At 51.9% G+C, this 56,783-nt stretch carries 52 protein-coding genes, 2 tRNA genes and 1 riboswitch; of the genes, 27 read left to right on the top strand and 27 right to left on the bottom strand.

From position 1 onward, the window contains the following. Nucleotides 1-28: 28 nt before the first annotated feature. On the bottom strand, nt 29-1,123 hold the full coding sequence (locus tag ACMHXI_RS13975) for an ISAs1 family transposase (RefSeq protein WP_109248997.1): 1,095 nt from the start codon (nt 1,121-1,123) through the stop codon (nt 29-31). A gap of 654 nt (nt 1,124-1,777) precedes the next feature. Between ACMHXI_RS13975 and ACMHXI_RS13980 the strand changes: the two genes are divergently transcribed. Then, nucleotides 1,778-2,668 (top strand): DUF4365 domain-containing protein, encoded by an 891-nt coding sequence (locus tag ACMHXI_RS13980; protein ID WP_413735243.1) that lies wholly within the window; start codon nt 1,778-1,780, stop codon nt 2,666-2,668. Further along, nucleotides 2,665-3,315 carry a hypothetical protein gene (locus tag ACMHXI_RS13985; RefSeq protein ID WP_413735245.1) on the top strand — a complete coding sequence of 217 codons (651 nt, stop codon included), beginning with the start codon at nt 2,665-2,667 and terminating at the stop codon, nt 3,313-3,315. Before ACMHXI_RS13980 ends, ACMHXI_RS13985 begins: the two co-directional genes overlap by 4 nt. 618 nt (nt 3,316-3,933) lie before the next feature. Here the strand turns inward: ACMHXI_RS13985 and ACMHXI_RS13990 are convergent. Next, nucleotides 3,934-4,542: an imm11 family protein gene (locus ACMHXI_RS13990; protein WP_071237633.1), complete on the bottom strand. Its 609-nt coding sequence runs from the start codon at nt 4,540-4,542 to the stop codon at nt 3,934-3,936. A gap of 75 nt (nt 4,543-4,617) precedes the next feature. Beyond that, complete coding sequence (locus tag ACMHXI_RS13995) at nt 4,618-5,223, bottom strand: imm11 family protein (protein WP_071237632.1); 606 nt, start codon at nt 5,221-5,223, stop codon at nt 4,618-4,620. 755 nt (nt 5,224-5,978) lie between these two features. Here ACMHXI_RS13995 and ACMHXI_RS14000 point away from each other — a divergent pair. Beyond that, nucleotides 5,979-7,670 (top strand): hypothetical protein, encoded by a 1,692-nt coding sequence (locus ACMHXI_RS14000; RefSeq protein ID WP_208170030.1) that lies wholly within the window; start codon nt 5,979-5,981, stop codon nt 7,668-7,670. 472 nt (nt 7,671-8,142) lie between these two features. Here the strand turns inward: ACMHXI_RS14000 and rtcR are convergent, their stop codons facing one another. Continuing rightward, a complete protein-coding gene (rtcR, locus tag ACMHXI_RS14005) occupies nt 8,143-9,756 on the bottom strand; it encodes an RNA repair transcriptional activator RtcR (RefSeq protein ID WP_208185029.1) in 1,614 nt (537 codons plus the stop codon). Nucleotides 9,757-10,016: 260 nt separating this feature from the next. On the opposite strand from rtcR, the gene ACMHXI_RS14010 reads away from it, so the two are divergent. From ACMHXI_RS14010 to ACMHXI_RS14045, 8 genes are all read left to right on the top strand, one after another. Beyond that, nucleotides 10,017-10,087, top strand: a tRNA-Pro gene (locus ACMHXI_RS14010). 1 nt (nt 10,088) lies between these two features. Further along, nucleotides 10,089-10,158: transfer RNA gene (locus ACMHXI_RS14015), tRNA-Leu, on the top strand. A gap of 258 nt (nt 10,159-10,416) precedes the next feature. After that, nucleotides 10,417-11,586, top strand: a complete 1,170-nt coding sequence (locus ACMHXI_RS14020; RefSeq protein WP_025009018.1) for a slipin family protein — start codon at nt 10,417-10,419, stop codon at nt 11,584-11,586. A 69-nt stretch (nt 11,587-11,655) separates the two neighbouring features. Continuing rightward, nucleotides 11,656-12,882 carry an RtcB family protein gene (locus ACMHXI_RS14025; RefSeq protein WP_096140935.1) on the top strand — a complete coding sequence of 409 codons (1,227 nt, stop codon included), beginning with the start codon at nt 11,656-11,658 and terminating at the stop codon, nt 12,880-12,882. A gap of 3 nt (nt 12,883-12,885) precedes the next feature. Further along, nucleotides 12,886-13,923, top strand: coding sequence for an RNA 3'-terminal phosphate cyclase (gene rtcA / locus ACMHXI_RS14030; RefSeq protein WP_101059381.1), 1,038 nt, complete (start codon nt 12,886-12,888; stop codon nt 13,921-13,923). A 54-nt stretch (nt 13,924-13,977) separates the two neighbouring features. Further along, on the top strand, nt 13,978-14,190 hold the full coding sequence (locus tag ACMHXI_RS14035; RefSeq protein ID WP_101059382.1) for a hypothetical protein: 213 nt from the start codon (nt 13,978-13,980) through the stop codon (nt 14,188-14,190). A gap of 182 nt (nt 14,191-14,372) precedes the next feature. Next, complete coding sequence (locus ACMHXI_RS14040) at nt 14,373-15,647, top strand: serine hydrolase domain-containing protein (protein ID WP_101059383.1); 1,275 nt, start codon at nt 14,373-14,375, stop codon at nt 15,645-15,647. A gap of 225 nt (nt 15,648-15,872) precedes the next feature. Further along, nucleotides 15,873-16,328, top strand: a complete 456-nt coding sequence (locus ACMHXI_RS14045) for a hypothetical protein (RefSeq protein WP_044735081.1) — start codon at nt 15,873-15,875, stop codon at nt 16,326-16,328. Between the two features lie 129 nt (nt 16,329-16,457). Here the strand turns inward: ACMHXI_RS14045 and ACMHXI_RS14050 are convergent, their stop codons facing one another. Continuing rightward, nucleotides 16,458-16,856, bottom strand: a complete 399-nt coding sequence (locus tag ACMHXI_RS14050) for a cupin domain-containing protein (protein ID WP_317059345.1) — start codon at nt 16,854-16,856, stop codon at nt 16,458-16,460. Nucleotides 16,857-16,958: 102 nt separating this feature from the next. Here ACMHXI_RS14050 and ACMHXI_RS14055 point away from each other — a divergent pair, with 102 nt between their 5' ends. Continuing rightward, entirely contained in the window at nt 16,959-17,855 is an 897-nt protein-coding gene (locus ACMHXI_RS14055; protein WP_071237073.1) for a LysR family transcriptional regulator, read from the top strand. 66 nt (nt 17,856-17,921) lie between these two features. On the opposite strand, the gene ACMHXI_RS14060 is transcribed toward ACMHXI_RS14055, so the two are convergent. Continuing rightward, the gene (locus ACMHXI_RS14060) at nt 17,922-18,857 is read right to left on the bottom strand and encodes a LysR family transcriptional regulator (RefSeq protein ID WP_167717125.1); all 936 of its coding nucleotides are present in this window, start codon (nt 18,855-18,857) and stop codon (nt 17,922-17,924) included. 172 nt (nt 18,858-19,029) lie between these two features. Here ACMHXI_RS14060 and ACMHXI_RS14065 point away from each other — a divergent pair, with 172 nt between their 5' ends. After that, on the top strand, nt 19,030-20,319 hold the full coding sequence (locus ACMHXI_RS14065) for a DUF2254 domain-containing protein (RefSeq protein WP_208164182.1): 1,290 nt from the start codon (nt 19,030-19,032) through the stop codon (nt 20,317-20,319). 60 nt (nt 20,320-20,379) lie between these two features. Then, a complete protein-coding gene (locus tag ACMHXI_RS14070; RefSeq protein WP_045282972.1) occupies nt 20,380-20,955 on the top strand; it encodes a hypothetical protein in 576 nt (191 codons plus the stop codon). Nucleotides 20,956-21,038: 83 nt separating this feature from the next. On the opposite strand, the gene ACMHXI_RS14075 is transcribed toward ACMHXI_RS14070, so the two are convergent. Both ACMHXI_RS14075 and azu read right to left on the bottom strand, forming a co-directional pair. Further along, nucleotides 21,039-21,275, bottom strand: a complete 237-nt coding sequence (locus tag ACMHXI_RS14075) for a YdcH family protein (protein ID WP_025009029.1) — start codon at nt 21,273-21,275, stop codon at nt 21,039-21,041. Nucleotides 21,276-21,687: 412 nt separating this feature from the next. Continuing rightward, a complete protein-coding gene (gene azu, locus ACMHXI_RS14080; RefSeq protein WP_101059385.1) occupies nt 21,688-22,155 on the bottom strand; it encodes an azurin in 468 nt (155 codons plus the stop codon). Nucleotides 22,156-22,363: 208 nt separating this feature from the next. On the opposite strand from azu, the gene ACMHXI_RS14085 reads away from it, so the two are divergent. Next, on the top strand, nt 22,364-22,885 hold the full coding sequence (locus ACMHXI_RS14085; RefSeq protein WP_101059386.1) for a DUF2059 domain-containing protein: 522 nt from the start codon (nt 22,364-22,366) through the stop codon (nt 22,883-22,885). 67 nt (nt 22,886-22,952) lie between these two features. Here ACMHXI_RS14085 and rbsK read toward each other — a convergent pair whose 3' ends face one another. Both rbsK and rihA read right to left on the bottom strand, forming a co-directional pair. Next, the gene (gene rbsK, locus ACMHXI_RS14090; RefSeq protein WP_044735077.1) at nt 22,953-23,858 is read right to left on the bottom strand and encodes a ribokinase; all 906 of its coding nucleotides are present in this window, start codon (nt 23,856-23,858) and stop codon (nt 22,953-22,955) included. A 3-nt stretch (nt 23,859-23,861) separates the two neighbouring features. After that, nucleotides 23,862-24,800 carry a pyrimidine-specific ribonucleoside hydrolase RihA gene (gene rihA / locus ACMHXI_RS14095; RefSeq protein WP_101059387.1) on the bottom strand — a complete coding sequence of 313 codons (939 nt, stop codon included), beginning with the start codon at nt 24,798-24,800 and terminating at the stop codon, nt 23,862-23,864. Nucleotides 24,801-24,947: 147 nt separating this feature from the next. Between rihA and ACMHXI_RS14100 the strand changes: the two genes are divergently transcribed. From ACMHXI_RS14100 to ACMHXI_RS14120, 5 genes are all read left to right on the top strand, one after another. Next, the gene (locus ACMHXI_RS14100) at nt 24,948-26,204 is read left to right on the top strand and encodes a hypothetical protein (RefSeq protein ID WP_101059388.1); all 1,257 of its coding nucleotides are present in this window, start codon (nt 24,948-24,950) and stop codon (nt 26,202-26,204) included. Nucleotides 26,205-26,461: 257 nt separating this feature from the next. After that, on the top strand, nt 26,462-26,809 hold the full coding sequence (locus ACMHXI_RS14105) for a DUF805 domain-containing protein (RefSeq protein ID WP_025009034.1): 348 nt from the start codon (nt 26,462-26,464) through the stop codon (nt 26,807-26,809). A 140-nt stretch (nt 26,810-26,949) separates the two neighbouring features. Beyond that, nucleotides 26,950-27,143: riboswitch (cobalamin riboswitch) on the top strand. A 91-nt stretch (nt 27,144-27,234) separates the two neighbouring features. Continuing rightward, nucleotides 27,235-29,184: a TonB-dependent receptor gene (locus ACMHXI_RS14110; protein ID WP_025888825.1), complete on the top strand. Its 1,950-nt coding sequence runs from the start codon at nt 27,235-27,237 to the stop codon at nt 29,182-29,184. 97 nt (nt 29,185-29,281) lie between these two features. Continuing rightward, entirely contained in the window at nt 29,282-29,902 is a 621-nt protein-coding gene (locus ACMHXI_RS14115) for a GDSL-type esterase/lipase family protein (protein WP_037475231.1), read from the top strand. A 144-nt stretch (nt 29,903-30,046) separates the two neighbouring features. Beyond that, a complete protein-coding gene (locus ACMHXI_RS14120; RefSeq protein ID WP_025009036.1) occupies nt 30,047-30,769 on the top strand; it encodes an HDOD domain-containing protein in 723 nt (240 codons plus the stop codon). 48 nt (nt 30,770-30,817) lie between these two features. Here the strand turns inward: ACMHXI_RS14120 and ACMHXI_RS14125 are convergent, their stop codons facing one another. Beyond that, complete coding sequence (locus ACMHXI_RS14125) at nt 30,818-31,720, bottom strand: LysR family transcriptional regulator (protein WP_025009037.1); 903 nt, start codon at nt 31,718-31,720, stop codon at nt 30,818-30,820. Nucleotides 31,721-31,885: 165 nt separating this feature from the next. Between ACMHXI_RS14125 and metE the strand changes: the two genes are divergently transcribed. Next, complete coding sequence (gene metE / locus ACMHXI_RS14130) at nt 31,886-34,156, top strand: 5-methyltetrahydropteroyltriglutamate--homocysteine S-methyltransferase (protein WP_101059389.1); 2,271 nt, start codon at nt 31,886-31,888, stop codon at nt 34,154-34,156. Between the two features lie 74 nt (nt 34,157-34,230). On the opposite strand, the gene ACMHXI_RS14135 is transcribed toward metE, so the two are convergent. Beyond that, entirely contained in the window at nt 34,231-34,557 is a 327-nt protein-coding gene (locus ACMHXI_RS14135) for a hypothetical protein (RefSeq protein ID WP_025009039.1), read from the bottom strand. 138 nt (nt 34,558-34,695) lie between these two features. Between ACMHXI_RS14135 and ACMHXI_RS14140 the strand changes: the two genes are divergently transcribed. After that, nucleotides 34,696-34,899 carry a dodecin gene (locus ACMHXI_RS14140; protein WP_025009040.1) on the top strand — a complete coding sequence of 68 codons (204 nt, stop codon included), beginning with the start codon at nt 34,696-34,698 and terminating at the stop codon, nt 34,897-34,899. Nucleotides 34,900-34,907: 8 nt separating this feature from the next. Here ACMHXI_RS14140 and queG read toward each other — a convergent pair whose 3' ends face one another. After that, nucleotides 34,908-36,089, bottom strand: a complete 1,182-nt coding sequence (gene queG / locus ACMHXI_RS14145; RefSeq protein ID WP_413735256.1) for a tRNA epoxyqueuosine(34) reductase QueG — start codon at nt 36,087-36,089, stop codon at nt 34,908-34,910. Nucleotides 36,090-36,213: 124 nt separating this feature from the next. Between queG and ACMHXI_RS14150 the strand changes: the two genes are divergently transcribed. Next, a complete protein-coding gene (locus tag ACMHXI_RS14150; protein WP_101059391.1) occupies nt 36,214-37,035 on the top strand; it encodes a substrate-binding periplasmic protein in 822 nt (273 codons plus the stop codon). A 23-nt stretch (nt 37,036-37,058) separates the two neighbouring features. Here ACMHXI_RS14150 and ACMHXI_RS14155 read toward each other — a convergent pair whose 3' ends face one another. Next, on the bottom strand, nt 37,059-38,930 hold the full coding sequence (locus ACMHXI_RS14155) for a tetratricopeptide repeat-containing diguanylate cyclase (protein ID WP_157824655.1): 1,872 nt from the start codon (nt 38,928-38,930) through the stop codon (nt 37,059-37,061). A gap of 250 nt (nt 38,931-39,180) precedes the next feature. Between ACMHXI_RS14155 and ACMHXI_RS14160 the strand changes: the two genes are divergently transcribed. Beyond that, nucleotides 39,181-39,618 (top strand): DUF3069 domain-containing protein, encoded by a 438-nt coding sequence (locus ACMHXI_RS14160; RefSeq protein WP_025009044.1) that lies wholly within the window; start codon nt 39,181-39,183, stop codon nt 39,616-39,618. 45 nt (nt 39,619-39,663) lie between these two features. Here the strand turns inward: ACMHXI_RS14160 and ACMHXI_RS14165 are convergent, their stop codons facing one another. From ACMHXI_RS14165 to ACMHXI_RS14185, 5 genes are all read right to left on the bottom strand, one after another. Next, entirely contained in the window at nt 39,664-41,352 is a 1,689-nt protein-coding gene (locus ACMHXI_RS14165) for an NAD-dependent malic enzyme (protein WP_044735067.1), read from the bottom strand. Nucleotides 41,353-41,577: 225 nt separating this feature from the next. Continuing rightward, nucleotides 41,578-42,042, bottom strand: a complete 465-nt coding sequence (locus ACMHXI_RS14170; protein WP_025009045.1) for a DUF1456 family protein — start codon at nt 42,040-42,042, stop codon at nt 41,578-41,580. A gap of 104 nt (nt 42,043-42,146) precedes the next feature. Continuing rightward, a complete protein-coding gene (locus tag ACMHXI_RS14175) occupies nt 42,147-43,310 on the bottom strand; it encodes a serine hydrolase domain-containing protein (protein WP_101059393.1) in 1,164 nt (387 codons plus the stop codon). A gap of 9 nt (nt 43,311-43,319) precedes the next feature. After that, on the bottom strand, nt 43,320-44,588 hold the full coding sequence (locus ACMHXI_RS14180; RefSeq protein ID WP_101059437.1) for an Nramp family divalent metal transporter: 1,269 nt from the start codon (nt 44,586-44,588) through the stop codon (nt 43,320-43,322). Nucleotides 44,589-44,596: 8 nt separating this feature from the next. Beyond that, complete coding sequence (locus tag ACMHXI_RS14185; RefSeq protein ID WP_101059394.1) at nt 44,597-45,142, bottom strand: PH domain-containing protein; 546 nt, start codon at nt 45,140-45,142, stop codon at nt 44,597-44,599. A gap of 166 nt (nt 45,143-45,308) precedes the next feature. On the opposite strand from ACMHXI_RS14185, the gene ACMHXI_RS14190 reads away from it, so the two are divergent. Together ACMHXI_RS14190 and ACMHXI_RS14195 are read left to right on the top strand one after the other, a co-directional pair. Further along, nucleotides 45,309-47,891 carry a TonB-dependent receptor gene (locus ACMHXI_RS14190; protein ID WP_101059438.1) on the top strand — a complete coding sequence of 861 codons (2,583 nt, stop codon included), beginning with the start codon at nt 45,309-45,311 and terminating at the stop codon, nt 47,889-47,891. 229 nt (nt 47,892-48,120) lie between these two features. Next, complete coding sequence (locus tag ACMHXI_RS14195) at nt 48,121-48,747, top strand: glutathione S-transferase family protein (RefSeq protein ID WP_101056883.1); 627 nt, start codon at nt 48,121-48,123, stop codon at nt 48,745-48,747. Nucleotides 48,748-48,793: 46 nt separating this feature from the next. On the opposite strand, the gene ACMHXI_RS14200 is transcribed toward ACMHXI_RS14195, so the two are convergent. From ACMHXI_RS14200 to ACMHXI_RS14220, 5 genes are all read right to left on the bottom strand, one after another. Beyond that, on the bottom strand, nt 48,794-49,297 hold the full coding sequence (locus ACMHXI_RS14200) for a DUF4447 family protein (protein WP_101059395.1): 504 nt from the start codon (nt 49,295-49,297) through the stop codon (nt 48,794-48,796). 60 nt (nt 49,298-49,357) lie between these two features. After that, entirely contained in the window at nt 49,358-49,762 is a 405-nt protein-coding gene (locus ACMHXI_RS14205; protein WP_025888807.1) for an SMI1/KNR4 family protein, read from the bottom strand. A gap of 68 nt (nt 49,763-49,830) precedes the next feature. Further along, nucleotides 49,831-50,613 carry a RelA/SpoT domain-containing protein gene (locus ACMHXI_RS14210; protein WP_101059396.1) on the bottom strand — a complete coding sequence of 261 codons (783 nt, stop codon included), beginning with the start codon at nt 50,611-50,613 and terminating at the stop codon, nt 49,831-49,833. A 142-nt stretch (nt 50,614-50,755) separates the two neighbouring features. Further along, nucleotides 50,756-52,855, bottom strand: a complete 2,100-nt coding sequence (locus tag ACMHXI_RS14215) for a M13 family metallopeptidase (protein ID WP_208170016.1) — start codon at nt 52,853-52,855, stop codon at nt 50,756-50,758. 190 nt (nt 52,856-53,045) lie between these two features. Beyond that, on the bottom strand, nt 53,046-53,564 hold the full coding sequence (locus ACMHXI_RS14220) for a sugar O-acetyltransferase (protein WP_232786044.1): 519 nt from the start codon (nt 53,562-53,564) through the stop codon (nt 53,046-53,048). A gap of 236 nt (nt 53,565-53,800) precedes the next feature. Here ACMHXI_RS14220 and rsuA point away from each other — a divergent pair, with 236 nt between their 5' ends. After that, nucleotides 53,801-54,493 (top strand): 16S rRNA pseudouridine(516) synthase RsuA, encoded by a 693-nt coding sequence (rsuA, locus tag ACMHXI_RS14225; protein WP_219158951.1) that lies wholly within the window; start codon nt 53,801-53,803, stop codon nt 54,491-54,493. A 46-nt stretch (nt 54,494-54,539) separates the two neighbouring features. On the opposite strand, the gene ACMHXI_RS14230 is transcribed toward rsuA, so the two are convergent. The 3 genes from ACMHXI_RS14230 to ACMHXI_RS14240 are packed head-to-tail and all read right to left on the bottom strand — an operon-like array spanning nt 54,540 to nt 56,550. Continuing rightward, entirely contained in the window at nt 54,540-55,478 is a 939-nt protein-coding gene (locus tag ACMHXI_RS14230; RefSeq protein ID WP_413735262.1) for a DUF4097 family beta strand repeat-containing protein, read from the bottom strand. Next, nucleotides 55,475-55,996 (bottom strand): hypothetical protein, encoded by a 522-nt coding sequence (locus tag ACMHXI_RS14235; RefSeq protein WP_413735264.1) that lies wholly within the window; start codon nt 55,994-55,996, stop codon nt 55,475-55,477. Before ACMHXI_RS14235 ends, ACMHXI_RS14230 begins: the two co-directional genes overlap by 4 nt. Continuing rightward, entirely contained in the window at nt 55,993-56,550 is a 558-nt protein-coding gene (locus tag ACMHXI_RS14240) for an RNA polymerase sigma factor (RefSeq protein WP_413735266.1), read from the bottom strand. Before ACMHXI_RS14240 ends, ACMHXI_RS14235 begins: the two co-directional genes overlap by 4 nt. Nucleotides 56,551-56,783 lie beyond the last annotated feature (233 nt).

A 56,783-nucleotide genomic window follows, 5' to 3' on the forward strand; every position in this document is an offset into this window, starting at 1 on the left:
CAGGGCGGGATTCCACTTTGCTTATATCTTAACCAAATAACAACTCTGAGCGAAATGTAGGACTCCAACCAGCACGGCGGCGCTTACCTGCCAGACTGTCTTTTTTGCCTTGGTGCTGCCTTATCGCACTCAGAGCCGCTCGGTTAAATAGGGCGAGATGCTTTGCGCCATCAGGATCCGTTACCTTCAGCGCATCTTCGCGGAAGACCACATCCAGCACCCAATGGAGCTGATTTTCTACCCCCCAATGCTCTCGAATAGTCCTCGCGGCCTCTTCGGCATTGAGCGGTAAGGAACTGACATACCAGCGTGAAGAACATGATGTTATTCCATCGACTGTCCGTTCACTGGCAACTTCGATAAATGAGGTGATGTGCGGCCACTTTTTCTTAAGTTCCGCTGATAATTCTGCTTCTATCTGCATGACTGTTCGGCGCTCCCTGCGGCCATGACCCATGTTGAACTGCTCAAATATAGCCAGTTCTGGCTGCTCATACGCTTTACTGAAGCTGGTTTTGACTGCTTCAAATAATCCCGGCTGGTTCGACTTGAGCTGAATAATGAAATCACCGTTCCCCTGTTTAATTTTGTTCATGGTAGACACCTGACAATGCAGTGCATCCAGCGTCAGAACGGCATTATCCAGTGCCATAGCATCAATCATGTTGCGGGCGACTTCAGCTTCTTTCCCTTTAGAATGTGAACTGTCTTGGTAAAGTGTAATGCCGTTGCCGACATCAAATGCGCTGACAACATGGAGTGCATTCTTAGCATCCTCACTCCACGCCCCGCGCAGGGTTTTTCCATCCAGCGCGATAACGGTTTTCCCTTCCGTTTGCCGTTGCTCATTGATCCAGCCAAATATGGCTTGAAGGAGCAGTTCGCTGTCCAATGCTTTGATTATATTACTGATACAATGCCTTTTAGGGATGCCATTTTCAAATTTTCGGTACAGACGGAGCCAATCTAGCTGTTCTTCTCCGAATTCCTGAATGGACTTCCACCCAGTCGCACCGCTGAGGATAGCACTGAGTGTCAGGAACACCACATCCACTAAATTATGCTTTAGATTGATGTCCTTACGGGGATCGGTAATCTGTTCTAGTTGTTTCAAAAGGGTCATGGTCATCTGTGGATTAAGGGCAAGGCAGATCAGATCATGACCAACCGTAAAAGTTCAATTTAAAGTGGGATCCCGCCCTGATGGTTACTACTTGAGGCTGAGATAATCGATAATAAGCGAATCTCAGGGTTCACTTTTCTATTTTCAGTCCTAAACCACCTTCTTCAGAAGGTGAATTATTTACTACTTGGATTTACTCCATTTTAAGTTGGTAATGCGATTCAACTCTAGTATCTATGACCTTTTCCCCGATATTAGTATCAGAGAACTTCGGGGATTCAGCTAAACAACTGCTGGCAATTAGCAACCTTTGCTTTCGTTGTCGTTGTAGATGGTCATAACTCTGGTTTTACAAAGCGCTGTAAGTGCCTCAAGTGTAACATCCAGCCCTTTGAACAAACGGCTAAAGTCGGTCGTCAGCTTGAGCCAGTTGTCGATAAGGGATCAAGGCTTACTTGATCATATCTTGGCCTCCGCATGGTATCCTTTCATTTTCAGAGTCTCCATCCAAGTCTAGATAAGGAGTCAATAATCTGCCAAGAATTATGGGTGTCTCGGTTTTTTGATGGTTTTAATGCTTTTTTTCTAGACAAATAATAAAGAAGTTCGTAACAATTATACATGACCTGAATGATTGCATAACGAAATATTAAAATGACTCCTAATCAGATTGGTAAAATTGGTGAGAAAACGTTTGAAACTTGGTGTGCTCAAGCTGGCTTGATATCTAACCAATCGTTGGATGACCAGACAGGCTGGGATTTTTATGTGGAATTCCAAAACACAAAACTTGTTGAAGCTCACGATCAAGCACCTCAATGTAAAGTGCAGGTTAAAACCACATCAACGGATAAAGATTATGTTCAAGTAACACTTAGTAACCTTCAACGTTTAGCTACAGATCATTTACCAGCGTTTTTTATTTTTATCCGGCTTAATGAACTAGGGGATGTTATCCAAGGTTATATTGTTCACGTCGGTAAGGAGTTGATGAAAAGTATTTTAGAGAAAGTACATAAAAGTGATGGAAACTCACTCAACCTCCAAAGTATGAACGTAAGGTTCTCAAAAGATAATGAGTTTGATATTCGTAGTGCCAATACTCTAAAGGAAGTCATTGAAGAATATATTGGTAGTGACTTTAGAGAGTATGTCAAGAAAAAGCAGGACTATTGTAAGTCAGTTGGCTTTGAAGGTGGAAGAAATCACCTGTCTGTTAAGCTTTCTGGCAAACAAGCCATTTTAGACTTGATCGACGTATCTATCGGTAAGCGTGAATTATTTAAAGCTATTGATAGTACATTGTCTTCGCTAAGATTTGGTGTTAAGTCAAATACAAGAGATATGGGCGAGTGTTTTATATCTATGCCAAATTTGAAACCAACTGTAAGTGGAAATCTAAAGTTAAAATGTAAAGGGGCATTTTCTAGAATTGTTGTGCCGGCGGATATATATGTATCTCCACTTCTTGATAAGGAGGAGAGTTATTATCGTATTGATGCAGGATTTTTTGAGTTTACTGTGAGTAAAAATCAAAAAAAGTGAACATTTTTGATGTATCGTTTGATTTTAATAAACGATTTAAAACAATCAATATTACTCAGAATGTACTGAGATTCCTTGATGGATTCGCGGCAGAGCAGGCTAAATTGTCAGTTGTTACAAATGATGGTAAAACATTTATGAGTGGGGAGGTGGTTGAGTTTTTTTGTGGTATTTCACTTTCAATCCTCAGAGACACTGCGAAAATTATTTCAGAAATATTGGATGTGGCTGAGTGTAATTATAAACCTGAATTTTCAATATGCGATGTAGAAGATTTTGTAAAGAAAAGTGATTATTACAGAACAATGCTTTTTAATACTAATTCTTATTGGAGAGTATCTTTCGATTTAGATTCAACTATAGAGGATGGTTTAATCGATAGAGAGTGGCATTGTCTTATAACATCAAGAACTAAACTAGGTAGTGGTTATATTTTTGCAATGGCGGTTGTCAGTGGGCTCCCAAAAGAATTGAAAGAAGGGCGCTACCAAGTGAACTCTGATAAAGTGGAAGTGTTATTTTTTAGTATAGAAGAAAGATTGTCTGATACAATAACAAGAGAAATCTCTAAGGTTAGAGATGACTATGAATTAAGGATGGATAATGAAGTGTTTGTTGATTTGAGTAATATGATTCTAATTGAATAGAAAGTTTCTATATATTTTGGATAGTTATGTTCAGAATAAAGGAAGCGAATACGCTCAGGATTGAATGAGGGACAATAGAGACACCTAGCATTAGTTGAATGAAAGCTCTAGTCGCTTATGTGAGTGACAGTATGGTGTTTCCAGTGAGAGCACATCATTCTTCAACCCTTTTAGGGCCATTCGACTATTGAAGTGAGTGTAAAAGTCGAATTTCAGAGATTATTGAAGTCGAACAAAGTTCGATGGAGAGAAATACTAGGGAGCCTCGGAGATTCAGCTAAGCAGCTTATGACAATTAGCAGCTCCTTGCCTTCGCCGTCGTTGCAGATGGTCACAATTCTGATTTTACAAAGCGCTGTAAGCCCCTCAAGTGTAACATTCTGCCCTTTGCATAAACGGCTAAAGTCCCTGGTTAGCTTGAGCTAGTTGTCGATGGGTATGATTAAGCAGATGGAGCGAGTTAAGTTCTTTATGGACCAGGCTTCACCATTCCCTGGTGGTGGGCATGGTCTAATGAAGGTGGAGCACAATTAGGATCACTTATTTAGGTGTCTTCAAAAGCTTTTCTGTATAGCTATGGTTTCAAAAAGCAGTCACCAACCTTTAAAAAATACAATGCTATACATATTTATCCCCTAATGTGTATTCACTCAATCTAAAGAACTTAAAGGCACTAGGGTCGACATACTTAATAAGTTGAGTCACAAGAGTTTCATGAATGAATAAACCGCCACCAGCAACTTTACTCGGGCGTATGATCAAACGGTTTTCTAATGGAATCGTATCTAGCACTTCGTTTTTTAATTTATACCGAATGACTTCGTGTATACTGTCTTCTGATGAATAATCATGTATGTCACTGCTGTTAAAGTCTATACAGTCGAGTTTGTCATAAGCATTAAAAAAGAAAAAATCTTCATGCTGCTTCTCATCGTCATCAATTAACACAGTAGGAAACAACTGAAAGCCATTAATGCTATAAGGCATGATCATGTCGGCAATTTTCTTAGAAACCACAGGAAAAAAACTATGGAGTAAAAAATCACTTACTATGAACGGCATTTCGCCTTTATCTGCATTCGTAAAAAATATTGGTCCATCAATAGCATCTAATTTAGTGAAACTGTAGCGACGGCGGCCAGTATCCAGTGATGCCTTCAAATGAAGGTAAGTTTCTCGAAATGGTACTTCAAAAACTTTGTAGTATTGTTCTTCGTAATTATTCATAAACACCTACTTTGGGGCCGCTATTTTTCCAACAGATGCTAGGGTATCTTGGCATCCCTCCGTTACACGTGCAACCTATTCAAATTCCATCCCTTTACGGTAATCGCTTAGCTTAAAGAACTGAAAAGCTTCAATATTGAACTTGGTTAGAGCTTTAACAATCTTCTCATGGAACAGTAATGCCCCACCTGTAACACCAGCTAACTTTATCATTAGCCTATTTTCTTCAGGGATCGCGTCGAGCACACTTGCATCAAGTTTGTATTGTAAAACGGTGTTGTTCTTTTTAGTTGGTGAGTAGTTCCTTACGGTACTCTTTTGAAAATCAACACAATCTATATCTCGATAAAAGTTGAAGAAATAAAAATCCTCATGCCAATGGTCATCATCATCAATAATCACAGCTGGGAATAGCTGAAACCCTTCAGTAGGGTAGCCCTTTACCGCCGATGCAACATCCTCTGATACTACTGGGTATATACTATCCATCTGAGCATTAGTAAGATGGAAAGGGATCTCACCTTTATAGCCGTTCTCAAATAAAACTGGTCCATCCCCATAATCAAGCTTTTCATAAGTATGATTGCGGGCTCCAGTGTTCTCTGTTGCTCTAAGAGATAAGAATATCTCCCGAAACTCAACACGCTTTAATATGTAATACTGTTCTTCGTATTGTCTCATATACCTCTCTCAGGCTTCCATATGCATGGGAATTTGATAACACTATCTAATTCATGCCTATATAGCTGTTCCTAAATGTAGATCACTGAGTTTCGAAAATAAAAGGGAACTCGGCTCGATTCGAGCGCTCTGCTCAATCGGCAAGCCAACCTAGTCTCACAATCCGATCAGCGACCGTGATTCTAACATTTCCAACCTGCTCTGAGAGACACCGGATACAAAAAGAATACATAAAACGAGAAATAAAGGCGAGTGCCGCCGTGGTCGTTCGACTATTGAAGTGAGTGCAAAATTCGAATTTCAGAGATCATTGAAATTGAATAAAGTTCGATTGGAGATGACCTTTCCCCGAGATTAGTACCAGGGAGCCTCGGGGATTCAGCTAAAAAGCTTCCGGCAATTAGCTGCTCCTTGCCTTCTCTGTCGTTGCAGATCCACAGCTCTGGCTTTACAAAGCGCTGTAAGTGGCTCCAGCGTACCATCCGGCCCTTTGAATACATGGCTAAAGTCGGTCGTCAGCTTGAGCCTGTTATCGATGGGTAAGCAGTTCAATATGGCTGCTGTTGTCATGGCAGACACCCGGTAGAACCTGTAGGACACAGAGGCAGGATTGATGATGTCGTTTGAGTTCATACTTTTGTTAAGAAAGCATTGCAGGGGGCTGCTTGCTGCACTTATCCTTGTTCTTACTCAAATTATATCAATACGTTACATAGCTATGTATTGAGCAAGGTTTTATACAAGGAACAGGATAAATGGAAACAGATGTGCTGGAGATTTTGCAGAACTTCCACTCTGATGGGCTTTTTGTTGCGCCCAACATACCCAGCAAGAAAGCTAAAAATGCAAGTGCATGTTATGGCATGTCATCATCGGTCGATATTTATGCCATAGTCGATTCTACGGTGTTTGGTTCTGCAAAAAATGGTCTGGCATTTACATCTGAAGGATTGTTTTGGAAAAATGACTGGACAACAACTTCTGCAAAAAACCACATGTCGTGGGAAGAGTTGATAAACACCAGTCAAGAGCATGCTGTTGACGGTTCAGATCTGTTGTTGGGGCAAGGCTGTGCTTTTGGTATGGCGGGTTCCGGTATGAAGCCCGCGGTTTTATTGAAACTATTGGAAAAACTGGCCCAAAAGATACAAGGCAATACAGGGGCGACAGAAACTGCTGAAGTTTCGAATGTGGCACAAGCCTGCGTGACTCCGGCAACTGTTGCAAATGATGAAGCTTCTGTCGGCAACACTGCTTCGACGAGCGTTACTGCTGAAAATCTTCCCCCTGAAGGCGTTACAACCGAGAGTGTTATTCCGGCAGCAGATGCAAATGGTGGCGTATCTATCACCAATACAGCTCCGGCCAGTAATACAGCACCGGCGAGCGACAAAGCTGAAAGCGCTGCCCCCGAAAGCCTTAAGCCTGAAAAGCCGGAGCAGGAATCCAGTCCCAAGCCCGCTTTTGAAGGTAGCTATCAGCGGGAATACTTGGATATAGTTAACGCCGTGGCCAAGAGGCATCGTCTATCTCAACAAATCCAAATCGCGCCGGCTATCAAAGTCCACAAAGTCAGAAAAGTCATCGAAATATCAGAGGGTAAAATCGAACCTTACGATATCCTGATGATTGTGGATAACACCTTTATGCAAACAACCAAAGATTTTTTGGTTGTGACTCCTCATGCTATTTGGGCTAAAGGTACGCTGAGAAAGGTAGAGAGTTTTTCCTTAAGTGAAATTCGTAGTATTCGCTGTGATAAAAAAACTCTCTTTATTAATGACTATGACTTCCAGTACTTGGATCAGTTCTCTGAAAATGAAGTTTTGATACTGACGAATATGCTCGAAGAGCTAGTGGTCGCATTGCGTAGGTCCGACTCTGTATCAGCTGCTGACGAGCAGCTTCAATTACCTGCTGCTTTGGATACTTTGTTGTCCAACATATACGAAGTTGTATTGGATGATGTTGTTTCCGGCTTGAGGGATAAGGGATACCCTGAAAATAAGCAGTTGGTTACTTCGATGGCGGAATGTTGTTTTAGTATCTTTTTCATTGTTGACTCCCACTTAAAATATCGAAATCAGGATACAGCTGAATTGGTGGGGCAATATTTGCTTGCTCAAACTTTGTCTGGCTTATTTGCGTTAATGAGCATAGAACAGTTATGGAGCAATACAGAAGCGAAGTCCACCTATGTGATGATGCAATGCTCTGTGATCATTCGAACATGCCAGTACTTTGAAAGACAAGGAGTAGCGTTAAGGCCGAACCAAAACTGGTATTTGCAGCTTTTCCAAACCGTGATAGAAGCCAATACCCTGGAACAGGGGGCTGAACTCATTGACCAGGAGATGGGTAACCTCAGTGCCGATAGACAATTAGCCATTGATTGTGCGTTCAAGAGTGGTCAAGGTGTTAGGGAAATGTTTTGCGATACTCTTTGATTATTTGGCTCCAGCTATCATAAATAGGTGTGATTAAAGCCTGGATGTGAAGCGGACAGGGCTGTTGAAATCGGCGTACAGCATTAGGTTTTTAGTGCTGTATGCTTTTTCAGGAGAGAAGGGGTATGGGAGGTCGTTCGAGACTAAACATACCTCATTAATGCTTTGGATAAACATATCGAGCTGGGAACTGAGCATGTTGTTTATCAGTCCAGGTGGTAGCCCATCAGAAAATTTGCCCGTCAAGCCGTGTTAAATGTGTTAGACAGGAATACTCAGTTGGTGCATAGCCAATAATCAGGGGCTGGGAGATGATAGCGTCAGGGCGCTGATAAAACGGAAACTGGGCCAGATTCGTGTGGCAGACCCAGAGTTCCAGGGTTAGGAGGTGGGTGAGCTAGTACAGCTTATCTATCTACTTATTCTATTGGCGTGTCGGTGAGTCTGTTCAAACCTCTTGCATCCTATGATATCAGGCTAATTCTTTCCCCTTGGATTGTATCTTCGACCAAGTTAAGCCGAATTTTTGGAGATACTTTTGCAATCTTGTCGAATCGTTGGTTTGGGCTTTCTTGGTTCTACTGACATCGAATAACTCTCTGCCGGCCGATGCCATGCTGCCGTGTTGCTTGCAGATATTTAAAACATAGTTGAGCTGATTGGCATCAAACTGGTCCAACTGGGCAATTTCTTCATCTGCAAGATACTGCTTCAGCGTTTCTACCCGAGTATCGTGTGGAGAAGATTGCCAGAACTGCTCTAGTCGCGCGATTTCTTCTTTCACATCATCCACAGAGATCCTTGATGAGTCTGCCAATGTACACAATCTTGTGATGGCTGAACTTAGATCGCGGAAATTACCTGACCAAATAGCCCTGTTGGAAGTGGCAAAGTTTTCGAATGCAATCCTAGCCTCTTTATTGAATTGAATTCGCTGTCCGGTTTTTTGTTCGTAGAGTCTGACTTCGTAGTCAATATTGGCTGGAATGTCTTCTCTGCGATCTTTTAATGCGGGGAGTTCATAGGTCCACAAGTTGATCCTGGCCAGCAGATCTTCCCGAAAAAGGCCCTGATGGACTTGTGACTTCAGATTTCTATTTGTTCCGGCTATCAACTGAAAGTCGCTGGAAACCGGTTGATCACTGCCCACAGGATGAAAAGTCTTGTTTTCAATTGCGTGCAGCAGCATGGCTTGTTCTTCCAGCCCGAGCTCACCTATTTCATCTAGAAATAACATGCCTTTATTTGCTGTCAGAAGGTATCCACGGCGTTCTTTTTGCGCCCCGGTAAAGGCTCCTTTGGTGTGACCAAACAATGCCGCCATGGCATTTTCGCCTCTCAGCGTTGCACAGTTTACCGATACCAGCTCTCCTTCCAACATTGAGCGCTTTTTCTTCAGCTGAAAAATACGGGTAGCAAGTTGACTCTTGCCGGCACCGGTTGGGCCTGTGAGCAACATAGGATCGCTGGAGCGGATCGCGACCTTTTCGATTTGCGTAATCAGTCGGTTAAATGCCGCATTTTTCGTCTCTATACCACTCTTAAGAAACTCTTTTCCTTCGAGGTGTTCCTTGTCGAAGCGTGTCGCCAGTTGGTCGTACTTGGAAAGGTCCAAATCAATGATCTGGGTTTTTCCTATAGCCTTATTTTTATTGCCTCTATCCGGTGAGGTTTGTATCAAGCGGCCGGGAAAGTGGCCGCTCTCTGTCAGCAGGAAAATACATATCTGCAGAACATGGGTACCTGTGGTGATGTGGAATAGATAGTCGTTCCGGTCGGTATCGAATACCTGTTGGTGGCACCAATCATAGAGTTTTGAGTAAGCCTCTTCAAAATCCCAGGGATCATTGAAGTTCACATTGTGTAATTCGACTTCTGTTTCCGGTGAAATGCTGCCAATATCGGCCGCAACACTGCTGGCCAACCTTTTACTGTGGTTGTCATGAAGCATGTGCAGTTGGCTGACAATCAAATCTTCTTGGCTGCATAAGCTGACATTGGGGCGCCACTTGGCCCATCTATCACTTCCTTTCCCTGTGTAATCCAATTGAGTGCCAACCAAACTTACGACCACAGTGCGTTTCATTGTTTGTGATATCCATATTGATATGTTCGTATCCATTTAATTACTTTTTCTGTTTGCGGTCAACCTGGTAATAAAACAGGGTTTATGAGTTGCAAGAATTATTTGTGCTTAACAATCAAGGTGTTATGTGTTTTATTTTTAGTTGATGCCTAAGTTGGCACATTGATTGATATAGATAACTTGTCTGATTAAATGGTTGTGATTCAAAGGTCACACCGGTGCGCTGAACACTGTGACTGCGTATGCCTAATCAAATGCACTATTAAGTAGCTCAGTTGGAAGAGCAGCGAAGTGGATTCGTCGGTCATGGGTTCGATTCCCATCTTAATAGGATTTAAGTAGCTCAGAGGATAGAGCAGCGGCGTAATGTCGCAGTCGAAGGTTCGAATCCTTCCTTAAATACAGGTAGCTCAAATTGGTAGAGCATCGAAGTGTTAATTCGATTGTTGTGGGTTCAAATCCCGCCCTAAATTCAAATTGCAAGAATCAAGGTTAGCGAGTCGTTTTTGCCAATGACTGATAAACGCTAAAGATGGACCAATGGTAGCCAGCAGGATGCTCCCTGCCATTTAGAAATCAGGTGCCTTTCTCAGTTAAGCAATGAACTCTTGCTAACTCCACTTACTTCCGGGTAAGTGAAAGGATAAAAGGAAATTAACTATGTTTAAAAAACTCTCAATAAGAAAAACGGTTACAGTCGCTGAAAATCAAAGGGTATTGATGTTTAAAAATCAAATGCTGGCGGATGTACTTATGCCCGGGAAGCACAAAATTTGGGATATTAAAGATGATCTGGAATTCATTACCTTTGATATCAATACGCTCTACTTTGCTGAAAAAAATGCCGACAGACTTTACCGAAGCAGCGATGCTCTGCGTAAACACATCTCGCATTGGAAACTGTCGAGCAATGAAGTGGGATTGCTCTATGTGGACGATCTGTTGCAAGGCATTGTTGCACCGGGTGAGCACCTTTACCTGTGGAAAGACGCGGGGGAATTGAGGTTGGATACCCTCTCAATTGAGGAAAATCTGCAAGTTGATGAAAAGCTGCTCTTCTTGATCAATCGTGCGGGAGCCAATACCGCTACAAGATTGATCAGAAGCAACCGTACAGTGGCGATTAAGCCGATTGCGGATATCTCTGTCGCCAAAGACCATATCGGCTTGTTGTATGTAAATGGTCGATTCATACGCAGGTTAGAGCCGGGGCAGCACGCATTTTGGCAGTTCAATCACACGATTGAAGTGAAGCCCTTTGATTGCCGGACGCAGATGCTGGAGATTTCAGGCCAGGAAATCTTGAGTAAAGACAGGGTGAGCCTGCGGATTAATCTTAGCGCGAGCATTAGATTGCAGGATGCCGAACTTGCTGCCCGCAGCGTGGATAAGGTGGATGACTTTGTCTACAAAACATTGCAACTGGCGTTACGGGAAGCGGTTGGCACTAAGTCCCTGGACGATATTCTGTTGGATAAGTTGTATGTCAATGAAACAGTTAAGGAACTGGTTTCAGATCAGCTTACTGCGATAGGTATCTCACTGGTCAATGTGGGCGTGAAGGACATTATTCTGCCGGGAGAGATGAAGGCGATATTGAATCAGGTGGTGGAAGCACAAAAAGCGGCGGAAGCCAATGTGATCAAGCGCCGCGAAGAAACATCGGCCACCAGAAGTTTGCACAACACTGCCAAGGTGATGGAAAACAATCCTACCTTGATGCGGTTGAAGGAGCTTGAAGCACTCGAGAAAGTGTCGGACAAGATAGGCAACCTGACGGTTTACGGCGGCCTGGAAGGGCTTATGAATGGCATAGTGAAAATTGCCTGACGGGAAGGGCTGCGGCGAAGAGGATGCCGTAGCCCGCTGAGAAATGGATTGGAAGTAAAGGAATCAGTAATGTGTAGTAATTACAACGTTATAGAAAGCAAGGGACGGGCAACGATTAAAGCGTGGACCAAGGGAGTTCCTTTTGAAGACAAGGCTCTGGAGCAGTTGAACAACATTGCTGCTATGCCTTTGGTACATTCACACATAGCGGTTATGCCGGATGTCCATATGGGCAAGGGGGCAACCATTGGCAGCGTAATACCATCGGTGGATGCCGTTATTCCCGCTGCCGTTGGTGTCGATATTGGCTGCGGCATGGTAGCCGTCAAAACGACCTTATCCGCCAGTCAGCTTCCGGATAATTTGGCTGGAATAAGAAGTGCCTTTGAGGCCGCTATCCCCCATGGCCGAACCGGAAGAGCCAGAGGGGCAAGGGACAGAGGTGCCTGGCACAATGTTCCTGAGCTGGTGGCCGAGGAATGGAAAAAACTGGCAACCAGGTTCGAGCGAATTTGTGAAAAGCACCCGGCAATAAAGAAGAGTAATAACCTGAACCACTTAGGCACTATGGGTACAGGCAATCACTTTCTTGAGCTCTGTTTGGACGAAAATAATGCCGTGTGGATTATGTTGCATTCAGGTAGTCGCGGTGTGGGCAACCGGATAGGTACCTATTTTATCGAACTGGCCAGGAAAGAGATGCAGCGCCATCAGATTAACCTGCCCGATATGGATTTGGCTTATCTGGAAGAGGGGAGTGAGTATTTTGATGACTATGTCGAGGCTGTGGAGTGGGCGCAGGATTATGCGGCGAAAAACCGTGAAATCATGATGTTCAATGCGATTGCAGCCTTAAGAAAGCTGATCCCGACAGGGTTTTCGACAGCGGAATTGGCGGTGAATTGCCATCACAACTATATCTCCCGGGAGCGGCATTTCGGTAAAGACTGCTATGTCACCCGTAAAGGTGCCGTTCGAGCTGAAAAGGGCGAAATGGGGATTATTCCAGGAAGTATGGGGGCTCGTTCCTTCATTGTCAGGGGCTTGGGAAACCCCGAAAGTTTCAATAGCTGCAGTCACGGTGCCGGGCGGGTAATGTCCAGAACCCAGGCGAAAAAGGTATATAAGGTCAAAGATCAAATTGAAGCCACTCAAGGGGTGGAGTGCCGTAAAGATGCGGCAGTCATTGATGAGATACCTCATGCCTACAAGGATATAGATAAGGTCATGGAAGCGCAGAAAGATTTGGTTGAAGTGGTTTACACCTTGAAGCAAGTTGTGTGCGTTAAGGGGTAAATCATGCCGTATTTAGTGATAGATGGGGCGCAGGGAGAAGGCGGTGGTCAGGTGTTAAGGACAGCATTGACCCTGTCTATTTTGACTCAGCGGCCAATCGAAATAGTCAATATTCGAGCCAAGCGTAAGAAACCCGGATTGCTGCGCCAACACCTGACCTCGGTATTGGCGGCACAAGCGATATGTGAGGCGAGCACAGAAGGGGTGGAACTGGGCTCCAGCCGGATACGGTTTTCGCCCGGTGAGGTTTTGCCCGGCGATTATCGCTTCGCCATTGGCACAGCAGGAAGCACAGTGTTGGTGTGCCAAACCATTTTGCCGGTTTTAGCGCTGGCGAAGGCAGGCTCCATGGTCGAGTTTGAAGGTGGCACACACAATGGAATGTCGCCCTCGCTGTGTTTTCTGGAGCAGTCCTATTTGCCGCTGTTAAAGCTGATGGGCATCGACTGCCAAATTGTGAAGTCTTCGCTTGGGTTTTATCCGGTAGGTGGTGGCAAGTGGCAGATAGAGATAAAGCCGGCAAAAGTCTTGAGCCCAATTAGGCTCATGGAGTCTGGAAGTGAGTCTGCAAAAAAACCGGAAAACTGCGGGCTTCATGCACTTGTCAGCCAGTTACCTGTATCTATTGGGCAAAGAGAAGTGGCTGCAGCAAAAACGGTTCTGGGGTGGAGCGCATCGTCAGGCATAATCACGGATGTGGACTCCATAGGGCCAGGTAATAGCTTTCAGTTAACAATCCAGGGTAAGACACATACCAACCTGTTTGAAGTGGTTGGTGAGCAGGGCCTCTCGGCAGAGCGCGTGGCCAAGCGATGTGCGGGGCGGGTAAATAAGTTTGTTAGCGCCGAAGCAGCAGTGGAAGAGCAACTGGCGGATCAGTTACTCATTCCCATGGCCTTGGCTGGAAAGGGCAGTTACACGACCAGTAAACCGAGCCTGCACACAAGCACCAATATTGAGGTCATCAAGCAGTTTATGGATATCAATATTAGGGCTGAACAGCAAAATGAGCTGTGTTGGCAAATTAGCATAAGCAGCTGAACTACCGTGGAGGCTAGCAGCCAGGCGGGCGAAAAATAAAAAGGAGAATGGAGCATGTCAGGTGAACGTATCACCCATGATGGTGAAAGAGAGCGTTGCCCAGTACATGGGCATACCAGGCGCTTATCCCGCAAGGAAATCAGCGAGATCAAGCATGCTGTCGAGGTGGCCAATTCACAGGCCAAGCGCAGTGGCAAGAAGCCCAAGGAGCCGCAAATCGGCTTGTTCAGTTGTAAATGCAACTGCTTCTACGTCAAAGTTGATTAGTCGCTGTAGCTGAGTTTGTTAAACAGCCTGGCAGCGGGACCTTTTGCTCCCGGCAATACTCGCCATATTTCTCTCACAACAACTTGAACCCACTGCCAAAGCCCATTAGGTTAGTGTGGTGCAATGGAAGGCGGGATAGTCTAGCTCGCCGGTATGCGATAACAGATAGGGAGAGGCTGTTTATGTTCAATCGAGTGTTGAGTCGGGTGTGCTTGGGAGCCGGACCCTTTGGCGATAAGGTGGCCGTCAGTGCCAAGGGGTTTTGGGCTTATCTGCCTATCCATGCGTCTATCTTGGTCTCTGTGAGTTTGCTGAGCGCCTGCAATTCGGATTCACAAGAAGTGGTGCTCAATCCTGTCGACACGGCCAAGATGCAGCAGACGGTGGAACAACTGGCCAAGGAGATGCTGGTTCCCGGCGCCGTGGTGATTCTGCGAACGCCTAGGGGCGACTTTAAAACCGCCTATGGGGTAACCCGTTATGGCGGCAGTGAAGCGACCGACTTTGATCAGCATGTCAGGGTGGGCTCCAATACCAAGACCTGGGTCGGTACCGTGATTTTGCAGATGGCGCAGCAAGGGCGACTGCAACTGAGTGACACTGTCTCCATGTATCTCGACAATGTGCCAAACGGTGAGTCGATCACCATAGAGCATTTGCTTACTATGCGTAGCGGCCTGTTCAATTACAGCACCACGCTCGAGTTGAATCAGACACTTGATGAGCAGCCAACCAAGGTGTGGACTCAGGCTGAGCTGCTGGCAATGAGTTTTGCCCATAAGCCAGGTTTTGCCTCCGGCAGCGCATTTGAATACTCCAATACCAATACCGTCTTGCTGGGACTGATCGCCGAGCAAATCGATGGCAAGCCGCTGGCGGCTGTGATGCAGCAGAGGTTGTTTGCCCCCTTGGGTCTTGAGCGGACTCTGTTTCCCGATATCCATTCTAATACTCTTCCCGCGCCCTTGGCGCGGGGTTATATGTATGGCACCAATGTGTTGACTATGGATCCGCCCTTTAAGCTGCCCGAAAAGATGCAGCGAGAAGCCAGAGAGGGCATTCTGGCACCCATAGATCAAACCGAGGCCAATCCTTCCTGGGGCTGGGCGGCCGGCGCCGGGATCTCCAGTGCCAATGAGTTGGCAACCTGGGTAGAAGCTTTGGTTGCCGGAGAACTGCTGGATGCCGATTGGCAGCGAAGGCGTCTGGATAGTGTCAGGCCGATAGATCCCGATAATCCCAACACTGCCTATTATGGGCTGGGGATCGCCAAGTTTGGCAGCCTCTATGGTCATACTGGTGAGCTGCCCGGCTATAACTCCTTTATGGGGCATGATCCTGTCAACAAGGTGACTCTGGTGGTTTGGACCAACCTGGCACCGGCGGTGGATGGCAAAGATCCGGCTACCACCATAGCGGCGGCCCTAATTAACATGCTCTATATTCCATCCAGTTAGCGTTAAACCCGCGCCGGGGAAGGAGAGCCTCCCCGGCAAACCTCCTGATTGGCCTCTTCCAATTTGCGCCATAAAGCCATCGCCTGGCATGATTTTATGCCTTGCAGTTTTCTTGTGCTTCCCTGAGTTTCGGTGCTGCGCATTTTGGTAATGATTTGTTCTTAATGCAAAATATCTCTATCATTGCCGCTCGGCTGTTGGCTGGAAACGTTTAGAAGGGAATCCATGAAAGAACTTGTCAGGGAAAACAAACGGCCGGACTTCAGGCTGTTGCAAAGCTTTGTTGTTCGTACTTTGGTGGGCGCTATGTTCGCCTACTATCTGGTGTATCTCGCCAATGAGCCTTTTGAGCATCAGTTGGCCTATATCGCCGTGTGCGTCCTGTTGTCGCTGCTGATGGACTATTTAACAGCCAGAAGCAAAGGCGCATTGGAGGTCAAACTGGTTGAAGGTAAGTTAGTCTTGCTTGGGGTCACCATAGAGATAGCCCAGATAGAACAGGTACTTTACTGCCAGAGCAAGCGCTTTGAACACCAACTGAGGTTTCGTTTCAAGGATCGCACCTATCAGGACTTTGAGCTATCCGAGCCGTCACTGATAGCCGATTTGCAACTCTACTATTTTTTGCTGGATAACCAATTGCCGGTGAAAATGCTGGACAATGCCGAGCGCCTCAACTGAAGCGCCGGCACCTGCCTTGGCTGCACCCTATATCAAGCCTATTACCCGTGTGAAGGGTATTATTCAGGTGAGCGCCATTATCCGGATATCGCTTCAACCGGGTCGAAAACCGCTCCGGGCTGATCGGCATCAAGCCTGATATTCATCATCAGTGACTTTTTCCATCCAGATGGCCGCCGGTGCTGTCTCCGATGCTTCGGCTACGGCCACATGGCTCATGGCCCTGTCTTGGCTGGCCCCGTGCCAGTGTTTTTCGTTGGCTGCAATCCATACGGTATCACCGGCTTCAATCAGCTGTTTCGGCTCACCGGCTTTTTGGATCCAACCCCTTCCCTCCGTGACATACAAGAGTTGCCCGGCGCCGTGGGCATGCCAGGCGGTGCGGGCACCGGGCTCGAAGGTGACCAGTGAGGCACCGATACGCGATGGGCTGCCGGGTTCAAAGTGATTATCGATTCTTACCCGACCGGAGAAGGTGGCTTCCGGGCCTTGAAGGGATTGGCTGGCGGCATTTTTGATGATTTTCATGATCTGTTCCTGTGTAGATGAGGACTTGCATTCGATCTTAGTCGCGCAGATTATGTAATTTAAATGATATGTCAGTATTGGCTTTATATTTGAGATTCATATATGAGACGGGAAGAGCTGGGGGACTTATGGGTTTTTCAGGCGGTTGTTGAAGAGGGCAGCTTTACTCGCGCCGCGGCCAGGTTGGGGACATCACAATCCTCTGTCAGCCATACCATAAGGCGCCTGGAGCAGCGCCTCAATGTACAACTGTTGAATCGAACCACCCGCAGCGTGGCTGCCACTGAGGCTGGGCAGCAGTTGCTGCAGACCCTAAGGCCTGCCTTTGGTCAGATAGCCGAGCAGTTGGAGCGACTCAACAGTTTCAGGCAAGAGATCAGCGGCCACATTCGGCTTACCGCCACCAAGTTTGCCGCCGAGTCGATATTGCTGCCGGTGGTTAATCGCTTACTGGCGCAGCATCCACAGCTACAAATCGAGGTTTCTGTGGATCAACAACTACTTGATTTGGCCGCTCAAGGTTTTGATGCCGGGGTACGATTGGGCGAGCAGGTGGCCAAAGACATGGTTGCCGTGCGTATCAGCCCGGATCTGCGTATGCTGGTGGCGGGTTCGCCGGATTACTTTTGCCGCCATGCAAAGCCGGATATCCCCCAGGACTTGACCGGGCATAACTGCATTAATCTGCGTCTTCCTACTTCGGGCGGCTTGTATGTGTGGGAGTTTGCCAAAGAGGGCCGCGAGCTGAATGTGCGGGTAAGCGGCCAGCTTATCTGCAATGAACCGGATTTGGTGACCAAGGCGGCAATAGCCGGTGCCGGGCTCTGTTTTCAACCTGAGGATGCGTTGGCACCGGCGATAACGGCCGGTGAACTGCTCCCGGTGTTGGAAGATTGGTGCCCGCGGTTTGCCGGTTATCACCTCTATTTTCCGAGTGGGCGTCAGCACTCGGCCGCCTTTAGATTACTGATTGATGCGCTCAAGTATTCAGGCGCTTAATTGAACCGTTACTGTATTGACCTGCAAACCAGAGCGTTGTTTTATAAGGTGAATTCTGGCGACGCCTCATTGCTGATTGGCCGGGATTACTGTGTCGGCAATCATCTGCCTCAGCCATTTGTGGGCCGGGTCTTGATTGAAGTGCTTGTGCCACAACAACACGTACGCACCGGGCACCAGATCTATCGGCACTTCCAGCGTCGCCAACTCAACATGTTGCAGCGCCTGGGCCGCATATTTGGCAGGCGCGCAGAGGATTAACTCGCTGTGGCGACACAGCTCCAGCGCAGTGGGAAAGTCGGTGATATTGGCGCGGATCCGCCGGGTCTTGTGCTTCAGCGCCAACACATCGTCCAACAACCAATGTTCGATTCCGCCAAAGGCTACCTGCAGATGCTCGAAGCTGAGAAAACGCTCCAGGTTCCAGTCGCCCTCGAGCGCAGGATGATCCGGCGGCAGCAGGCAGATGGGTTTGTCGCGAGTCAGCTCCAGATACTCGAGTTCATCCGGCAGGCTGTTGATATGCATCAGCGAGCGCGGATCCCACTCGCGGCAGCCTATGGCAAAGTCCAGCTCGCAGCGCAGCAGCTGCTCCATGGTGCCCGGGTACCAGGTCTTGCAATTGATATCCAGCCCGGGAGCCTGGCGCAGCAAGGAAGGCATAAAATGCGGCAGAGTGAGGGAGTAGGCGGTTTCCACCAAGTGCATACGAAACTGACGTTCACTGGCGGCAGGGTCAAACTCGTCCGGTAGCGTCAGCCGCTCGGCCAACCTGAGCCATTGCTGCAGCTCTGGCCCCAGAGCCAGCGCTCTGGGAGTGGGCTTGAGGCCGAAGGCGCTGCGTTCAAACAGCGGGTCATTGAACAACTCCCGCAGGCGGTTAAGCTGCTTGCTGACGGCCGATTGACTCAGGTGCAACCGCCTGGCCGCGCCGGTAACGCTTTGTTCTTCCAGCAGGACTTCCAATACCGGAAGCAGGTTGAGATCGACTTTCATTATTATCCTGGCCGCAGGGTAGAAGCTTAAGGGAAGGTGCTAATAGTTCCTGGTGACGCTCTGGCTTGCACTATAGGACTTGTTGGCACCTTCCCAAGTCTAACAGCTTGATCTGCCTGTCCAAAGAACAAAAGGCTGCTATTCTGGCCAGGGAGAGAGTCATCAAAGGAGTGGGATTATGCTGAGTAAATGGGGCTGGCGGCTGTTGCAATTGAGCCGAAAACTCTGGATGCGCACTGTGCTGTTTGCGATTCTTGCCGTGGTTACCGCATTGCTGGCGATAGTGGTGCAGGGGGTTATTCCCCCTTCGCTGTCGGGCATGATAGGTGCAGATGCGGTGGACAAGCTGCTCAATATCCTCGCCTCCAGCATGTTGGCCGTGACCACCTTTTCCCTGAGTGTGATGATTTCCGCCTATGGCGCAGCCACCAGCAATATTTCCCCCAGAGCCACCAAGCTGTTGATGGAAGACTCCACTGCCCAGCAGGCGCTGGCTACCTTTGTCGGCTCCTTTGTTTTCAGCATAGTGGGCATTATCGCCCTCAGTACCGGTGTTTATGGCGAAGAGGGGCGGGTGGTACTGTTTCTGGTGACTGTGGCCGTGGTGGTATTGATAGTGGCCACCATTCTGGTGTGGATCAATCATTTGTCCAAGCTAGGCCGGGTAGGGGAAACCACAGACAGGATTGAAAAGGCGGCCGGAGCGGCTATCCAGCGGCGCTGTGAGCATCCTTGGCTGGACGGGCGGCGCCTGGCATCAGAGGAGGATATTCCCAAAGGGGCTTTAGCTCTCTATCCGGCCGACACAGGCTATGTGCAGCATGTGGATCTCGGCAGCATCAATCAATGGGCCGAAGATTACGGCGCCGAAGCCTATATCACGTCATTGCCAGGTGCCTTTGTCCATCAGGGACGGCCCCTGCTGTGGCTGAGTTTTCAGGCTGAGGATGGCGGTGTCGATGATGCTCAATTGCAGCCACTGCACAAGGCTTTTACCGTGGCCAATGAACGTTCTTTCGATCAAGACCCTCGCTTTGGGTTGTCGGTATTGGCCGAAGTGGCATCGAGGGCCTTGTCGGCGGCGGTGAATGATCCTGGCACAGCGATAGATGTGATTGGTCGCGGAGTCAGATTGATAGCCAAATGGCAGGTGACCGATGAGCAGAATCTGCCGGCGCCAGAGGCTATTCCCTATCCCAGAGTTTGGATGCTGCCGATACGTCTTGAAGAGCTGTTCGATGACTTCTTTATGCCGATAGCCCGGGATGGTGCGGCGCTGGTGGAGATTCACATTCGGCTGCAAAAAGCCTTTCAAGCCTTGTCCAACCGGGCGGAGTTTAGCGAGGTGTGTCGCAAACACTCCGAGCTGGCGCTGGCCAGAGCCGAACAGGTACTGACGTTTGAGCCAGATGTTACACTGCTTCGGAAGCTTGCCGCCGAGCTACAGCAAGAGTCAGGTAACGGATAGCTGGCGCAGAACTCAGCTTGCGGCTATGCTATTCGCGGACTTTTTTATCAGGGAAAGATAATGAAACCTTCAAATCTATTACTTGTTGCCTCATTGGCATTGGCAGCGCCGCTGCAGGCTGCCGAAGATCCTGCCGTAGCCGAAGCCATTGAGGCCGGGTTACAACATTACCGCAAGGGTGAATTGAGCCAGGCCAGTTCACAACTGGATTATGCCTCAACCCTTATCCGGCAGCAGCGGGCCGGAGAAGTCGTAGGGGTATTTCCCGAGCCATTGCCGGGTTGGCAAGCCGATGACCCTTCAAGCGATACAGGTGGCATGATGTTGGGCGGGGGCATAAATGCCAGCCGCCACTACTACAAAGAAGACAGTGCGCAACTGGAGATAGAGCTGGTGCTCGACTCCCCCTTATTGCAGTCTGTTATGGCCATGCTGACCAATCCATCTATGATAGCCATGAGCGGCGGCAAGCTGGTCAAGGTTCAGGGGCATAACGCCATGCTGAATACTGAATCCGGTGAGGCAGAGCTGACTGTGATAGTCAATGGCAATGCCATGTTCACTCTCTCGGGGGAAGGGGTTAAAGCCAGTGAATTGCAGGAGTTTGCCAACGCCCTGCATCTGGATAGGCTTTAAGATCCGGCTCGGAATCGAGCTAATCAGGATTTGATCATGGGCCCCTGCGGTTTAAGCTGCCGGGGCCTCTGTATTTGGGGGTATCAGCGCAGTAACTGCTGATAGAGCCAGGACTTGAGTTCGGCGCGGCGCAGTTTCAACTGGTTGAAACGTTCTTCTGCTGTGGGGACACAGTTTTCTTCCAATCCACGGATCTCATGGTCGAGGTCGTGATACTCGGCTGCCAGCTCGCGAAAGTGAGGATCGTTTTCCTTGAGTTGATGGATTTTCTGTTTGTGCTCCGGAAACTCCAGGATTAGCGCATGGTTTTCGCCCAACATAAGCTCTCTCCTTCAAATAGTGCCTGGCCGAAACAGGCTCAAGCCTTGATTCCTACTCTACCCAGCGGCGCTTTGTCTGTCATCCGCAGAAAGTCGACAAATAACCATAATCCTGTTTAGTGGCAAGTGAGCAATTAACGGCCAGCTCGCCATCCCTGGTTCGTGCTAATGAACTTGTCGCTTCGCAACATTTGCCCTAGTCGCAGGGCTGCCTGTGCGAACGCTCACCGCAGGTGATAGGCCATGGCTGGAAAGCAAGCCGATATTGATAGGTGATTTCATCCATAAGGCCAAGACAGGCAAGTTGTCACCGGGTTCCCTGACTCATTTGGCGAAAAGGCGGCTATTGGGTCTTGCGAAGGGGAAAGGAGATGTTTCTTTGGGCCCTCATTCGGGCCCAAAGCGTGCAGGCTTAGCCTTTGATGCTGAAGCTGCCTTGCATCACGGCCCAGTGGCCGGGGAAGGAGCAGAAGAAGTTGTAGCTTTCTTCCGGTGTCATGCCTTCGGTGCTGAAGCTGATGCTGACAGATTCGCCACCACCAACCAGAGGAGTGTGGGCAATCACCCGCTCGTCACCGTCTTTGACATAGGCGGCATCGGCGCCGGCTGCCATACCATCAGTAGCAATGCCCTGCATGTCGGCGCTCTTGCTCAGAACCCAGTTATGGCCCATGGCTGTCACTGGCAGGGTGCCGGAATGAGTCAATGTCAGTTCTACCGTCTTGCAACTGGCGGGAACGCTTAATTCCTTGGTATCAAATTGCATCGCATCGTTGGCTGTGATGGTCAGGCTGCATTCGTCGGCGCTGGCAGTGCTGCTGATAACGGCGCCGGCTCCCAACAGGGCAATACCCGCGAGTCTCTTGGTTAACTTATTCATTTTCAATTCCTTTTCTGGTTTTAGGGTCGATATTTCTCTCGACAGCACGAGAGCCCCGCAGGCTCCCGCCTGGGTCAATCATAACGGCATTTCCCTTAAATGAGAATTAATCTCAGAATTTTAACTGTCAGCTGAGGTTGGAGCAGCTGACAGTCGCTTGGGCTGTGATAGACTGACAGCCGAATCAATACTTGCCACGGAGGCACTCATGAAAGGTCCTGGTTTTTTGTCATCTCTTGTTCTGGGCGGCATATTGCTCAGCAGCCCTTTGGCGTTGGCCGATGACAGCGATCGCCGGGCTCAGGTGGAGCAGTTACTGCTGGAAATGCAGATGGACTCCATGATGGACACGGCTTATACCCAGATGGAAATGATGATTTTGGGCATGCAACAACAGTTCAATATCAAGGAGAGTGAAAAGCCTTTATTTGAAGAGTTTGCCCGCAAGAGTACGCAGATCTTCAAGCAGGAGCTGGGCTGGGACAAGCTGAAGCAGCCGTTGACCGATATTTATGTCAAGCATTACAGCGACAAGGAAATTGCCGATATGCTGGCGTTTTATGCCAGTGATACTGGGCGCTCCATGGTCGCCAAGATGCCGGCCGTGATGCAGGAATCCATGATGGTGACTCAATCACTGAGCCAGGGGCTGCTGCCTAAGATGGAGCTGCTGCAGCAGGAGTTTGCCACCAAGCTTCAGGCCCACAGAGAGGCCAATCCAGGCGAATAATTTGACTGGCAGCCAGCATAAAAAACGGGAGTCTATGACTCCCGTTTTTGTGGCGGTAACGGCGTGATTACAGCTCGCGGCGGTAGGGAATACCGCGCTGGGCGCCATGACGGGTCACGGCTATGGAGGCGGCCTTATTGGCAAAATCCACCGCTTGTTCCATGGCCAGTCCCTCACTTAAGGCCACCATCAGGGCACCGTTGAAGGTGTCTCCAGCGGCCACAGTATCAAGTACCTTGACCGGGTAGCTAGGCACCAGGCCCTCAAACTCTGGGTGACGCACATAGGCGCCGCGGCTGCCGAGGGTGATCACCACGGCGCCAACCCCTTTGGCTTGCAGAGCGGCTGCGGCTTTGGCTGCGCCGGCTTCATCTTCCACCTTGATACCGGTAAGGGCTTCTGCCTCAGTTTCGTTGGGAGTGATGATATCCACCAAGGCCAGCACATCGTCAGCCAGCGTGCTGGCGGGGGCCGGGTTGAGAATTGTCACTGTGTCTTGTTGCTTGGCCAGTTGCAGCGCGGCTTTGACCGATTCCAACGGCGTTTCCAGCTGTGCCAGCAGGTAACTGGCGCCTTCGAATAGCTCTTGATGACAGTGGACATCGGCTGGCTCCAGGCTGGCGTTGGCGCCGGCGGCCACCCCAATACAGTTTTCACCGCCATCGCCGATGAAAATCATTGCGCTGCCGGTTGCCATTTCCGGCACTTTCTTCAAGCCCTGAGGATGAATGCCATCGTCCAACCAACTCTTGATCATGGTATCGGCAATGGCGTCGTCCCCAAGATGGCAGATAAAGTCCACTCGGGTGCCAGGTTGCACCAGTCTGGCGACGGCAACTGCCTGATTGGCGCCTTTGCCACCGTGTTCCAAACGGTAGCTGCGGCTCATCAGTGTTTGCCCTGGCTCGGGCAAGTGACTGAATTCCATCACATGATCGGCATTGGCACTGCCGATTATCACTAGTCTACTCATGTATTAATCCTGATAGGCGTAGAGGCTTTCAACCAGCAGATCCACAAAGCCTTCACGATCCAGATGCATCAGCACCTTGGCGTTGGCGGGCTTGCCGGTTAAGTGATAGCGGTCGACAACCGTCATCCCTACAGTCAGCTCGCTCTGGGTTTCGATGGCAACATGGCAGTCCAAGCCGATGAACAACTCAGGCTTGAGCAGCCAGGCTATGGTGCAGGGGTCATGCAGCGGCGCGCCATCAAAGCCCCACTTGGGATCCTTGTGGTAGATAACAAAGAATTCCAGCAGATCGGCAACACACTTGGCAACCTTGTTGGGAATCGCGCGGAAACGGGCTACATCCTCTTCCATGATCTGCGCCTCATGGGTCACGTCCAGACCGGCCATGACGATGGGGATCCCTGACTTGAACACTATGTCGGCCGCTTCAGGATCAACAAAAATGTTGAATTCGGCGGCAGGGGTCCAGTTACCGACACCGGCGGCGCCACCCATCAGCACTATCTGCTCGATACGGGACTTGAGTTCGGGATAGGCGCTCAGGAAAATAGCGATATTGGTCAAGGGGCCCGTGGGCACCAGAGTCACCGGCTGGCTGCTTTGGCGGATTTTTTCTGCCATCAGTTCCCAGGCCATCATCGGCTGAGGTTCAAAGGCGGGATCCGGCAGTTCTGGGCCATCGAGCCCGGATTCACCGTGAACACTGTCGGCAATGATCAGCTCTCTTGCCAATGGCTTGGGGGCGCCGCTGGCCACAGGAATATCGGTTCTGCCCAGCAGAGTAAGCACTCGCATGGCGTTGTTGAGTGTTTTTTCCTGGGTTTGGTTACCGGCGCTGGTGGTCACGGCCAGCAGATCCAGCTCAGGGTTGGCCAGGGCCAGGATCAAGGCGATGGCATCATCATGGCCGGGATCGCAGTCGAGAATGATAGGGCGTTTCATGCTGTTACTCCTTTAGCAATTTGCCCGAGCATAGCATGACTCTTTGGCGCGCGCAGAACCGGATGGCAAACTGTGAAGTGTTCCTCAACTGATTGCTGAAATCTGCTACAATCCGCGGCCTTAAAGGATTGAATCAAAGGGGACCCGGTGGGAAAGATACGGGCAATCTGGGAAGATCTGATAATTATCGGCCTTTTTGCGCTTGCCGGCGGGCTGTTCTCGGCTCTAGGGCTCTATTTTGTCAAAGAGAGTGTCCAATCCTGGTATGAAGTGAATATCCTGCTCGAACGAGGCGTCGAGACCCAAGGTTATATTGCCCGGCGTGAGCAACACTACGTGTCCCCTGGGCGCTGGGGTCTTGGCCGTTATGAGTGGGATTGTCTGCTGTATTATCAGTTGCCGAACGGCAGTGAGTATCAGATCTGGGATCCCCCAGGCCTGCTTTGCGATTCGAGAAGCGTCGGTGAAGCCGTGATCCTTTGGCATTTGCCTGAGGAGCCCGGCATAGTGCGCACCGATATCCAGTACTATCGAGAACAGCAAAATACCTGGCTCGAGCTGTGGGGGATTCTAATCGCGCTATTGCCGCTGGCCATTGGCGGAAAGTTTGTGGGTAAAACGGTCCAGTGTTTGCGCTTTCTTCGGGCTCGGGAGCGGTTGTCGCCAATAGTTGAGCAGTTACTGGAGGCCGATAACCCCGCCGAGTTACTGGCATTGCTTGAAGCCAACCGGGCCAGCCCGGCCAGTAGCTATTTGGGACGGCAGGCCCTTGGCTATATCGCCGCCAGACCTGAATGGCAGGTGCGTTTTCTTGCCTGGTTTGTGCCTGTGTGCCTCAAGTGGGAGCCGCCAAGTAAAGGCGAGGGCGTCTCTGGCCTCGAACTTTCACTGCAATTGGCGCTCGGCCGCCGCTACCCTGAGTTTACCCTGGCACTGCTCGATGGCATTCGCAGCCTGTTTGCTGAGCATGAACTGGCGAAGATGGTCTTCTCCCAGCACCTGGCCAAGCTGCAACGCAAACCTTGGAGCACGGAAATTCAGGGGCAATTCCATGCCTTGTTATTGGGGCGGCAAATGCCTTTGGGTGACAACGGATTTATCCACACCGAATTGAGTCGCTTGGTATGTCTTGGCTGGCTTTTGAATAACCTGGAATCGCTGCCCGATGTTTGGCGCGGCGCTACTGCAACCTTGCTCAAAGCGCTCGCAGCGCAGCCGCCACTGAATCCTTTGAGCCGTAAACAGCGTAAAAAACAAGCGCTGCATTGGCGCTATATTCTTGGCAGCCTGGCATCCAAGTTTAACTCAGGGGCAATCGGTCGAAAGCGTCAGACACAGCTGGCACAGATTGAAACCGATATCCAGGTGCTGGCCGCCAGCCGTGGTTTTACGCTGAGCAGATAAGATGAAAAAGCGCCGGCTGGCTATCTATGGATATGGCGATATTTGTAAACCAATGACGACTGACTGGGTGAGATATCTCTGATTTTGTGGCGGATGGAAGGTAAATCTCTTTTCTGTCACTTTGCAGTTCATTCAGGTATGTTAAAATTGTTTGCTGTTTCAGGGAGTAAGAAACTCTGATGAAACTTTGGTCGCCTTAAGCCATTCAATAATTGGTGCGGCGTTATCGGATCTTGGATCTGTTATTGGGAGAAAACATGGAACATTTCATCGGAGCCATCAAAAAATACGCCGACTTTACCGGTCGGGCCCGTCGGACAGAATACTGGATGTTCACTCTGTTCTATATCATTTTCAGCCTGGTTGTCAGTGCTATTGACTATGCGCTGGGTACCACAGTGCTGGGGCTGATTTATTCTTTGGGCCTGTTGTTGCCCTCTATTGCGGTTGCCGCGCGTCGTCTGCACGACACTGACCGCAGTGGTTGGTGGCAGTTGTTGGCATTTATCCCTATCATAGGTTGGATAGTGTTGCTGGTCTTCTACTGCCAGGACAGCGAAGTGGGTGACAACCGCTTTGGCAGTAACCCCAAAGAGCTGGGTTAAGATAATGGAAAGGGAGCCTCGGCTCCCTTTTTGTTTTCAGGGTAAATCTGCGGCGGTCAGTCGTCGTCAAAATTAGACATTCATCCATATAGACGTCTATAATGCCCGCTCTCGGTCAGGCCGGGAATGACAGCACAGTATTTCAGTCAACCTCTCGTGGTGCCCCGGAATGAAAGACCGGGGATAATCGGGAAGCCGGTGAGAATCCGGCACTGCCCCCGCAACGGTAAATGGTGAGAGACAGGCGCGCCCAAGTGGCGTCATAAAAGCCGGGTCTTGCGCGGTCAACCGCATAGCCAAAGTCCGGAGACCGGCCCTGGAGGTATTTCGATGATTTCGGTGGGCAGATCTCGAAATGCGGCAGCCAAGGGGCTCTCCCTGCCGTGGCACTCTTGCCCCGTTTCCCTTTCAGGAGTCAAAGGAAAATGGGTTTCAAACTAAATCATCTCGCGCTGCTCTGCGGTGCATTTACCTCAGTTCCCGTCATGGCGAGTGCTACAACCCAGGCCGTGGATGAACAGCTGGTGGTCATTGGCCGTCAGGATGACACGCCGCTCAATATTGCCGCCAATGTGGTGGTCATAGATGCCGCCGATATTCAGCAAAGCGGTGCCAGTAATCTGAGCGAGTTGCTGCGTGGCCGCAGTGGCATTCAAATATCGGACAATAACTCAGGGCCTGTGCTGGCGATGCGCGGTTTCTCTTCCAGCCAAGCGGTGAATAACACCCTGATACTGATAGATGGTCGCCGACTCAACAATATCGATATTGCAGCCCCCAGCCTGAGTGCCATTGCGGTCAATCAGATTGAAAGGGTAGAGATCCTTTCCGGCAGCGCCGGGGTGCTCTATGGTGATCAGGCCGTCGGAGGAGTGATCAATATTATCACCAAGGCGCCCAGTGCCAGCGGTGGCAACCTGACCCTCTCAGGTGGCAGCTTCGATACCTACGAAGGCCGTGGCGATCTGTCCGGCGCCATCAATGAAAACTGGCGCTACTATTTGGCAGCTGCTTACAACGAGAGCGACAACTACCGTAGAAACAATGCCAACGAAACCGGTTCTGTGCTGGGGCGTCTGCAATATGATTCAGAGTTGACCAACTTCTTTGTCGAAGGCAGTTACTACGATAACAAGCGCCAGACTCCAGGTTCACTGACCCAAGCTCAGTTTGAAGCCGATCCACGCCAGGCGACATCGACGCCGGGTGATTACAACCATGAGATGACTTCCGCCTGGCGTGCTCATCTCCAGCGCCAGGTGCACGCCAACTGGGCCCTGGCTGCGGACCTCAACTACAGTGATACTTTGGTGTCCAGTGTCAGCTATGGCAACCCAGGTCGTAACGAGCGCTCGCTGTTGGAATTCAATCCCAAGGCACTGGGACGTTATCAGACCCGCAATGGTGAGCTGAGCATAGTCATAGGCGCCGATATTCAACGGGGTGAAACTGAGTTCGATCTCAGTTATATGCAGCGCAGTAACACCCAAACCATGACCAGCACCTATCTGCAGGCCAATGTGCCGCTGACTAACAGCCTGAGCTATGTGGTGGGCGGGCGCTATGCCAAGGTCAAGGATGAACTCAAGGACGGTCAGATTTACCCCAATGGCATAGATTTGGATGAAGACGCTCACGCGCTCGAGTTGGGGCTCAACTATCGGCCGCTGGAAGGCCACAGATTCTATCTTCGCGGTGATGAGAGTTTCCGTTTCGCCAAGGTCGATGAGCAAGCTTATACGCCGCCAACAGTCGTCGGCCTCAAGCCGCAGACCGGCCGTTCCATTGAAGCCGGCTGGGATTGGACCTTGAGCAACCAGAGTCTGCGTCTGAACCTGTACCGACTGTCGCTGGAAGATGAAATTGTCTTTGACCCCAGCGCCGATATGCCTATCGGCGGTGCTTTCCCCGGCGCCAACGTCAACGCCGATGCTTCCCGCCGTTATGGCGCCAGCCTCGACTGGGACTGGCAGCTCAATGAAATGCTGCAGTTGGGACTTGAGTACAACTATATCGATGCCGAATTTACTGAAGGTGCCAACAAAGGCAAATCTCTCTCCTGGGTGGCCGAGCATTCCGGGCGTGTCTACACCAGTGTGGACTTTGGTCAGCACTGGCAGCTGTTTGTCGAGGGTCAGTATCTGGGTGACAGATATATGGAGGGTGACAATGGCAACCAGCACGATAAACTGGATAGCTATTGGCTGGGGAATATCGCCCTTAACTACAGCCGTGATGCCTGGCTTGCCAGCCTGAGGGTCGACAACCTGTTTGACAAGCAATACGCCAGCTCAGGTTATTTCAGTACTTGGGGCGATGGTTATTACTCGGGTAGCGGCCGTGCGCTGAGATTCAGCGTCAGCTATCGCTTCTGATAGCATAGAAAGCCGGGGGTTCCCGGCTTTTTTCTGCCCGTATTTCTATCTGTTTTAGTTGGAAAGTACTCACCGACAAGGAGGCAAGAGTCGAAATATGAAAGCTGATTTTAGATATGGTTTGAGAGGCGTGGCCATAGCCCTGTTGTCGCTGCTTTTGCTGGCTTGCTCCGAGCCCAAGCTGGCATATATCGGCAGCAATGGCAAACTGCTGGCCTTCGGTGACAGCCTGACCCAAGGCGTTGGTGCCAAGGCCGGGCAGGATTATCCCAGCCGTCTGGCCGAGTTGTGCCGTTGTGAGGTGATCAACGCCGGGATTTCCGGTGAGCAATCTGCTGCCGGGCTTGAGCGTTTGCCGGCACTGCTGGATGAAACCAAGCCGGATCTGCTTATTTTGCTCGAAGGCGGTAACGATATTCTCCGCGGTCGTAGCCAGGTGCAATTGGCGCAAAACATTGAGGCCATGTTACTTGAGGCCAAAGCCCGGCAAATTCCGGTAGTGTTGCTGGCTGTGCCGCAAAAGAGCCTGCTGCTGTCCCCCCTGCCTTTGTATGCCGAACTGGCCGACAAGCACGGCGCCATCTTGCTGGAACAGACTCTGTCTGAGCTGCTGCGTTCAAACGAGCTCAAGTCCGATACTGTGCATCTCAATCAACAGGGGTATTCGCGTTTGGCACAAGTCATCTTTACCAGGCTGCAGGAGGCGGGCGCTTTTTGATGCTACTTTTTGATTCTATTTGGCAAAAACTGGGCTAATTATCGATTCAACTTGACCCTGGTGGGCGTTTTATGGGTAAATTCTCTGCCATAATAAATGGCAATAGTGCCTCCATAATAAATAACAACAGGTTTAAAGAATCACATGACAGATCTTGAGCAGCAGGTTTTTACTCAAGTGCGTGCCATTATTGCCAACGAAGAGCAGGTGATAGGGCGCCGCGGCATCCTGATCCCGCTTAAGAAGGCCATTATTGCTGATGGCGATATTCGCAATGTGATCGATATTGTCGCGACCGATCCCGCTCTGGCAGCTCATCTGCTGTGGCGCAGCAATAACGCGCTCTCTCCTTCCGTTCAGCCAAACCGCAGCCTCAAGGATGCATTGGTGCGTCTGGGACAGGTCAATATCTACCGTTATGCCTTTAGCTTTTATCTCAAAGAGCGGCTCGATGAATTGCCGCAGCCATACCGTAAACTGGTACTTGGCTATTGGCGCCTGACTGAGTCTGTGGCGACCGAGTCGGTGGACAGCTTGCATCAGATGCAAGGGGTACAGATAGACGCGGATGAAGTGCAGACTCTGGCACTGTTCAGCGTCTTTGGTCAGATTATTGCCCTGACGGCGTTTGCCTATCTCAACGCCGAAGCCGAGCAGTGCTTCCCGCTGGGCATTATCAAGACCCTGATAGAGACCCAGCAGCAGACGCTGACGGTGGAAGCTTTTGAATCTCTGGGGTTGGATGATGAGCTGCAAAGCGAGTTTATGGTCGCCCATAACCTGAGACAGACCCGGGATCCCAATTCACCCGGACTGGTACTGAGAAGGGTATTGTCCCAGCGCGGTCTGTTGCTGAATCCTCTCTAGATGCTTTGTGACTGCCGCCGACTTTCAGGCGCGGTGGCAGCCGCTCAGTCAGTGTCTGTCTTGACGCTGTAATCCCTCTTTGGCAATCAATTCCAGCAGCCTTTGCAGCTGCACTCTATTGCTGCTGTCGCGGCGGTAGGCACCGAACAGCGGCCGTTTCAGGCCTTCCTGCCCCAGTTTCACCGAGGTCAGGCTCAAGCCCTGGGCTTCGGTCAGTGACCAGTTGGGCAAGGCCGCAACCCCTTCTTTACAGGCGATGCGTTGCAGCAACACATTGGTGAGATCACAGCGTTTTTGTGGGCCGGGCACCACTCCGGCCGGCTCGAGGAAGTGACGGAAAATATCCAGCCTTTCCAGCGGTACTGGATAACTGATAATAGGTTCCCTGGCCAGTTGTTGCGGCAAAATATAGCTGTTGCCTGCCAGAGGGTGATCTTTGGCCATCACCAGTCTCACTTCAAAATCAAACAGATGCTGATAGGCAAGGGCATGGCCGGGCACAGGATCTGAGGTCAGCACTATATCCAGCTCACCGGTTTCCAGCGCATTGAGAGAGTCGAACAGATGGCGGCTGGAGAGATCCAGATTGGCATCCGGATAAGACTGATGAAAGGCTTCCATTACAGGCATCAGCCAGCGAAAACAGCTGTGACACTCAATACCCACCTTCAAGGGACCGCTGCTTCCAGATAGACCGCGTTTGAGCACAAATTCGGTTTCCTGTACCCGGGGCAGTATCTCTTCTGCCAGGGTCAGCAGGCGACTGCCCTCAAGCGTGAAGGTAAGAGGTTTGCTTTTGCGAACAAATACCTGGGAGTTAATCCGGGTCTCCAACTCTTTAATCTGGTGCGACAGCGCCGACTGGGTGACAAAACGTTTCTTCGCCGCGCCGGCCAGACTGCCACTTTCTTTCAGTGCTATCAGAGTACGAAGGTGTCTCAGTTCTATCATTTCCTCTCCACATGAATGCCGCTCATGTTGCCCTTGAATTCAATTCGGTTGCCTGTGCTGAGACTAGCACAATAAACTTCTAGACGTCCAGACGCCCGGTTTGATTTGTTGTGTTTCGGCGTCGCCAGTCACTTGCTGCACAGTTTATAGAGGATGGTATACATTATGCAATTAAATAGTCTTGGCTTTCCCCGTATCGGACGTCGACGTGAACTCAAGTTTGCTTTGGAGAAATATTGGCGCGGTGAGTCCAGCGTGGCCGAATTAGAGAGTGTTGCCAGGGAGCTTAGGCGTACCCACTGGCAGTGGCAGGCCGACGCCGGGGTGGCGCAGTTGCCGGTCGGTGACTTTGCTTACTATGATCAGGTGCTGACCCTGAGTGCGACTCTGGGGGTCATCCCCGAGCGTCACCGTGACGGCGGCGCTGTCAATCTCGATACCCTGTTCCGGATTGCCCGTGGCCGAGCGCCCAGCGGCAAGCATGCACCGGCGTCTGAAATGACCAAGTACTTCAACACCAACTACCATTATCTGGTGCCTGAGCTCAGCGAAGATCAACGCTTCGATATCGCCTGGGAACAGTTGTTTGAAGAGGTGACCGAGGCTCAGACGCTGGGCCACACTGCCAAGCCGGTACTGCTGGGGCCGGTCACTTTCCTGTATCTGTCCAAGACAGTGGGCTCAGAGTTCGACCGTTTGACACTGCTGCCGGCGCTGCTGGAATGTTATCAAGCCATTCTGGCCCGATTTGCCGCCCAGGGCGTTGAATGGGTGCAATTGGATGAACCTGCGCTGGCACTTGAGCTGGATGACAACTGGCAGCAGGCCTTCAATCAGGCCTACGGCGTGCTCAAGTCGGCGCCGCTCAAGCTGTTGCTGGCAACCTATTACGGCACTGTAGCCCACCATCAAAGTCTGTTGTCGGCACTGCCGGTGGCGGGTATTCACCTGGATCTGGTTACCGCGCCCGAGCAGTTGCAGGCCTTTGTCGGTGCACTGGCGCCTGAGCAGGTATTGTCGGTTGGGGTGATCAACGGCCGTAACGTCTGGGCCGCCGATCTGGATCTTGTGGCCGAGCAGTTGGCGCCACTGGCGCGTGATCTGGGAGACAGGCTCTGGCTCGCCACTTCCTGCTCCCTGTTGCATACCCCGGTGGATCTCGAGGTGGAGACCGCGCTGGCGCCCGAGCTTAAAAGCCTGCTGGCTTTCGCCAGGCAAAAACTTACCGAGTTGCAGGAGCTCAAGGCGCTTTTGGAGGCGCCTGAGACTGAAAATGCCAAAGCCGTGGTCGCCCGTTGCCGGGATCGGCGCGCGGCCAGGGCGCAGGGGCGTAATCAACAGCTCAGTGCCAGAATCGATGCCCTGAGCGCAACCGATTACGACCGAAACCATGAGTTTGAGGTGCGCAGACAAGCCCAGCAGGCCAGGTTCAAGCTGCCTTTGTTGCCGACGACTACCATAGGTTCATTCCCGCAGACGGCAGCCATTCGTAACCTGCGTAGCCGCTGGCGTAAGGGTGAATTGGACGATGCTGTGTACACAGAGCAGCTGCAACAGGTGACCCGGGATACCATAGAACGGCAGCTCAAGCTGGGGATAGATGTGTTGGTACACGGTGAAGCCGAGCGCAACGACATGGTGGAATACTTTGGTGAACAGCTCGATGGCGTTGGTTTTACCAAACAGGGGTGGGTGCAGAGCTATGGTTCCCGCTGCGTCAAGCCGCCGCTGATCTACGCCGATGTGACCCGTCCCAAGGCGATGACAGTCGACTGGGCCGAATATGCCCAGAGTCTCACCGACAGACCGGTGAAAGGCATGCTGACCGGGCCTGTGACCATATTGCATTGGTCCTTTGCCCGCGAGGATATCAGCCGCGAGCAGATAGCGACTCAGTTGGCCCTGGCGATACGCGATGAAGTGGTGGCATTGGAGCGGGCGGGCATAGGTATTATTCAGATTGATGAGCCGGCTTTTAGGGAAGGCTTGCCGCTCAAATGCAGCGATTGGGCCCATTATCTCGATTGGGCCGTGGCCGCCTTCAAGCTCAGCGCCGCCGGTGTCAGAGACGAGACCCAAATTCACACCCATATGTGCTACAGCGAATTCAACGACACTATTGCCGCAATTGCCGCCATGGATGCCGATGTGATCACCATAGAAACATCACGCTCGCGGATGGAGTTGTTGAATGCCTTTGAGGACTTTGACTATCCCAATGAAATCGGCCCCGGGGTTTATGATATTCACTCCCCCAATATTCCAACAGTGGAGGCCATGGTGAGCCTGATTGAAAAGGCGGCGCAGAAAATTCCTGTGCGCCAGCTCTGGGTCAACCCGGATTGCGGTTTGAAGACCCGTAACTGGGAGGAAGTCGAGCCGGCTTTGAAGAATATGGTCGATGCGACCAGGGAGTTGCGACGTCGACTCGGATGATAAAATTCTGTGGTTAATAACAGTCAGGGGCGCACTGCGCCCCTGATGTTGATTGACTCCAACGCGGGAAAGATTCAGCCCATGCTCATGCCCAGCGCTATCAGGCCAACCGTACCCAGAATGATCAAGCCTGAAAAAGTGGTGCCCAAAATGGCGAAGATTTTCTGGCGGTCTTTTTGTACCAGGCCGCCAATGCCCAATCCCAAAGACACCAGGCAGACCAGCATCATAAAGATGATCATCAGGCCCACAAGAATGGCTTCCATCGAATTTTCATCCAGGCCGCCCGGTGTTGTCGCCTCCAGGGCTCCTGCAACAATAAAAGTGATAAACAGGGCTATCCCACTAAATATGCTGGTGGCAAACGAGGCGATCCCCAGACCTGAATGTTTTAATTGCATAGCAATCCCTTGATTTCTTCCTATGGTTATCCAACTGAGAAATATACAGAAACCAAGGGAAATATGCCATCGACCATTTCTGTCTATACTCAGGTCAGGAACCTGTGCTGGACACAGATAACTATCAGGAGAAGCCTTATGAGCCATGTGTACAAGATAATAGAACTGACAGGTTCATCCCCCATCAGCTCGGACGAAGCGGTCAAGAATGCCATCGCGGCGGCCAGTCAGTCGCTGCATAATTTGCGTTGGTTTGAAGTGATAGATACCCGCGGACATCTGGAGGCCGGTGTTATCGCTCATTGGCAGGTCACCATCAAGGTGGGTTTTACCCTGGATTAGGCTTGAATTCAGGCGTCTCTTGGCAAACCCTTTTCCACTATCCGGATCAGGCGCCCCGTCTTGCGGGCGGGAATAGGCGCTGTGTCGTTGGCGCTGAGTTTTTCTGCCTGCTGCGCCAGTGCCCACTCTATGTGTTCTGCGACCAGTTCTGAGGCATCTGTCAGTCGCTCCTGCAAGGCGGCAACTATGGTTTCACTGCCGGGCGCATTGCCCAGTGCCACCGCAATATTGCGCAGCCAGCGTTCATGGCCTATGCGACGAATGGCGCTGCCTTCGGTGTTTTTCAAAAACTCGGCCTCGCTCCAGGCAAACAGCTCCAGCAGTTTGGGTTGCTTCAGTTGTGGCCTTAGATGCAAGTCAGTCTCTGCGGTCAAAGGCGCGGCGCGGTTGATGGGGCATACCAGCTGGCAGTCATCACAGCCGTAGATGCGATTGCCGAGCAGTGGCCGAAACTCCGGTGGAATGCTGCCGGCCAGTTCTATGGTGAGGTAGGAGATACAGCGGCGCCCATCGACCACATAAGGCTCGACTATGGCGCCGGTTGGGCAACTTGTGATGCAGGCAACGCAGGTGTTGCAGCCTTCGGCTATGGCGACATCCATGGGCAGCGGCAGGTTCACCAGCAGTTCTCCGAGGAAAAACCAACTGCCGGCCTCATGGTTGAGGATCAGTGAGTGTTTACCTGTCCAGCCGATCCCGGCCTTTTCTGCCAGCGGCCGTTCCAGAATGGGAGCCGAGTCGACGAAGGGCCGAAAGCCACTGCCTTCAAGTTGCAGGGCTTTGAGCGCTTCATCTATGCGCTCGCCCAACTTTTTCAAGCGATTACGCATCAGCTTGTGATAGTCGCGGCCGCCGGCATAACGGGAGATATAGCCAAGGTTAGGGTCTTTGAGATTGAGGGCAAACCCGGCTTGTGGCGGTAAGTAGTCCATCCGTACTGAGATAACTCTCAAAGTGCCGGGATGCAGCTCGGCCGGGCGGGCCCGCATCATACCGTGGTTGGCCATATAGCCCATCTCACCGTGATAGCCCTTATCGAGCCAGGCCTGCAGCCTGGGCTCTTCGCGGCTGAGATCTGTATCCGTTATTCCCACTTGAGCAAAACCCAGCTCTTTGCCCCAGGCTTTTATGTCGCGGGCAAGCTTGCCAAGCATACCGGGATCAAATTGTGGTGGTTGAGGAACTGACATGAACAGAGGCTGACCGGGGAAAAGCCATGATTATATCAGTAAAGCAGAATCGCTCACAGTTGCCGTAAACGGCGATTTCGACTGTTGTCGGTGCTATGCTTGAATAAATTGAGGGGGAGAGTATATGCCGGGAATCGAAACCTTGCTCAGGGGCTGCGTGATAGTGTTCTGTTGTAGCTTTGCCAACTTGGCTTTGGCCGGTAACGAGCTTACTGAGGCCGAGTCGCCCGCACTCAGGCTGCTGACCGAAACCTGGCCTCCCATGAGCTATGAGCGCCATGGTCGCGTCGACGGTTATGCGGTGGCTCTGGTGAGGGCCTTGCACCATCAGGTGGCTGCCTCTGACAAAGAGCCTGTGATAGAAGTATTGCCTTGGGCCAGGGCGATGAATATCGCAAACCAGGAGCCTAACGTCTTGCTGTTTGCCACTTCCATTAATGAACAGCGGCGGCAGGAATTTGATTTTGTTGGCCCGATTGCCGAAACCCGCATTCAGCTCTATGCCCGCATGGATGATGATTTTACCCCGGCAGACCTGTCACAGGCGGTAGCGGCGGGTAATATTGCCCTATACCGCAACTCCCCGGCGCAGATCTTGTTGAAGTCTGTTCCGGATGAGCAGTTACTGATCTCAGGTTTTCCTCAGTATTCGGCCAGGCAGTTGTTGCATAAGCGGGTGCGTTATTGGTGTCAGGCGGATATCGCGGTTCAGGGCGTCTTGCGGCAATTGGGCCAAACACAGGCGGCGGTGCGCCCCGTTTTGGAACTGGCGCACTTGCGCCTCTATTTGGCGTTCTCCGGCGGTACGGCCCCTGAACGGGTCGAATCCTGGCACAAGGCGCTATTGGCATTGCAGAAAACGGGCGAATTTGACGCGCTCTATCATAAGTGGTTTGGTGCCGAGCCCTCTTTACGTCAGGCGGAAGTGCTCTGGCGCGTTCAATGATCTGCAATAACCACTGTGCTCATTCAGGCGGTTTCGACCCGGTTGCGACCTCGATTCTTGGCGCAATAGAGGGCATCATCGGCCTGTTTCAACAGCTCGGAGAACTGCAGTTCCTCACCCAGAGTCGCTACCCCGGCACTTATCGTCACTCTGGGCTCACCGACTAGCCCTTCCGGGCGTGATTCGGCTATGGTTTGGCGCAGACGCTCGGCGATTTTCAGGCACTCTTCATGGGCTGTTTCCGGCAACAACAGCAGAAACTCTTCACCGCCAATCCGCCCCAGCAGATCTTGTTCGCGGATAAGGGTTTGGCTCAGGCTTGCCAGATGTTGTAAGACCTTATCGCCACCATCGTGACCAAACTGATCATTGATATCCTTGAAGTTATCGGCATCAAACAACACAAGTGAAAAAGGCGTGCCGCTATCTCGCGCCTGATTGAACATAGCTTCACCCTTGTGATAGGTATAACGCCGGTTCGCCAATTGGGTGAGGTGATCCGTATGGGCTATCTTCTGGAATTTGCGTGATTTACTGGTCTGTTTAAAGGCCATCACCGCAGTGATTATGATAATGATGCTGGCCAGAACCAGCACAGCCAACTGCAACAGACGGTTTTGCTGCAGTATCTGCACCTCTTGCTCTTTCAGGCGTTCGCTTTCCAGCAGGCGTTGGTTTTCTTTTGCCATGCGATCGGCATTGAAGCGGGTACGCATCTCTGTGGTGCGGTAAGATTGCAGTTTGTTATCCAGCTCGTGATGCAGGGTGATATACAGCCTGAGCACTTTGAGCGATTCCTGCCATAGCCCCTGGGCGGCAAATACTTCGCTCTTGAGCAGGTAGAGTTCGGCCAAGCCGCGATCATTGTTGATATTCCTGAAACTTTTTTCGGCCTTGATCAAGGGCGCCATCGCCTGTTCAGCCTGGCCTTGGCGCAACAGCACATCGGCGCTGTAGAGTTGCATAAAGCTGTAGAAGCCACCCATCTGCTCAGTCACAAATGGCCTGGCGCGCTCCAGCGCCTGTTTGGCGTCTTCGACTCTGCCCAGCTTCAACAGGGAGCCGGCCATATTGACCGAGACTCCTGCGGCTTCCACCGTGACTCCTTGCTGCTTGAGATAGTCGTATGACTGTTGGAACTTGGCCACGGCGCCTTCAAAATCACCTAGTTCTTCGAGGGCGATGGCCATTTCGCCATTGATAATATAGGCCTGCTCTTCGTGACCACTTTGGCGATAGGCCTGCTCCAGTTGGCGGTAATAGTTGAGTGCACTTTGTGGATCGCCGAAACGGCGGAAACTGGTGGCGAGGTCGGCCAGGTTATACAGACCCCAATAATCCAGCTTGAGCTTTTCATAAAGTTGTTGAGCGGTCAGCAGATCTTCCAGCGCCATGGCAAAGTTGCCCTGAAAGGAATACATGGCTCCGCGCAGACTGCGGGCATCGGCGATCAGGCGATGATCTTCGAGTTGATAGGCCTGCTGCAGGGCTTGGTCATAGTCGGCTTTGGCCTGTTCCATATTGCCTTTGAGTTGAGAGTACCAGCCATGGCAAAGGCGAAAGTCGGTTAAGGCTTCAGGGTAGGCTTGGTTTTCCGCCGCTTGTGCCTGATTGACGGCATAATCTATGGCTGCATCTATGTTGGCGTTGTCGTTGGCATCAAAGCTCCAGCAGCGGGCGCGCCTGAGCCTGGCCTGCCTGTCCAGATCGTCCTTTGCCAGCAATTGGGCTATCTGATCCAGAGTTTGTTCTACTTCGGCAACATTGTTGACCTGCCCATCTTCCAGCTGTTTGAACAGCTCATCAGCCTTGGGATTATCCAGTGCCAAGGCGTGGGGAACCATGCCGGACAGAAGCAGCACTGTGATGGCTGATTTCAGAAAGTATGACTTCACGCTGACCGATAGACAGATGTTTAGATAATGTTATTAAGCATACGCACCAGGGCTCAGGCTGACCAGTAATAAATCGTTAAATTTGCAGGTAAGTAGAGCTGCATCAATCGCTTGCCGGTAAGGGATGAATTCGGTTACCGACTTGTTTTCGCCGTATTTGCTCCTCGGTTCCTTGATACCAACTTCAGATGGATTGCCCTTTATTGCCGGTGCTATACTCGCCGCCAATCGCTTTTAGACGGAAAAAACCATGACTCAAGTTGATGCTCAATACCGGCAGCAGGCGCGAAGCGCCGCCATCAATATCTGCTCTCAGGTACTGCCTATGGATAAGTTGCCCACGGCGCTGAAAGAAGCTTATGACAATCTGTTTGAAGAATTGCTGGATGATAAGCAGTCCGAGTTCAAACAGGCTTGGGACAAGTTGCCGCCAAGTGCTGCCAAGTTGCTGCCGAGAGCCGATTTTCACGGCTTTTTTATCGCGTCGGCCTGGTTGCAACTGAGTTTGATGGCCCAGGATATCGCCCAGTTGGCGGATACCGACGAGGCCATTGCCGAGAAGGAATACGGTGGCATGTTTGAGCGTATTTCACAGTCGGCGCTTAAGGAGAGTGTACGCAAGTTGAAAAAGGCCCGTACTGACAGGCGTTTACTCAACAGTATCCGAGATGTGATAGCCAATGGCTGAATAAAAAACCGGCATAAAGCCGGTTTTTTATGGGCACGGACGCTCTTAGAAGGAAGTACGTTTGTAGCGGCGATACTCAGGCTGCCAGAAATTGCTTTCTATGGCCTGCAACAGCAGCTCATCGGAAGTCGGCAAAGCATGACCCTGTTCGATGGCGACCTTGCCGACGGCAAAGGCGATGTGCTTGCTGACCTTCTGGATCTCTTCCAGCTTAGGCAGCAGAGAACCACTGCCGTTGAGTGCCAGCGGCGAGCATTCCGCCAGTGCGCGGCTGGAGGCCATCAGCATCTCATCGGAGACCCGCTTGGCACCACTGGCCAATACTCCAAGGCCTATGCCGGGGAAGATATAGCTGTTGTTGCACTGGGCGATTTCATAGGTCTGATTGTCTATGACCACAGGCTCAAAGGGACTGCCGGTGGCAACCAGTGCCTGGCCATTGGTCCAATGCAGAATATCCTTGGGCGTGGCTTCAACCCGGCTGGTGGGGTTGGACAGCGGGAACACTATCGGTCTTGGGCAGTGGCTGTGCATGGCGCGGATGATCTCCTCGCTGAACAGCCCTGGGGCGCCGGAAACCCCGATAAGCACAGTCGGCTTGCCGTTGTTGACCACATCCAGCAATGAGATGTTGTCACCGAAATTGCTCCATTGCTGCAGCTCTTCGCTCTTTTGCGCCAGTTTCTGTTGGAATGGTAACAGGTTGGGCATATTGTCCTGCAACAGTCCCCAGCGATCGACCATAAATACCTGGCGTCTGGCCTGCTCATCACTGATCCCTTCGGAAACCATCTGCGCAATAATCGCTTCGGCGATGCCACAGCCTGCGCTGCCGGCGCCGAGGAAGGCAACTCTTTGCTGGCTCAACTGAGTGCCGGCGGCCTTACAGGCGGCGAGCAGTGAGCCAACTGTGATGGCGGCGGTTCCCTGAATGTCATCATTGAAACAGCAGTATTTATCCTTGTAACGCTCCAGCAGCGGCATGGCGTTTTTCTGGGCGAAGTCTTCAAACTGGATCAAGGCCTCGGGCCAGCGGCGATGAACCGCCTGCATAAAGGCTTCAATAAATTCCAGATATTCTTCACCGCCTATGCGCTGGTGGCGCCAACCCATATACATGGGATCTTCCAGCAGATGCGGGTTATCTGTTCCCACATCCAGGGTAATGGGCAGAGTGTAAGCCGGGCTGATGCCGCCGCAACTGGTGTAGAGCGACAGCTTTCCAATCGGGATCCCCATGCCGCCGATCCCCTGATCGCCCAGCCCCAAAATACGCTCACCGTCGGTAACCACTATCACCTTCACTTTGTGACGGGTGGAGTTGTTGAGGATGTCGTCGATGCGATCTTTGTTCGGATAGGAGATAAACAGGCCGCGGTTACGGCGGTAGTCTTTGGAGAAGCGTTCACAGGCCAACCCGACAGTTGGGGTGTAGATGATAGGCATCATCTCTGTGATGTGGTTCTGAACCAGACGATAGAAGAGGGTCTCGTTGGTGTCCTGGATGTTGCGCAGATAGATATGCTTGTCCAGATCATTGCTGAAGTTCTTGAACTGATCGTAGGCACGTGAGGCCTGCTCTTCGATCGTTTCAATCACGTAGGGCACCAGGCCTTCGAGGTTGAAGAAAATACGCTCTTCCTCGGTAAATGCACTACCTTTGTTGATCAACGGCGCTTCGAGAATAGCCGGACCGGCAAAAGGCAGATATAAGGGGCGTTTATTATCGTCCATGGCTAACCTTTTATGTTCTTTGCTTGTGGATGACGGGCTGTGATCTAAATCCGCATAGGTTACCATGAAATGTGATCTTTGTTGCCTGTAGGCGAGGGCTTGAGCAAAAATTTTGTTTAAAACGCGGCAAACCGGGTTGGCCTGAGCCTAAGAGGGTAACGACACAAAACAAAGAACCAGGCGGATGCCTAGTTCCAAAGGAGATATCAGCTGTTGCTTGTTGGTTTACTTACCGCGGTATTTAAGTGACAAGCCTTTGATAAAATTACGCATCAACTGATCACCACAGTAGCGGTAATGCTTGTGCTCAGGATTGCGGAACAGGGCGCTCAGCTCAGCCTTGCCGATGCGGAAGTTGGCCAGTTCAAGAATGGCAATAATATCTTCTTCTTTCAGTTCCAAGGCGATTCTGAGTTTCTTGAAGATGATGTTGTTGTTCAGGCTGGGGAGCGGCTGCGGAATGCCACTGCCGGGACGCAGGCCGCGTTTGTCGATGATCACGGCATCGAGAAACTGGCACAGGGTACGATCGTCACAGGGACGGAACCCTTCTTCATCTTCTTTCTTGAGCAGGCCGGCCAGCTCAGCTTCACTCATTTCACGCTTCATTTTGGCGTAGAGACGCAATACCTTGGAGTCGTTGAAATTAAAGACAAAGCGCAAGCGGCGCAGAATATCGTTGTTGGTCATGAATGTCCCTGGGCCGGTTTGACTCCCGGCTTAGTTTTAACACTGTCTGGCGATTGACTTAGGTGCGTTAGGCGCGGAGGCTCCGCAACATTGCGGCATTATACCTAAAAGCCTGGCAGATTTGCCGCTTTTTCCAGTGGACAGTTCGCGGCCGTTTCGCGCACCGCCTGTCGCAGCTTGTCGTGAAGGGCGAACACCCGGCCTATATCTTTGAGTGACCAAGAGGTGTTTTCCAGCACCACCAGATTGAAGCCCGAGTCCGGATAATAAATCGCAGTGCTGATATAACCCGCTATGTAACCACTGTGGCTGAACTCCAGGGGCAACTCAGGGCTCAGTTGTATTCCGGCGGCATAATTCAGCTCGCCCCAACGATGGGGGCGTTTGCCTCTCGGCGCCAGCAACTGCAAATAGCCGCCACGGCTAAGCAGTTGCCCCTGATGCAGGGCCTGCTGAAAATCGGCAAAGGCGGAGGCGGAGCCAATAAGGGCGCCGCTGGCCAGTAGCTTATCTGTGAGAGTCAACTGCTCGGCCACACTTTCAAAGCCGCTGTCAGTCTCGGCTCTTCCTATCGCCAGATTGGGTAACTGTTCCTGAATACTTTCAATACTGCCGGTGCGGGCCTTGAGCTCAAGCCCCTCGGCATCAAAGAAGCGCTGCAGCAATTGAGAACCGCTGCTGCCTTCACGCTTGAGGATCTCGGCCAGCAGCCAATAATTGTCATTGCTGTATTTAAAATCGTTGCCCGGGGTGAACAGCAAGGCTTGTCCTTGGATGCCTATGCCGGATGTGTGGCTCAGCAGCATGGCGACAGTGATGGCCGGATCCAGTTCGGCCTTTTTGCCGAGCAGGGCAGCGGCGCTGTCATTGAGCTTGAAATCGCCTCTTTCTATCGCCCGCATCACCAAGACGGCAAACACTTGCTTTGACAGTGAACCCAGCACAAATTGGCTATCAGAGGTGATGGGTTTGCCCTGGCTTTCTCCGGCCGCATGACTCAGCAGTGTCTTTTTACCTTGCCTCAACTCGATTACGCCGCTGAAGGGCAGGGGGTTTTGCTTGATTATCAGCAGCAGCTGTCGTGTCAGCTCTTGGCTGTGGCAGACAGATGGCGCCGAATCCTTGCCCGGTGCAGGCTCTTGTTCGGATCTCGGCGCAGCGCTTAGGCTAAGAGTGAATCCCAGCAGGCAGGCCATGCTCATGCCTTTGACTGTTGATGAGAGTTTTAGCCCTAAAAAGCGCGGCTGCGCCAGTGGTGAGGAGTTCATGCAACTTCCTTATTTGATGTAGCAATACCAATAGATAAACAGCAACGCAAAGCCAAACAGGTAACCGAGTCCCAGCCAGCCCCAAAGTTGCATGCCCCTGCCGTAACGGGCCTCAGTCGGCAGGGTTTTGGAACTCATCAGCCGTAGATTCAACCAGGCAAAGATGCAGGTGGTCATAAAGGCCTGGATCATCACCAATTCCAACAGTGATAGCAAGGCACCCTTGAAGAACAGGATCAGCAGCAAGGCCAGCAGCGACATAACCAGCATGATCCCAGCCAGGCGTTTACCGCTGGGGCGGCGCTCAAGCAGCAGGCGCCAACCGGCATCCAGGGTGCGGCTGTAACCATCGAGCACAGTGACAGTGGTGGAGAAAATACACAGCAGAGCCACCAAGGCGATAAGCATACGGCTCCACTCCCCGAGCACGCTGGCGTAGAGGGAGATCAACTGCCCGGCAAACTGGGCTCCCGAGTCGGCAAAGGAGGCTCCCGAGCCATGCATGACTCCGGCACCCAGGCTGAGAAACACCAGTGCCAGCAAGGCGGTGAGCCAATAGCCGATATCGAAATCTAATCTGGCCTGGGCAGCGCTCAGAGCGGCTTGCTGTTGATTGATGCGCTGTTTCTCCAGCAGCCACAGTGAGTTCCAGGCGCTGACTTCAATCGGTGCCGGCATCCAGCCCATCATGGCGATCAAAAACCCAAGATAGGCCCATTGCCAGGGAGAGGGGGAGACGAAGTCTTTGTCCAGCACAGACTCCACCCCCAGCATCATGGCAGCGGCGGTCAGAGTGCCCAGGGTCAACAGCGCCATCACAACTTTGGTCATGCGATCAAGCAGGCTATAGCGCCCAAGCAGCAACAGCAGCAAACTGGCGCAGAGCACGATAAAAGACAGAATATCTATGCCGAGCGGTACAAACTGAGTCAGCATGGCGGCACTCAGCATGCTGACCCCGGCGGTGCTGGCTATGGCGGCAACAAGATTGAGTAGGCTGAACAGCCACAGATAGCCTTTTCCTTGCCTGAGATAGCCCTCAAGCAGACTCTCGCCGGTCGCCGCCGTGTATCTGGCTCCGGCGGCAAAGAAGGGATATTTGAGCAGATTGACCAGCACCACCAGCCAGGCCAACTGCCAGCCAAATTCGGCGCCTGCGCGGGTTGAAGCCACCAGATGAGAGGCGCCTATGGCCGCTGCGGCCACCAGAACGCCCGGGCCCATGGCGGCCATTAAGTGCCTAAGGTGAGTGAAAGAAAAACCTTTTCGATTCAGCATGGTGTCATTCATGGCGCGCTCTTTTCCCGGGCCAGTAAGGATTCGATATTGACCAGTGAGGAGCGGATCTCCCTGAGTAACATCAGCTGCTCAAGGTTGCTGTCATGTCCATTTGAGCTTGGCTCCTTGTGATCCAAACGCTCTTTTTGTGCCAGCACAGCGGCGCGAAATCCGTCGGCATCGACTATGCCAACCAGGCTTATCAGGGCGTCATTGCCGGATTGTCCGGCGGTTTCCACCTTGAGTTTCTTCAGACCGAACAGGCGCATCAATGGCCCCTGAATAAGCGCCATGTCGGTGATTTTATCCAAGGGCACAGTATTTTCGGTACGGGTCAGCAGGCCGCGGCGCACTACTAGCTTACGTTCGGTCAGCTCGGCGCTCATGTTGGCGATATAGCGGCGTGTGCCCCACAAGCCAATGGGCAGCCATAGCAGCAACAAGGGAATGCCGACAATACTGAGGCAGAGAGTGAACACACCAGACATCAACCAATAGAGTCCGAGATTATCGGCAAAGCGGGCCTGAAGCAGTGGCGCGGCGGCTGTGGGCATGGCGACTTCCTATATCAGTAAAATCAAATTTACCCCAGTTAGAGGCATTGACTTTAGATATTAAAGAGTTAAGTTGAATTGGTAAATGTTATAAAAATATGACAACACGGAAGTTTGTAGTCGTGGTTGTTTTTCCAAAAAACAACTGAAGAAATTAGGGATGATTATGAACAGACCTCACCTCACCCTGAGTGCCTGCGCTGCGGCACTTGCCTTGACCTCTGCCGGTGAATCCTTCGCGGCCGAGGAGTCTGTGGAGCGCATCGAAGTCACAGGCTCGCGGATCAAACGTACCGATATGGAAGGCCCATCGCCCATTCAATCCATAGGCAAAGAAGATATTGCCAACATGGGCTATGACAACCTGCAACAGTTGCTGGAAAGGATGCCGGCGGCCGGGGCCGGCACTTTCTCCACCCGCGGTAACAGCCAGGACTCTACCGCCAACGGTGCCGCCGCCATCAGCCTGCGTGGCATGGGGCCGGATGCGACCCTGGTGCTGATCAATGGTCGCCGGGTTTCCATCAGTGCCTTTGCCGAAGGGGTCAGCAATTCTTTTGTCGATATCAACAGCATTCCCGTATCGGCCATTGAGCGGATAGATATACTCAAGGACGGCGCCTCGGCCATCTATGGCTCGGATGCCATCGCCGGGGTGGTCAACATAGTGCTGAGGAAAAACATCGAAGGCATTGAAGTCAATCTCGGCTATGGCGCCACAGATGGCCCCAATTACAACGAAAAGACCGCCAGTCTGGTGTGGGGCACCATGAGTGACAAGGGCAGCGCGTCTGTGATCCTGGATTATTTCAGCAACTCGACCCTGAGTGCCGATGAGATGGGGCAGTTTGGTACCGCCAATCAGTCGCCCTGGGGCGGGGAGGATTTCCGTTCTTCCCGGGGTTTTCCGGGGTATTTCTATGTCAATGGCGTCAAGACCATAGATCCGGCTTGTCCGGCCGATTCCGCCACATCGAGCGGCAGCTGCCTGTTCGATTATGGCCCCTATAACTTGGTGATCCCCGAGGCCGAGCGCATAGGCGCCATAGGTCAGTTTGAGTATCACCTGAGTGACTCACTGACTGCCTTTTTGGAGCTGGCGGCTCAGCACAATACCTCCAAGGCCGGTGGTGCCGCCACACCGCTGGATGAAACCGCCGGTTTGACGGTTCCCGGTTCACATCCCAACAATCCTTTTGGTCAGGACATCGACATAGGCCGCTTCCGCACAGTGGATGCCGGTCCCCGCCGCTGGGATATCGAGTCCGACAGCTTGAGATTGGTGGCCGGTCTGCGCGGCAGCTTCAAGGAATGGGACTGGGAAGTCTCGGCCCAAAAGGGGCGCAGTGAGTCGACCCAGACAGGGGATCGCAGCCAGGGCTGGGTGCGGGTGGACTATCTGCAGGAGCAAATCAATCTCGGCAACTACAACCCCTTTGGCGGCACCATCAACTCACCCGAAGTGATAGATGCCATTACCACCAGTCTGGTGCGTCAGGGCAAGTCACATATTACCGCCTATGATGCGAGCATTTCGGGGCATGCCTTTACCCTGGCAGACAGGGATATCATGCTGGCCGCCGGGGTGGAATATCGTGAAGAGGATGTTAGCGATGTGCCCGATGAGCAATTCCAGCGCGGGCTTATCTTCGGGACTGAAGCGGTTTCCGCCGCGGCCGAGCGTGATCAGTATGCCGCCTACCTGGAGTTTTCCATTCCGGTGACCGACAGCTTCGAGCTGCAACTGGCGGGGCGCTACGATCACTACAGCGATTTTGGCTCCACCACCAATCCCAAGGTGGCGTTCCATTGGGGCATGACAGAAGACTTGAGCATGCGCGCCTCCTGGGCCCAGGGGTTCCGGGCGCCATCGCTGGCCCAGATAGGCCTGGGCCCTTCGGAAAAGAGTAACTTCTTTAAAGATACCTATGCCTGCGCCGCTCAGGGTATCTCAGAGGCCGACTGTGAGGTGCTGGATTACAACACGGTATTTGCCGGTAACCCGGATCTGGATGCCGAGGAGTCGGAAACCTGGAACATAGGCATGATCTGGGCGCCGAGCCAGAAGTTCGATATCGGCTTCGATATCTGGAACATCACCCAGGACAACAAGATAGACGAGCAGCCACTGGGCGATATCTATGCCGCCAACTGTAATGATCAAAACAGCGCTATCTGTGTGCGCCTGCCCCCCGCCGGTGGCGAGCCGCTCGGGGTGCTTGATGTGATTCACTCAAGCTTTGTTAACTTAAGCTCCCAGGAGGCACAGGGCCTGGATATCTCGGCTCACTACGGTCTGGAACTGGACAGCTATGGCGATCTCAAGTTTGGTCTTGAGTGGAGCTATCTGGACAAGTTTGAAAAGGACGGCCTGGATTATACCGGCGAGTATGAGTATCCCCAGTACCGCTGGCTGGCCAGCACTAACTGGACCATGGGCGACTTTGCCGCCAACCTCAATGTCAGCTACATAGGCGAATTTGAGGATACGCCGGACATCAACTTCGACGGCGCCCTCGACTTTACCGAGAACAAGTCACGTATGGTGGATGGCCAGTTCCTGGTGGACTTGCAGGCTTCCTACCGTTTCAACGAGATGTTCAAGTGGACGCTCGGGGTCAATAACCTGTTGGATGAAGAGCCGCCGTTTGCCATAGGCGATGGCGATGCGGATCTCTATGGCTATGTGATGTCTGTGCACAACCCCAGAGGCCGTTTCATCTACACCAAGGTCAGTCTTAACTTCTGAGGCAGGCATCCGGCCCTTGATGGCAAACTGACAAGGACCGGATGCTAGAGAGTTGAGATAAGAGGTGAGACACAAGAGTTGAGAAACAGGGACAGAGTGACAAGCTTGAGGCAGTGGGAGTATCTTGTTGCTGTTGACCTTATCATCATGGCGCCTGCGGGCGCCTTTTCTGCCACCATACCTGCGTTAGCCATTGCCTATGGCGACAGGGCAATTTAAGGAAAGTAATATGATTCGACTCTATGGCACGCCGCGAAGCCGGGCGCTGCGGGTTTCCTGGTTGTTGGAAGAGCTGGAACTGCCCTGGGAGTTTCACTTTGTTGATATGGCCAAGCAGCAGAACCGCACTCCTGAGTTCCTGGCGCTTAATCCCTGCGGCAAAATCCCCGTGCTCGAGGATGACGGTCTGGTATTGACCGAATCGGCGGCCATTATGCTCTATCTGGCCGAGCGTTACGGTGAGGGGCGTCTGTTGCCCAAGCCAGGCACGGCAGCCTCCGGGCATCATCATCAATGGTTGAGCTTTGTGATAACCGAGTTGGAGCAGCCGTTATGGACCATGGGCAAGCACAGGTTTGCCTTGCCGGAGCAGCAGCGGGTAGCGGCGATTCAAGCCACGGCCGTATGGGAGTTCAACAAGGCCGCGGCCATTGCCGAGCAGTGGCTGCCTGATAGCCCATTTTTGCTCGGTGATGAATTGACTGTGGCCGATATACTGCTGGCCCATACCCTGAACTGGGCCACCATTTTTGAGCAGCAGATCCCGCCCAAACTGGCGGTTTACCGAGACAGGCTTAACTTGCGCCCGGCAATGAAAAAGGCGCTGGACAAAGCCAGCGCCAATTTAACTGATTAATTCAAACTCTGGTTTCAAAGCCGCGGTATTTCAGGGCAGTGATATTTCAGAGCTGCGCGGCCGCCCACTTGGCGCGGCTTTCGCGGCTCTCACCCAGCCCGCCTTGCTGCTCTCTGAAGGCCTTGTAGGATTCCACATCCAATGGCACCAGGCTGATATCCACTTCCAGCACCAGTTTGCACTCTTTCTTGATCCGCCAGGCGGCGGTGTTGTACAGCTCAGTGAGTGGCAGCGAGCTTAAAAACTCAGGGTTGTACTGGATGTAAATCGCCTGGGTGGGATAAACCACAAAGGCCAAACGGCGCTTGGGTTCTTTCTTGAACATGGCCTCGATACCATCACAGGTATTCAGCACCTGCATCTCGATAATATCATCGATTTCCAGCAGTTTTTTCTGGGCAAGTTCGCTTACCTGCGCCTCGCCCGTTTCCCAGGAGAGCAACTCGGCTTCATCGACTTTCAGCAACTCGGCGGCCCTGGCGGTACCCAAGCCAAGAGATTGGCGCAGGCACTGAAACTCGATGGCGTTGAGCGGATATTGTTTGGACATAATGCTTCCTGTTTTTTCTATGTGTCTGATGGCGGGGCGCCCTGGGCGTGCCGGCCTGAGTCAGCTTTGCAGCCAGACGTCTTCGACCCATTGCCAGAATGACTCCCAGCAATCTTCTTCATCCAGGCCGTCCTGGTTCCAGAAGTAGACCACACCTTCCTGATCTATGCAGTAAAAGTCATCACCGGTTTGGCAAATGGCAATCAGATCTCTGGGCATTCCCAGTGACCAGGCATAGGAGGTCACTTCCGGCAGATAGGTGTGGGAGTGGGGATCGGCAGCGGTCACCGGCTCCAGGCTGCCATAGATAACATCACTGGCATGCAGCAGATATTCTTTCAGCTCCGAAGGCAGAGGGATGAGTATCTGCTCTTCGATATCCACCAGATCGTCAAAGCCGGGCAGATCCAGCGGTACGGGAACCTGCTCTGACAGTTCCTGCAGTTGCTCTATGATTTCATGCATGATTTTACGCTTTGGCCGAGGGTCAATGCGCTGGAGTATAGCGGCTTGTTGGCCGCTGACAAGCTTTGTCAGGCGACTATGGTATTTTCTATGCCAAGAGTCTGGGTTTGTTGGCGTTTATAACCCAACCAAGCCTTGTGGTACAGCTTGTGTGATTCCTGGCGCAGCTTCTGGATCCGGGCCAGTTCCAGCTCGCTCAAAGGCCTTTGCTCGCGGGCAGCCTTATGTTCCATCGCCTGCACCTCTTCATAGACTTGGTGCTCGGCGCCGTTTTTGATGGCGGCAATCTCCCTTAAGTGCAACTGAACTTCGGCAATCAGGCCACTTTTCGGCAGCTGCAGCAGCAGGTTGATATCCCGATAACCGGAGGCCTTGGGCTGGGCAAACCTGTCTTTGACCTGCAGCACATTGGCCTGTTGATTCAGGGTGTCAAAGGCCAGTTGCAGGTCATCAAGGTTGTCGGCTATCAGGGTGGCTCGCACCAGATCTGTCAGGGCGGCGGGGTTGTTATTCAGCTTGTGTGCCACCTTGGCTTCGGCCCGTTGACGCTCTTTCACCTTGGCCAGTTGCAGCTCGGTCTCGCTCTGATTGGCTATCTGTGACAGGAGACTGTGCAATTCATTTTGTGCCAAAGGTGCCTGCTGATAGAGGGCATTGAGGCTGGAAACGGGCTGCCTTGGGGCGCTGAAGCTTTGTTTCTTGAGGGCATTGAATGGGATGGTCGAGTTTTGGCGCAGGCTGTAACTGCTGTCTTCTCTCAGTTCAGCTTCATATTCTGAAGGCTGAGCGTAGGCGGTGCGCGCCGAAAGCAATAACAGGAAAACCAGGAAAGTGCGGAATAATCGGGTCATGGGGCCTCGCATCCAGAATGACTTCTAAGTGGCTTTGACTCCAATGTAGCACTTGGCTCTGAACCCTTGCTGAACCTCAAATGAAACTTTATTCATCTAAAAAGAAAGGCGCCTTGAGGCGCCTTTCTGAGCAAGCGTAAAATTACCAGATTTTCACGCGCTGGGCCGGCTCAATATACATGCCGTCACCTGGCTTCACATCAAATGTGCTGTAGAACTGCGGCATATTGGACAGTGAACCTATGGCGCGGAACTTGGCCGGTGAATGAGGATCTGTGGCCACTCGGTTGCGCATGGCTTCCTCTTTGATCTTGGCGCGCCAGATTTGAGCGAAGCCGAGGAAGAAGCGTTCATCACCGCTCAGACCATCGATTACCGGAGCCTCTTTGCCCGCCAAGGATTTTTTGTAGGCCTTGTAGGCTATGGTGACACCAGAGAGATCGCCGATGTTTTCACCCAGGGTCAGACTGCCGTTAACGTGCAGGTCGTCAAACACATAGTAGCCGTCATACTGGGCGATTAGCGCCTTGCCGCGGGCGGCAAACTCTTTCAGATCCTGCTCGGTCCACCAGTCGCGCATATTGCCTTCGCCGTCGAACTTGGCACCCTGATCGTCAAAGCCGTGACCCATCTCATGGCCGATAACCGCACCTATACCACCATAGTTGACGGCATCGTCGGCAGCCATATTAAAGAAAGGTGGCTGCAAGATGGCGGCCGGGAACACGATTTCGTTCATGGTCGGGTTGTAGTAGGCGTTGACGGTTTGTGGCGTCATGTGCCATTCGCCCTTGTCTATGGGGCTGCCCAACTTGGCCAGTTGCTTCTGATGTTCCACTTCACCGGCGCGGATCTCGTTACCGACCAGGTCGTCAGCCTTGATAGTCAGCTTGCTGTAGTCTTCCCACTTGTCGGGATAGCCGATTTTCGGATTGAACTTGGCCAGTTTTTCCTTGGCGGCGACTTTGGTGTCTGCGCCCATCCACTCAAGTTCATCTATGCTGTCGGCGTAGGCACCGCGCAGGTTTTCCACCAGATGCTCCATCCGCTCCTTGGCTTCAGGGGCGAAGTGGCGCTTGACGTATACTTTACCCACGACTTCACCCAGCAGGCTGTTGACCTTGGCTACACCGCGCTTCCAACGAGGTTCCTGTTCTTGCTGACCGTTGAGTGTCTTGGCGAAGAACTCGAAGTTTTCCTGATCCAGCGGCTCGCTCAGATCTGAGGCGAAGTGGGTCAACAGCTGCCAGCGCATATATGTCTTCCAGGTCGCCAGATCTGTGTCTTTGACTATCTGGTTCAGACCTTCGATAAAGCTGGGCTGATTAATGATGATATCGGCTTGCTTGTCGGCGCCAAGCGCAGTCAGGTAGGCGTTCCAGTCGATGTCCGGCGCCAGTGTTGACAGTTCTTTGACCTCAAATTTGTTGTAGGTCTTGGTGCTGTCACGGCTTTCAACCACATCCCAATGCTTGGCGGCAATAGCGGTTTCCAGCTTCATGATGGCTTCGGCGCTTTGTTGTGGCTCGGCAAAACCGGCCAGGGTGAACATCTTGGCGATATGCTCTACAAAGGCCTTGCGGATGTTGACGAAACGCTCACCTTCGTTGAAGTAATAGTCTTTCTCCGGCAGGCTCAGGCCATATTGCCAGATATGGGTGGCATAGCGGCTGGAGTCCTTGGCATCGACATCGATATAGAAGGCCATGGGCGTGCCGCCACCGAGAATTTGGCTCTTGCCGAAGTAGGCCGCCAGTGCTTGCTTGTCTTTGATGGCATCTATGATTGCCAGCTCGCTCTCCAGTGGCTTGATCCCCAGCTGGTTGAGCGTATCGCTGTCCATAAAGGAGCGGTAAAGATCGGCCACTTTTTGCTCGTCGCTGCCGGGCTTGAGATCTTTGCTCTGCGCCACTTCTTCAATAATGGCTTTGACATCGTCACGGGATTTTTCCCTGAGATCATAGAAAGCGCCTGTGCTGGTGCGATCTGCCGGGATCTCTGTGTTCTTGATCCAGCCGCCGTTGACATAGGTATAGAAGTCATCCTGAGGACGAACAGACTTGTCAAAGTTGGCAAATTCAATCCCCGAGCCCAGAGCTTGGCTGACGGCGGTGGCAGTTGCGGTTTTGGCGACTTCCGGCTGTTTGGCTGTTTCAGCCTGGGTCTCAGCCGTTTTGTCATTACAGGCAGATAGGCCTGCGATGAGTGAGGCACACAATCCCCCAATGAGTACTTTTCTCATGCTGTTTCCTTTTCTTTGTTCTTTGGTGTCCCGCGAGGGGACATTTTTATCAGATTGGCTGCACACCCGTTTGTTCGGGAAAAACCGCAGTGATGCCTATGTTAAGGCCTGTGTGGGAATGTAAACAAGTCCCGCAGCGATGACAGCGAGCCTCGGCGCCGCGGGAGTTGTAAGCAAAGGTTACAGGCGCTTATTTGAGTGAGCGTTTGACCCTCGCTGGATTTCCGGCCACCAGGGTGCCGGCGGGTACATCCTTGGTGACCACGCTGCCTGCTGCGACGACAGCCTCGTCACCTATGTGCACGCCTGGCAATATGATGGCGCCACCCCCGATCCAGACCCGCTCACCTATATGTATGGCGCGGGCGGTTTCCAGCCCGGCAATGCGGGGAGCTGCCTCCAGCGGGTGGGTTGCCGTATAGCACTGCACATTGGGGCCCAGCATGCTGTTGGCGCCGATTGTGATGGGGGCATTGTCCTGCAAAGTGGCGTTGGTATTGATAAATACTCCGGATGCTAGTTGCAGATTGATGCCATAACTGACAAAGAATGGCGTGCAGATCGTGGCATTCGGTGCCAGATTGGGCAGTAGTCCTGGAGGAATATGGCCATCGGGATCCAGATTGGCTTTGCGGTTTAGCCCTTGTTGCTTGGCACGAAAACGCAGCAGTTCAGGATCCACACAGCAATATTCCTCGCCGCTGATCATCCTGTGATAAATTTTCGCCAAGGCCGGGTTGTCGGTTTCAGCCAAGGAGTTATTGGCGGCTTGAGAGTCTTGAATATTGGTCTGCATATTGGGCTAGATAGCCTTATCGTGAGGCGGATATCCCGAGTCTGCCGCCGGTGTAGCTGGTACGCAAGCAAGTCTTTGCCCTTTAGTCCGTCAGGCTCCATAATGGCGCGCAATTGACACGGCATAAACTCAAGAGGTTGGATAGCCAAGTGCGTTTAGATAAATTTATCTGTGAGTCTACAGAGCTGACCCGTTCCATGGCCAAGAAGGCGCTGCACCGCGGTGAAATCAGTGTCGATGGTGAAATCGTCAAGGACTCCAGCTTCAAGGTGCGTGATGGCATGAGAGTGTGTTTCGATGGTGAACCTATCAGCTTGATAGGCAACAGATATCTGATGTTGCATAAGCCGGTCGATACCATATGCTCAACCGTGGATGAGGTCTATCCTTCGGTCATCAGTCTACTGGAGATAGAAAAGCCCGAGAGCCTGCACATTGCCGGGCGCCTGGATGCCGATACCACAGGTCTGGTGTTGATTACCGACGATGGCCAGTGGTCGCACAAGCTAACCTCTCCCAAGAAGGAATGCGGCAAACGCTACCGGGTGTGGCTGGCCAGCCCAGTTACTGAAGACTTGATCCCACAATTTGCCGCTGGCCTGGCGCTGCACCGGGAAGAGGGGCTGACCCGGCCGGCGCAGTTGCAGTTAATTAGCCCGACCGAAGTCTTGCTGACTATTACCGAAGGTAAATATCATCAGGTGAAACGTATGTTTTCCGCTGTGGGCAATAAAGTGGAAGCCCTGCATCGTGAGTCAATCGGCGCCATAGAGCTGGATAGTGAACTGGAACCCGGCGAGTGGCGTTATCTGACCGAAGCCGAGATAGCCTCGGTAGGCTGAAAAAAAGCACCAAGGCCAGCTGGAGGCCTTGGTGCGATACAGCTGATTATTGCTGCAGTTTAATCCGGCCACTGATGGTGTTGATACTGACATCGGCCTGGCCGGAACCGCTTTGGAACTGCAGCGATTCAGCCTTGGTGTACTTGGCTTTTTTCGGTGAGTCCTGAGTCAGTTGGTTGTCAATCTTGCCACCTGGGCCACCGCTGATATCAAAGGCGGCATTCGGCAGTTTGGCAAACTTGAGTTCAATATCGCCACTGACGCTATCGACATTGGCATTGCCAGAAAGGCTTTGCATGGCAATACTCAAGTCGCCACTGACGGTTCTGGCCTTGAGTGACTCGGGAGCCTTGAGGGTCAACTGACTCTTGCCCGAGACCTGATCCAGCTCCACTTCTATGGCATCACTCTCGGCGTTTAGTTCGCCGCTCACCAGGCGATAACTTACCTTGCCCAGACTCTGTTTATCCTCAATGTCGCCGGAAACGGTTTCCAGATACAGTTCACCCTGGTTGCTCTGGGTGTGGATACTGCCGGAAACCGTGGTCAGTTGCAGATTGCCTTTGAGATCCTGGCCCTTGATATCGCCACTGACATTGGCTGAGTAGATCTCACCCTCCAATCCTTGAAGGTCATAATCGGCGGAAACGCCTTTGAGCTTCATATTGACTGTGGCGGGCAGAAAGATCTCCAGCTTTGAGCCGTCTTTGTCCCGGCTGTTATAGCTCTTGGGCAGCTTGTCTTCGATAACAAAGCTGCCGCCCTGCTGACCAAACACCAGGCCTTCACTGAGCTCATCCAGCTTGCCCTTGATGGCGACTTCAGCCTTGTCCCAACTGCGGATCTTCACTTCTCCCCGTTGGATCTTGATATTCAATTTAGCTCCGGACTCCAGCGCCGCGCTTTGATCGACCTTCTCGGCCGCCTGCAATACCGGGCTCAGCAGCAGGGCTGAGGAGAGTAGGGTTAGTGATATCTTGTTCATATGCTGATTCCTTGTTGGTCGAGTTGAGTGGGCAGTTGTTCACCCAGGGTGAGCAGCTCTATCTCCCTTTGCTGTACCCAAAGCCAGAGTTGCCAAAGTTGTTGATCGGTCGGGTCTTGTTTTAGTGCCTGGAATATCTGCGTTGCGGCTTCCCTGAGTTCATCTATGCCGCGACTGAGCGGCGTGGTCATGCTGACCTTTTGCCATTGGCCGAAATTGACATTGGCTTCCAGTTGTTTCACCTGTTGTTGGTGTTGATACTGCAACTGCTCCAGCATGGCCAGCATCTGTGGGTCGACGCGGCTTTGGGTTTGCTGCAATCCCTGATAGCCGAGCAGGGACACCAACAGCAGGCTGCAGGCGATAGCCAGATTGCGCCAGCCGTTGCTGGATTTTGCGGCCTTGGGTGGCTGAGATTGTTCCAGCCTTGCGGCGATTTCAGGCCAGAGGTCGCGCTCGGGTGTTTTTTCCCGTGGCAGTTGTTCTATCAGTTGTTCCAATGTTGGCTGCTTGTTCATGACAACATCTCCTGAAGCAAGTTTCTTGCCCTGTGGTACTGCGCCTTGCTGGTGCCGGTACTTGTGCCCATCATGGCGGCTATCTCTTCATGGCTGTAGCCCTCAATGGCAAACAGCACAAACACGACTCTGGCCCGCTCGGGTAACTTGAGGATCTTGCGCTCCAACACAGAGGTTTCCTCCGTGTGGGTTGTGGTCGACTCTTCTGTGTCTGCCTCAGTGGTCACAGGCAGAAATCTGGCCCAGAAGCTGCGCTGTTTTTTCAAACTACTCAGTGCCTGATTGACGCTCAGGCTGTGCAGCCAGGTACTGAATTTGCTTTCACCGCGGAATTGGTCCAGATTCTCCCAGGCACGGATAAAGCAGTCCTGGGTCATCTCTTCTGCCAGTGGCACCTGGCCGGCCAGGCGCAAACACAATGCATAGACTCTGCCATGGTGCAGGCGGTAGAGCTCGGCGAAGGCAAGCTTGTCCCCCAAACGGGCACGCTGCACCAGCGGGAAGTCCACTTCTTGCTGGTATCTGGTTTCTGTCAGCTGCGGGCTGGCATTCACTGGGCTGTCCTTAATGGTTTGGGCGAGTCATAGTAATTGGATAGTTTGACCCGCTTAAAAGGTTTAAAAAAGAATTAAAAAAATCCTCCAGTATTTTGCTTACTGAAGGATTCTATTTAAAAGTCATTGTTAATCAATCTATTAGATTTTATTGTTAACTGTCAATTATAGGCTGTTTTCTACGCTTTATTCTGTTGCAGTTATTTGGCCGAGTCCAATGACCGGGAGCGGGC

The sequence above is a fragment of the Shewanella sp. BJSY2023SW005 genome, assembly GCF_047314585.1.
Taxonomy (GTDB): Bacteria; Pseudomonadota; Gammaproteobacteria; order Enterobacterales; family Shewanellaceae; genus Shewanella; species Shewanella algae.

What these genes read in the sequence shown, in the direction of transcription:
- ACMHXI_RS13975 (WP_109248997.1), bottom strand. Translation starts at nt 1,123, where the DNA reads ATGACCCTTTTGAAACAACTAGAACAGATTACCGATCCCCGTAAGGAC.
- ACMHXI_RS13980 (WP_413735243.1), top strand. Translation starts at nt 1,778, where the DNA reads ATGACTCCTAATCAGATTGGTAAAATTGGTGAGAAAACGTTTGAAACT.
- ACMHXI_RS13990 (WP_071237633.1), bottom strand. Translation starts at nt 4,542, where the DNA reads ATGAATAATTACGAAGAACAATACTACAAAGTTTTTGAAGTACCATTT.
- ACMHXI_RS13995 (WP_071237632.1), bottom strand. Translation starts at nt 5,223, where the DNA reads ATGAGACAATACGAAGAACAGTATTACATATTAAAGCGTGTTGAGTTT.
- ACMHXI_RS14000 (WP_208170030.1), top strand. Translation starts at nt 5,979, where the DNA reads ATGGAAACAGATGTGCTGGAGATTTTGCAGAACTTCCACTCTGATGGG.
- rtcR (WP_208185029.1), bottom strand. Translation starts at nt 9,756, where the DNA reads ATGAAACGCACTGTGGTCGTAAGTTTGGTTGGCACTCAATTGGATTAC.
- ACMHXI_RS14020 (WP_025009018.1), top strand. Translation starts at nt 10,417, where the DNA reads ATGTTTAAAAAACTCTCAATAAGAAAAACGGTTACAGTCGCTGAAAAT.
- ACMHXI_RS14025 (WP_096140935.1), top strand. Translation starts at nt 11,656, where the DNA reads ATGTGTAGTAATTACAACGTTATAGAAAGCAAGGGACGGGCAACGATT.
- rtcA (WP_101059381.1), top strand. Translation starts at nt 12,886, where the DNA reads ATGCCGTATTTAGTGATAGATGGGGCGCAGGGAGAAGGCGGTGGTCAG.
- ACMHXI_RS14035 (WP_101059382.1), top strand. Translation starts at nt 13,978, where the DNA reads ATGTCAGGTGAACGTATCACCCATGATGGTGAAAGAGAGCGTTGCCCA.
- ACMHXI_RS14040 (WP_101059383.1), top strand. Translation starts at nt 14,373, where the DNA reads ATGTTCAATCGAGTGTTGAGTCGGGTGTGCTTGGGAGCCGGACCCTTT.
- ACMHXI_RS14045 (WP_044735081.1), top strand. Translation starts at nt 15,873, where the DNA reads ATGAAAGAACTTGTCAGGGAAAACAAACGGCCGGACTTCAGGCTGTTG.
- ACMHXI_RS14050 (WP_317059345.1), bottom strand. Translation starts at nt 16,856, where the DNA reads ATGAAAATCATCAAAAATGCCGCCAGCCAATCCCTTCAAGGCCCGGAA.
- ACMHXI_RS14055 (WP_071237073.1), top strand. Translation starts at nt 16,959, where the DNA reads ATGAGACGGGAAGAGCTGGGGGACTTATGGGTTTTTCAGGCGGTTGTT.
- ACMHXI_RS14065 (WP_208164182.1), top strand. Translation starts at nt 19,030, where the DNA reads ATGCTGAGTAAATGGGGCTGGCGGCTGTTGCAATTGAGCCGAAAACTC.
- ACMHXI_RS14070 (WP_045282972.1), top strand. Translation starts at nt 20,380, where the DNA reads ATGAAACCTTCAAATCTATTACTTGTTGCCTCATTGGCATTGGCAGCG.
- ACMHXI_RS14075 (WP_025009029.1), bottom strand. Translation starts at nt 21,275, where the DNA reads ATGTTGGGCGAAAACCATGCGCTAATCCTGGAGTTTCCGGAGCACAAA.
- azu (WP_101059385.1), bottom strand. Translation starts at nt 22,155, where the DNA reads ATGAATAAGTTAACCAAGAGACTCGCGGGTATTGCCCTGTTGGGAGCC.
- ACMHXI_RS14085 (WP_101059386.1), top strand. Translation starts at nt 22,364, where the DNA reads ATGAAAGGTCCTGGTTTTTTGTCATCTCTTGTTCTGGGCGGCATATTG.
- rbsK (WP_044735077.1), bottom strand. Translation starts at nt 23,858, where the DNA reads ATGAGTAGACTAGTGATAATCGGCAGTGCCAATGCCGATCATGTGATG.
- rihA (WP_101059387.1), bottom strand. Translation starts at nt 24,800, where the DNA reads ATGAAACGCCCTATCATTCTCGACTGCGATCCCGGCCATGATGATGCC.
- ACMHXI_RS14105 (WP_025009034.1), top strand. Translation starts at nt 26,462, where the DNA reads ATGGAACATTTCATCGGAGCCATCAAAAAATACGCCGACTTTACCGGT.
- ACMHXI_RS14110 (WP_025888825.1), top strand. Translation starts at nt 27,235, where the DNA reads ATGGGTTTCAAACTAAATCATCTCGCGCTGCTCTGCGGTGCATTTACC.
- ACMHXI_RS14115 (WP_037475231.1), top strand. Translation starts at nt 29,282, where the DNA reads ATGAAAGCTGATTTTAGATATGGTTTGAGAGGCGTGGCCATAGCCCTG.
- ACMHXI_RS14120 (WP_025009036.1), top strand. Translation starts at nt 30,047, where the DNA reads ATGACAGATCTTGAGCAGCAGGTTTTTACTCAAGTGCGTGCCATTATT.
- ACMHXI_RS14125 (WP_025009037.1), bottom strand. Translation starts at nt 31,720, where the DNA reads ATGATAGAACTGAGACACCTTCGTACTCTGATAGCACTGAAAGAAAGT.
- metE (WP_101059389.1), top strand. Translation starts at nt 31,886, where the DNA reads ATGCAATTAAATAGTCTTGGCTTTCCCCGTATCGGACGTCGACGTGAA.
- ACMHXI_RS14135 (WP_025009039.1), bottom strand. Translation starts at nt 34,557, where the DNA reads ATGCAATTAAAACATTCAGGTCTGGGGATCGCCTCGTTTGCCACCAGC.
- ACMHXI_RS14140 (WP_025009040.1), top strand. Translation starts at nt 34,696, where the DNA reads ATGAGCCATGTGTACAAGATAATAGAACTGACAGGTTCATCCCCCATC.
- queG (WP_413735256.1), bottom strand. Translation starts at nt 36,089, where the DNA reads ATGTCAGTTCCTCAACCACCACAATTTGATCCCGGTATGCTTGGCAAG.
- ACMHXI_RS14150 (WP_101059391.1), top strand. Translation starts at nt 36,214, where the DNA reads ATGCCGGGAATCGAAACCTTGCTCAGGGGCTGCGTGATAGTGTTCTGT.
- ACMHXI_RS14160 (WP_025009044.1), top strand. Translation starts at nt 39,181, where the DNA reads ATGACTCAAGTTGATGCTCAATACCGGCAGCAGGCGCGAAGCGCCGCC.
- ACMHXI_RS14165 (WP_044735067.1), bottom strand. Translation starts at nt 41,352, where the DNA reads ATGGACGATAATAAACGCCCCTTATATCTGCCTTTTGCCGGTCCGGCT.
- ACMHXI_RS14170 (WP_025009045.1), bottom strand. Translation starts at nt 42,042, where the DNA reads ATGACCAACAACGATATTCTGCGCCGCTTGCGCTTTGTCTTTAATTTC.
- ACMHXI_RS14175 (WP_101059393.1), bottom strand. Translation starts at nt 43,310, where the DNA reads ATGAACTCCTCACCACTGGCGCAGCCGCGCTTTTTAGGGCTAAAACTC.
- ACMHXI_RS14180 (WP_101059437.1), bottom strand. Translation starts at nt 44,588, where the DNA reads ATGCTGAATCGAAAAGGTTTTTCTTTCACTCACCTTAGGCACTTAATG.
- ACMHXI_RS14185 (WP_101059394.1), bottom strand. Translation starts at nt 45,142, where the DNA reads ATGCCCACAGCCGCCGCGCCACTGCTTCAGGCCCGCTTTGCCGATAAT.
- ACMHXI_RS14190 (WP_101059438.1), top strand. Translation starts at nt 45,309, where the DNA reads ATGAACAGACCTCACCTCACCCTGAGTGCCTGCGCTGCGGCACTTGCC.
- ACMHXI_RS14195 (WP_101056883.1), top strand. Translation starts at nt 48,121, where the DNA reads ATGATTCGACTCTATGGCACGCCGCGAAGCCGGGCGCTGCGGGTTTCC.
- ACMHXI_RS14200 (WP_101059395.1), bottom strand. Translation starts at nt 49,297, where the DNA reads ATGTCCAAACAATATCCGCTCAACGCCATCGAGTTTCAGTGCCTGCGC.
- ACMHXI_RS14205 (WP_025888807.1), bottom strand. Translation starts at nt 49,762, where the DNA reads ATGCATGAAATCATAGAGCAACTGCAGGAACTGTCAGAGCAGGTTCCC.
- ACMHXI_RS14210 (WP_101059396.1), bottom strand. Translation starts at nt 50,613, where the DNA reads ATGACCCGATTATTCCGCACTTTCCTGGTTTTCCTGTTATTGCTTTCG.
- ACMHXI_RS14215 (WP_208170016.1), bottom strand. Translation starts at nt 52,855, where the DNA reads ATGAGAAAAGTACTCATTGGGGGATTGTGTGCCTCACTCATCGCAGGC.
- ACMHXI_RS14220 (WP_232786044.1), bottom strand. Translation starts at nt 53,564, where the DNA reads ATGATCAGCGGCGAGGAATATTGCTGTGTGGATCCTGAACTGCTGCGT.
- ACMHXI_RS14230 (WP_413735262.1), bottom strand. Translation starts at nt 55,478, where the DNA reads ATGAACAAGATATCACTAACCCTACTCTCCTCAGCCCTGCTGCTGAGC.
- ACMHXI_RS14235 (WP_413735264.1), bottom strand. Translation starts at nt 55,996, where the DNA reads ATGAACAAGCAGCCAACATTGGAACAACTGATAGAACAACTGCCACGG.